The 56448-nt window shown below is 40.2% G+C and carries 67 protein-coding genes, 3 pseudogenes and 1 riboswitch (2 of these 71 cut by a window edge); of the genes and pseudogenes, 58 read left to right on the top strand and 12 right to left on the bottom strand.

The window, feature by feature from the left end:
- The 7 genes from NST18_RS09575 to phoU all read left to right on the top strand — a co-directional run.
- Positions 1-689: the 3' portion of an MFS transporter gene (locus tag NST18_RS09575; RefSeq protein WP_004889508.1), read on the top strand. The gene continues 526 nt to the left of window position 1, outside the view; only the last 689 of its 1215 coding nucleotides appear in the window; its start codon lies off the left edge, out of view; the stop codon is at positions 687-689.
- Positions 690-750: 61 nt separating this feature from the next.
- Entirely contained in the window at positions 751-2904 is a 2154-nt protein-coding gene (locus NST18_RS09570) for a peptidoglycan D,D-transpeptidase FtsI family protein (RefSeq protein WP_004889509.1), read from the top strand.
- A 114-nt stretch (positions 2905-3018) separates the two neighbouring features.
- Complete coding sequence (locus tag NST18_RS09565; protein WP_004889510.1) at positions 3019-3981, top strand: PstS family phosphate ABC transporter substrate-binding protein; 963 nt, start codon at positions 3019-3021, stop codon at positions 3979-3981.
- Between the two features lie 75 nt (positions 3982-4056).
- Positions 4057-5007, top strand: a complete 951-nt coding sequence (pstC, locus tag NST18_RS09560; protein WP_340721634.1) for a phosphate ABC transporter permease subunit PstC — start codon at positions 4057-4059, stop codon at positions 5005-5007.
- A gap of 2 nt (positions 5008-5009) precedes the next feature.
- Positions 5010-5891 carry a phosphate ABC transporter permease PstA gene (gene pstA, locus NST18_RS09555; protein ID WP_340721388.1) on the top strand — a complete coding sequence of 294 codons (882 nt, stop codon included), beginning with the start codon at positions 5010-5012 and terminating at the stop codon, positions 5889-5891.
- A 26-nt stretch (positions 5892-5917) separates the two neighbouring features.
- A complete protein-coding gene (pstB, locus tag NST18_RS09550; protein ID WP_004889513.1) occupies positions 5918-6730 on the top strand; it encodes a phosphate ABC transporter ATP-binding protein PstB in 813 nt (270 codons plus the stop codon).
- Positions 6731-6788: 58 nt separating this feature from the next.
- Positions 6789-7448, top strand: coding sequence for a phosphate signaling complex protein PhoU (gene phoU / locus NST18_RS09545; protein ID WP_004889514.1), 660 nt, complete (start codon positions 6789-6791; stop codon positions 7446-7448).
- Positions 7449-7477: 29 nt separating this feature from the next.
- Here the strand turns inward: phoU and NST18_RS09540 are convergent, their stop codons facing one another.
- The 3 genes from NST18_RS09540 to NST18_RS09530 are packed head-to-tail and all read right to left on the bottom strand — an operon-like array spanning position 7478 to position 8206.
- Positions 7478-7756, bottom strand: a complete 279-nt coding sequence (locus NST18_RS09540) for an endolytic transglycosylase MltG (protein WP_340721386.1) — start codon at positions 7754-7756, stop codon at positions 7478-7480.
- Positions 7713-7892 (bottom strand): hypothetical protein, encoded by a 180-nt coding sequence (locus NST18_RS09535; protein ID WP_340720692.1) that lies wholly within the window; start codon positions 7890-7892, stop codon positions 7713-7715. The genes NST18_RS09540 and NST18_RS09535 overlap by 44 nt, the downstream gene beginning before the upstream one ends.
- Positions 7889-8206, bottom strand: coding sequence for a hypothetical protein (locus NST18_RS09530; protein ID WP_035018537.1), 318 nt, complete (start codon positions 8204-8206; stop codon positions 7889-7891). The genes NST18_RS09535 and NST18_RS09530 overlap by 4 nt, the downstream gene beginning before the upstream one ends.
- 144 nt (positions 8207-8350) lie before the next feature.
- Between NST18_RS09530 and NST18_RS09525 the strand changes: the two genes are divergently transcribed.
- The 7 genes from NST18_RS09525 to NST18_RS09495 all read left to right on the top strand — a co-directional run bounded on the left by NST18_RS09525 (position 8351) and on the right by NST18_RS09495 (position 14549).
- Entirely contained in the window at positions 8351-9262 is a 912-nt protein-coding gene (locus NST18_RS09525; RefSeq protein ID WP_230456169.1) for a sugar phosphate nucleotidyltransferase, read from the top strand.
- Between the two features lie 57 nt (positions 9263-9319).
- Positions 9320-10732 carry a hypothetical protein gene (locus NST18_RS09520; protein WP_230456170.1) on the top strand — a complete coding sequence of 471 codons (1413 nt, stop codon included), beginning with the start codon at positions 9320-9322 and terminating at the stop codon, positions 10730-10732.
- Between the two features lie 80 nt (positions 10733-10812).
- Positions 10813-10962, top strand: coding sequence for a 50S ribosomal protein L33 (gene rpmG, locus NST18_RS09515; RefSeq protein WP_004889517.1), 150 nt, complete (start codon positions 10813-10815; stop codon positions 10960-10962).
- 54 nt (positions 10963-11016) lie between these two features.
- Positions 11017-11586, top strand: a complete 570-nt coding sequence (locus NST18_RS09510; RefSeq protein ID WP_004889518.1) for a 5-formyltetrahydrofolate cyclo-ligase — start codon at positions 11017-11019, stop codon at positions 11584-11586.
- A gap of 160 nt (positions 11587-11746) precedes the next feature.
- On the top strand, positions 11747-12697 hold the full coding sequence (locus NST18_RS09505) for an L-lactate dehydrogenase (protein WP_004889519.1): 951 nt from the start codon (positions 11747-11749) through the stop codon (positions 12695-12697).
- Between the two features lie 71 nt (positions 12698-12768).
- A complete protein-coding gene (locus NST18_RS09500; RefSeq protein WP_004889520.1) occupies positions 12769-12960 on the top strand; it encodes a hypothetical protein in 192 nt (63 codons plus the stop codon).
- A 35-nt stretch (positions 12961-12995) separates the two neighbouring features.
- Positions 12996-14549: a rhomboid family protein gene (locus NST18_RS09495; protein ID WP_004889522.1), complete on the top strand. Its 1554-nt coding sequence runs from the start codon at positions 12996-12998 to the stop codon at positions 14547-14549.
- Here NST18_RS09495 and NST18_RS09490 read toward each other — a convergent pair.
- Positions 14520-15380, bottom strand: a complete 861-nt coding sequence (locus tag NST18_RS09490; RefSeq protein ID WP_004889523.1) for a hypothetical protein — start codon at positions 15378-15380, stop codon at positions 14520-14522. The genes NST18_RS09495 and NST18_RS09490 overlap by 30 nt on opposite strands.
- A 163-nt stretch (positions 15381-15543) precedes the next feature.
- Between NST18_RS09490 and NST18_RS09485 the strand changes: the two genes are divergently transcribed.
- From NST18_RS09485 to NST18_RS09465, 5 genes are all read left to right on the top strand, one after another.
- On the top strand, positions 15544-16947 hold the full coding sequence (locus NST18_RS09485; protein ID WP_051035147.1) for a spore germination protein: 1404 nt from the start codon (positions 15544-15546) through the stop codon (positions 16945-16947).
- A 109-nt stretch (positions 16948-17056) separates the two neighbouring features.
- A complete protein-coding gene (locus tag NST18_RS09480) occupies positions 17057-17290 on the top strand; it encodes a YqgQ family protein (protein ID WP_004889526.1) in 234 nt (77 codons plus the stop codon).
- Positions 17275-18240, top strand: a complete 966-nt coding sequence (locus tag NST18_RS09475; protein WP_004889530.1) for an ROK family glucokinase — start codon at positions 17275-17277, stop codon at positions 18238-18240. The genes NST18_RS09480 and NST18_RS09475 overlap by 16 nt, the downstream gene beginning before the upstream one ends.
- Positions 18241-18505: 265 nt before the next feature.
- On the top strand, positions 18506-20368 hold the full coding sequence (locus NST18_RS09470) for an LTA synthase family protein (RefSeq protein ID WP_340721384.1): 1863 nt from the start codon (positions 18506-18508) through the stop codon (positions 20366-20368).
- 84 nt (positions 20369-20452) lie between these two features.
- Entirely contained in the window at positions 20453-21322 is an 870-nt protein-coding gene (locus NST18_RS09465) for a M14 family metallopeptidase (protein ID WP_445290564.1), read from the top strand.
- 26 nt (positions 21323-21348) lie between these two features.
- On the opposite strand, the gene NST18_RS09460 is transcribed toward NST18_RS09465, so the two are convergent.
- Complete coding sequence (locus tag NST18_RS09460; RefSeq protein ID WP_004889534.1) at positions 21349-21534, bottom strand: DUF2759 domain-containing protein; 186 nt, start codon at positions 21532-21534, stop codon at positions 21349-21351.
- Between the two features lie 132 nt (positions 21535-21666).
- Between NST18_RS09460 and NST18_RS09455 the strand changes: the two genes are divergently transcribed.
- The gene (locus tag NST18_RS09455) at positions 21667-22299 is read left to right on the top strand and encodes an MBL fold metallo-hydrolase (protein ID WP_004889535.1); all 633 of its coding nucleotides are present in this window, start codon (positions 21667-21669) and stop codon (positions 22297-22299) included.
- A gap of 114 nt (positions 22300-22413) precedes the next feature.
- Positions 22414-23517, top strand: a complete 1104-nt coding sequence (locus tag NST18_RS09450; RefSeq protein WP_004889536.1) for a class I SAM-dependent methyltransferase — start codon at positions 22414-22416, stop codon at positions 23515-23517.
- A 29-nt stretch (positions 23518-23546) separates the two neighbouring features.
- Here NST18_RS09450 and NST18_RS09445 read toward each other — a convergent pair whose 3' ends face one another.
- Together NST18_RS09445 and NST18_RS09440 are read right to left on the bottom strand one after the other, a co-directional pair.
- Positions 23547-23789 (bottom strand): DUF2626 domain-containing protein, encoded by a 243-nt coding sequence (locus NST18_RS09445; RefSeq protein WP_192948263.1) that lies wholly within the window; start codon positions 23787-23789, stop codon positions 23547-23549.
- A 69-nt stretch (positions 23790-23858) separates the two neighbouring features.
- On the bottom strand, positions 23859-24557 hold the full coding sequence (locus tag NST18_RS09440) for a helix-turn-helix transcriptional regulator (protein WP_004889538.1): 699 nt from the start codon (positions 24555-24557) through the stop codon (positions 23859-23861).
- A 352-nt stretch (positions 24558-24909) separates the two neighbouring features.
- On the opposite strand from NST18_RS09440, the gene comGA reads away from it, so the two are divergent.
- From comGA to NST18_RS09395, 9 genes are read left to right on the top strand one after another with little or no spacing between them, the layout of a single operon-like run.
- Entirely contained in the window at positions 24910-25980 is a 1071-nt protein-coding gene (comGA, locus tag NST18_RS09435; RefSeq protein WP_004889540.1) for a competence type IV pilus ATPase ComGA, read from the top strand.
- On the top strand, positions 25964-26995 hold the full coding sequence (gene comGB / locus NST18_RS09430; RefSeq protein WP_004889541.1) for a competence type IV pilus assembly protein ComGB: 1032 nt from the start codon (positions 25964-25966) through the stop codon (positions 26993-26995). The genes comGA and comGB overlap by 17 nt, the downstream gene beginning before the upstream one ends.
- Before the next feature lie 12 nt (positions 26996-27007).
- Positions 27008-27304 (top strand): competence type IV pilus major pilin ComGC, encoded by a 297-nt coding sequence (gene comGC, locus NST18_RS09425; RefSeq protein WP_006317959.1) that lies wholly within the window; start codon positions 27008-27010, stop codon positions 27302-27304.
- Positions 27297-27734, top strand: a complete 438-nt coding sequence (gene comGD, locus NST18_RS09420) for a competence type IV pilus minor pilin ComGD (protein ID WP_004889545.1) — start codon at positions 27297-27299, stop codon at positions 27732-27734. Before comGC ends, comGD begins: the two co-directional genes overlap by 8 nt.
- A complete protein-coding gene (gene comGE, locus NST18_RS09415) occupies positions 27718-28026 on the top strand; it encodes a competence type IV pilus minor pilin ComGE (RefSeq protein WP_004889546.1) in 309 nt (102 codons plus the stop codon). The genes comGD and comGE overlap by 17 nt, the downstream gene beginning before the upstream one ends.
- Positions 28023-28457 carry a competence type IV pilus minor pilin ComGF gene (gene comGF, locus NST18_RS09410; protein ID WP_004889548.1) on the top strand — a complete coding sequence of 145 codons (435 nt, stop codon included), beginning with the start codon at positions 28023-28025 and terminating at the stop codon, positions 28455-28457. Before comGE ends, comGF begins: the two co-directional genes overlap by 4 nt.
- Positions 28417-28833, top strand: a complete 417-nt coding sequence (gene comGG, locus NST18_RS09405) for a competence type IV pilus minor pilin ComGG (protein WP_340721382.1) — start codon at positions 28417-28419, stop codon at positions 28831-28833. The genes comGF and comGG overlap by 41 nt, the downstream gene beginning before the upstream one ends.
- 14 nt (positions 28834-28847) lie before the next feature.
- Complete coding sequence (locus NST18_RS09400) at positions 28848-29354, top strand: shikimate kinase (protein WP_004889550.1); 507 nt, start codon at positions 28848-28850, stop codon at positions 29352-29354.
- A gap of 26 nt (positions 29355-29380) precedes the next feature.
- Positions 29381-29569, top strand: coding sequence for a YqzE family protein (locus NST18_RS09395; RefSeq protein WP_340721380.1), 189 nt, complete (start codon positions 29381-29383; stop codon positions 29567-29569).
- Positions 29570-29583: 14 nt separating this feature from the next.
- On the opposite strand, the gene NST18_RS09390 is transcribed toward NST18_RS09395, so the two are convergent.
- Positions 29584-30354, bottom strand: coding sequence for a YqhG family protein (locus NST18_RS09390; protein WP_004889552.1), 771 nt, complete (start codon positions 30352-30354; stop codon positions 29584-29586).
- Entirely contained in the window at positions 30341-31984 is a 1644-nt protein-coding gene (locus NST18_RS09385; RefSeq protein WP_004889553.1) for a DEAD/DEAH box helicase, read from the bottom strand. The genes NST18_RS09390 and NST18_RS09385 overlap by 14 nt, the downstream gene beginning before the upstream one ends.
- A 187-nt stretch (positions 31985-32171) precedes the next feature.
- Positions 32172-32260, top strand: a riboswitch (glycine riboswitch).
- A 144-nt stretch (positions 32261-32404) separates the two neighbouring features.
- On the opposite strand from NST18_RS09385, the gene gcvT reads away from it, so the two are divergent.
- From gcvT to NST18_RS09335, 10 genes are all read left to right on the top strand, one after another.
- Positions 32405-33499 (top strand): glycine cleavage system aminomethyltransferase GcvT, encoded by a 1095-nt coding sequence (gcvT, locus tag NST18_RS09380; protein WP_004889554.1) that lies wholly within the window; start codon positions 32405-32407, stop codon positions 33497-33499.
- Positions 33500-33516: 17 nt separating this feature from the next.
- Positions 33517-34863, top strand: a complete 1347-nt coding sequence (gene gcvPA / locus NST18_RS09375) for an aminomethyl-transferring glycine dehydrogenase subunit GcvPA (RefSeq protein ID WP_004889555.1) — start codon at positions 33517-33519, stop codon at positions 34861-34863.
- Positions 34856-36310 carry an aminomethyl-transferring glycine dehydrogenase subunit GcvPB gene (gene gcvPB / locus NST18_RS09370; protein WP_004889556.1) on the top strand — a complete coding sequence of 485 codons (1455 nt, stop codon included), beginning with the start codon at positions 34856-34858 and terminating at the stop codon, positions 36308-36310. The genes gcvPA and gcvPB overlap by 8 nt, the downstream gene beginning before the upstream one ends.
- A gap of 216 nt (positions 36311-36526) precedes the next feature.
- Complete coding sequence (locus tag NST18_RS09365; protein WP_004889558.1) at positions 36527-37213, top strand: copper amine oxidase N-terminal domain-containing protein; 687 nt, start codon at positions 36527-36529, stop codon at positions 37211-37213.
- 12 nt (positions 37214-37225) lie between these two features.
- On the top strand, positions 37226-37534 hold the full coding sequence (locus tag NST18_RS09360) for a hypothetical protein (RefSeq protein ID WP_004889559.1): 309 nt from the start codon (positions 37226-37228) through the stop codon (positions 37532-37534).
- 2 nt (positions 37535-37536) lie between these two features.
- Positions 37537-38472 carry an FAD:protein FMN transferase gene (locus NST18_RS09355; protein WP_004889560.1) on the top strand — a complete coding sequence of 312 codons (936 nt, stop codon included), beginning with the start codon at positions 37537-37539 and terminating at the stop codon, positions 38470-38472.
- A 2-nt stretch (positions 38473-38474) separates the two neighbouring features.
- Positions 38475-39017, top strand: a complete 543-nt coding sequence (locus NST18_RS09350) for a ferric reductase-like transmembrane domain-containing protein (RefSeq protein ID WP_004889562.1) — start codon at positions 38475-38477, stop codon at positions 39015-39017.
- Between the two features lie 17 nt (positions 39018-39034).
- Positions 39035-39715: a response regulator transcription factor gene (locus NST18_RS09345; RefSeq protein WP_004889563.1), complete on the top strand. Its 681-nt coding sequence runs from the start codon at positions 39035-39037 to the stop codon at positions 39713-39715.
- Positions 39696-41018 carry a sensor histidine kinase gene (locus tag NST18_RS09340; RefSeq protein ID WP_035018543.1) on the top strand — a complete coding sequence of 441 codons (1323 nt, stop codon included), beginning with the start codon at positions 39696-39698 and terminating at the stop codon, positions 41016-41018. The genes NST18_RS09345 and NST18_RS09340 overlap by 20 nt, the downstream gene beginning before the upstream one ends.
- Positions 41019-41039: 21 nt before the next feature.
- Positions 41040-41573 carry a hypothetical protein gene (locus tag NST18_RS09335; RefSeq protein ID WP_340721379.1) on the top strand — a complete coding sequence of 178 codons (534 nt, stop codon included), beginning with the start codon at positions 41040-41042 and terminating at the stop codon, positions 41571-41573.
- Between the two features lie 114 nt (positions 41574-41687).
- Here the strand turns inward: NST18_RS09335 and NST18_RS09330 are convergent, their stop codons facing one another.
- The gene (locus NST18_RS09330) at positions 41688-42062 is read right to left on the bottom strand and encodes a rhodanese-like domain-containing protein (protein WP_004889566.1); all 375 of its coding nucleotides are present in this window, start codon (positions 42060-42062) and stop codon (positions 41688-41690) included.
- Positions 42063-42189: 127 nt separating this feature from the next.
- Here NST18_RS09330 and NST18_RS09325 point away from each other — a divergent pair, with 127 nt between their 5' ends.
- The 7 genes and pseudogenes from NST18_RS09325 to NST18_RS09295 all read left to right on the top strand — a co-directional run bounded on the left by NST18_RS09325 (position 42190) and on the right by NST18_RS09295 (position 48654).
- Complete coding sequence (locus NST18_RS09325; protein WP_064214085.1) at positions 42190-43026, top strand: lipoate--protein ligase family protein; 837 nt, start codon at positions 42190-42192, stop codon at positions 43024-43026.
- A gap of 159 nt (positions 43027-43185) precedes the next feature.
- Positions 43186-44625, top strand: a pseudogene (locus NST18_RS09320) (vitamin B12-dependent ribonucleotide reductase); the annotation flags it as partial.
- A gap of 201 nt (positions 44626-44826) precedes the next feature.
- The gene (locus NST18_RS09315) at positions 44827-45762 is read left to right on the top strand and encodes a hypothetical protein (RefSeq protein WP_004889570.1); all 936 of its coding nucleotides are present in this window, start codon (positions 44827-44829) and stop codon (positions 45760-45762) included.
- 60 nt (positions 45763-45822) lie between these two features.
- Positions 45823-46947, top strand: a pseudogene (locus NST18_RS09310) (vitamin B12-dependent ribonucleotide reductase); the annotation flags it as partial.
- Between the two features lie 159 nt (positions 46948-47106).
- Positions 47107-47202 (top strand): annotated as a pseudogene (locus tag NST18_RS09305) (spore photoproduct lyase family protein); the annotation flags it as partial.
- 71 nt (positions 47203-47273) lie between these two features.
- Positions 47274-47702 carry a transcriptional regulator MntR gene (gene mntR / locus NST18_RS09300; RefSeq protein ID WP_004889573.1) on the top strand — a complete coding sequence of 143 codons (429 nt, stop codon included), beginning with the start codon at positions 47274-47276 and terminating at the stop codon, positions 47700-47702.
- Positions 47703-47775: 73 nt separating this feature from the next.
- Positions 47776-48654: a patatin-like phospholipase family protein gene (locus tag NST18_RS09295; RefSeq protein WP_192948268.1), complete on the top strand. Its 879-nt coding sequence runs from the start codon at positions 47776-47778 to the stop codon at positions 48652-48654.
- Positions 48655-48669: 15 nt separating this feature from the next.
- Here the strand turns inward: NST18_RS09295 and NST18_RS09290 are convergent, their stop codons facing one another.
- Together NST18_RS09290 and NST18_RS09285 are read right to left on the bottom strand one after the other, a co-directional pair.
- Positions 48670-49011, bottom strand: a complete 342-nt coding sequence (locus NST18_RS09290) for an SA1362 family protein (RefSeq protein ID WP_035018545.1) — start codon at positions 49009-49011, stop codon at positions 48670-48672.
- A gap of 20 nt (positions 49012-49031) precedes the next feature.
- Complete coding sequence (locus NST18_RS09285; RefSeq protein ID WP_004889577.1) at positions 49032-49961, bottom strand: DUF1385 domain-containing protein; 930 nt, start codon at positions 49959-49961, stop codon at positions 49032-49034.
- Between the two features lie 115 nt (positions 49962-50076).
- Here NST18_RS09285 and NST18_RS09280 point away from each other — a divergent pair, with 115 nt between their 5' ends.
- From NST18_RS09280 to spoIIIAF, 11 genes are all read left to right on the top strand, one after another.
- Positions 50077-50640, top strand: a complete 564-nt coding sequence (locus NST18_RS09280; RefSeq protein ID WP_004889579.1) for a YqhR family membrane protein — start codon at positions 50077-50079, stop codon at positions 50638-50640.
- Between the two features lie 38 nt (positions 50641-50678).
- Positions 50679-51125, top strand: coding sequence for a type II 3-dehydroquinate dehydratase (aroQ, locus tag NST18_RS09275; protein ID WP_004889580.1), 447 nt, complete (start codon positions 50679-50681; stop codon positions 51123-51125).
- Between the two features lie 2 nt (positions 51126-51127).
- Positions 51128-52189, top strand: coding sequence for a M24 family metallopeptidase (locus NST18_RS09270; RefSeq protein ID WP_004889581.1), 1062 nt, complete (start codon positions 51128-51130; stop codon positions 52187-52189).
- A gap of 18 nt (positions 52190-52207) precedes the next feature.
- On the top strand, positions 52208-52765 hold the full coding sequence (efp, locus tag NST18_RS09265) for an elongation factor P (protein ID WP_004889583.1): 558 nt from the start codon (positions 52208-52210) through the stop codon (positions 52763-52765).
- Between the two features lie 134 nt (positions 52766-52899).
- Complete coding sequence (locus NST18_RS09260) at positions 52900-53172, top strand: YqhV family protein (protein WP_004889585.1); 273 nt, start codon at positions 52900-52902, stop codon at positions 53170-53172.
- A 12-nt stretch (positions 53173-53184) separates the two neighbouring features.
- A complete protein-coding gene (gene spoIIIAA, locus NST18_RS09255) occupies positions 53185-54108 on the top strand; it encodes a stage III sporulation protein AA (RefSeq protein ID WP_004889587.1) in 924 nt (307 codons plus the stop codon).
- Positions 54109-54621: a stage III sporulation protein SpoIIIAB gene (gene spoIIIAB / locus NST18_RS09250; RefSeq protein WP_004889588.1), complete on the top strand. Its 513-nt coding sequence runs from the start codon at positions 54109-54111 to the stop codon at positions 54619-54621.
- Positions 54622-54636: 15 nt separating this feature from the next.
- Positions 54637-54843, top strand: coding sequence for a stage III sporulation protein AC (gene spoIIIAC / locus NST18_RS09245; RefSeq protein WP_004889589.1), 207 nt, complete (start codon positions 54637-54639; stop codon positions 54841-54843).
- A gap of 6 nt (positions 54844-54849) precedes the next feature.
- Positions 54850-55251, top strand: coding sequence for a stage III sporulation protein AD (spoIIIAD, locus tag NST18_RS09240; protein WP_268915724.1), 402 nt, complete (start codon positions 54850-54852; stop codon positions 55249-55251).
- A gap of 4 nt (positions 55252-55255) precedes the next feature.
- The gene (spoIIIAE, locus tag NST18_RS09235) at positions 55256-56416 is read left to right on the top strand and encodes a stage III sporulation protein AE (protein WP_004889592.1); all 1161 of its coding nucleotides are present in this window, start codon (positions 55256-55258) and stop codon (positions 56414-56416) included.
- 7 nt (positions 56417-56423) lie between these two features.
- On the top strand, positions 56424-56448 hold the start of the coding sequence (gene spoIIIAF, locus NST18_RS09230; protein ID WP_004889593.1) for a stage III sporulation protein AF. The gene runs 554 nt beyond the window's last position; only the first 25 of its 579 coding nucleotides appear in the window; its start codon is at positions 56424-56426; the stop codon falls past the right edge of the window.

Raw genomic sequence — 56448 nt, 5'->3', positions numbered from 1 at the left:
CGATTTTTTTATCCTCTTTATGTTTATTTATTGCAGCTGTTGTATGTAGCTTTTTTGTACATCGGAGGCAATCTGCAGGCCGTTTCATGTTACAACGTGCGTATGCCGAACGAAAGAAAAATAAAAATTGGAGAATGATTACAAACGCTCACTTTTTTCAAGGATTTCGGGAAGGAACGTTTGTGTTTATCGTTTCTATTTTCTTATTTATGGCAACAGGAACAGAAAAAGCACTTGGCGTATTTGGTTTCGTCAATGCGGTCGTTTCGTTTATTACGTATTCGCTTGCCTCTAAATATATAAAGCAACGCTGGCGACTGCATGCCATTTTATTTGGTGGCGTGCTATTGTATGCTTCTGTATTTTTGCTCGTGTTCGATTTATCCTACTTCAAACTGATCGTATACGGTGCGCTTATTGCTGTTGGTTATCCGATTTTGCTTGTCCCATATTTGTCGCTTACATTTGACGTCATTGGACAAAGCAATCATGCAAAGGAGTGGCGCATTGAATATATTGTGTTGAGGGAATTATTTTTGAACGGTGGCCGTGCAACGTCTATTTTATTGTTTTTGTTAGCCATTACGTTATTTGATGCAAAAGAGGCGATTCCATTATTAATGTTAATTGTTGGATCTGGTCATTTCATCATTTATTTTTTTGTGCGGCGTATTCGACTTTCAATGTAGAAATTTGCGAGCGTTTCTTTTACAATGGGGAAGGAGCAAGTAAAGGAGGTGCTCGCCTGTTTTGAAGCAAATACAACAAGCTAAAAATGTAAAGAAAAAGAAAAAAAGAATGCAGTTGCCATTTCGACTAAACGTATTGTTTTTTGTTGTGTTTTTACTGTTTTCTGCGCTTATTTTACGATTGGGTGTCATTCAAATTGTTTACGGTGAACAATATCGAAAAGAAGTTGAGCGGACAGAAAACGTAACAGTCAACACGCCAGCACCGCGCGGGAAAATTTATGACCGAAACTATCAAGTTGTCGTCGATAACGAACCGCTTCATGCGATCACGTATACACGTACGCAAACAACCAAGCCGTCAGAAATGATTGCGATAGCGAAAAAGTTAGCAACATACATTGAAAAGCCGGCAGATCGGGTGACAGAACGAGATATAAAAGACTATTGGATTTTGACTAATGAAGAAAAAGCGAAAGAAAAAATTACAGAAGAAGAATGGAAACAGTTTCGCGCTAAAAAGTTGGGAGATAAAGATATTTATCGACTGCAACTTGAGCGCATTACAGAAGAAGATGTAAAAGCAGTTAAAGAAAAGGAGCTTGAAGTTGTCGCTATTTTTCGGGAAATGAATAGTGGATACGCGTTGACGCCACAAATGATTAAAAATGAAGGGGTAACGAATAAAGAATATGCAGTTGTTAGCGAGCATTTAGAAGAATTGCCAGGGGTAGATGTAACGACAGATTGGGATCGTCATTATGCATTTGGTGATACGTTTCGTACCGTGCTGGGAAATATTACATCATCGGAAGAAGGGTTACCGCGCGAAAAGCTTGACTACTATTTAGCGCGCGATTACAGCCGAAATGACCGCGTCGGAAAAAGCTACATTGAAGCGCAATATGAAGATGTGTTGCGCGGACAAAAAGCAAAAATAAAAAATGTGACCGATAAAGCAGGCAACATTATTGAAACGATTGAAATATCGCAAGGACAGCGCGGCAAAGATATTGTGCTAACGATCGATATGGAATTACAAAAACGTGTCGAGCAAATTATTGAAGAAGAATTGACGGCAATGAAACGGCGCGGTGGAACCGAGTTGCTCGATCGTGCTTTCGTTGTCATGATGGACCCGAATACGGGAGAAATTTTATCGTTAGCAGGGAGACTGTATACACGTGATGAGAATGGGAAAGCAGTGTTCAAAGATTATGCCCTTGGAACAATCACATCTGCTTATGCGATGGGATCAGCAGTGAAAGGTGCTACTGTTTTAACCGGTTTTCAAACCGGCGTCATTCGACCTGGTACAGTGCTTATTGATGAACCGCTATATATTAAGGATACTAAACCGAAAAAATCGCATAGCGGTATTCGTCCGGGACCGATGAACGATTTAAAAGCGCTTGAAATGTCGTCAAACGTTTATATGTTTAAGACAGCTATTGCGATCGCAGGTTCTACATATCGTCCGCATCAACCGTTGCCGATTAAAAAAGAAGCGTTTTCGATTATGCGGCGATATTTTAATCAGTTCGGTTTAGGTGTGAAAACAGGGATTGATTTGCCAGGGGAAATTATCGGGTGGCCTGGACAAAGTACGCTTCCTGGTCACTTGCTTGATTTAGCGATTGGACAGTTTGACGTATATACGCCAATCCAAATGGCGCAATACGTTTCAACGATTGCCAACGGGGGATATCGCATTCAGCCACATGTCGTAAAAGAAATTCGTGAACCAATTAGCGAAAAAAATCAAATCGGAAACGTTATTTATTCGTTTGAGCCGAAAGTGTTAAATCGGATTGATATGAAAACAGAGTATATTGAGCGTGTACGAGAAGGATTTTATCGCGTCATGCACGGTTCGCACGGAACAGCGCGGGCATTTTTTGCGAATGCTCCGTATGATCCAGCAGGAAAAACAGGAACAGCACAGGCATTTTATGATGGACCAATCAAATCGAAACGAATGACACAAACGACCAATTTGACGCTAGTTGGTTTCGCACCTTACAACAACCCAGAAGTTGCATTTGCTGTCGTCGTGCCGTGGGTATATCAAAATCCGCGAAACCATTATCCGATTAATAACTACATCGGAAGAAAAATTTTAGATGCATATTTCGACTTAAAAGCGCAGCGTCAATCAAATGAGCAGTCCCCTACTGAACCGTTGAATAATGATGAACAAACAATGGAAAGATAGAAGAAAGCGAATTTACAAAAGCTTAACATTCGTTTAAAACGAATTTAATACGTTTCCATTATTCTATAACTCGTGGGACAAAAATTAATGAAAAAAGTAGGGGGAAATCAAAAGATGAAGAAAAACAAATGGTTTGCACTCGCAGGAATGACAAGCGCTGTATTAGCATTTACAACTGCTTGTGGCGGTGGCGCTCAACAAGGCGGCGAAAATGGTGGAGAAGCATCAAGCGGTAACGTTGTTGTTGATGGATCATCGACAGTTTACCCAATTTTAGAAGCAGCCGCTGAAGCGTATGCGGGTGAAAAACCAGATGTACAAGTATCTGTTGGTTTGTCCGGAACAGGTGGCGGATTTGAAAAGTTTACAAAAGGGGAAACAGACTTTTCAAGCGCTTCTCGTCCAATTAAAGATGAAGAAAAGAAAGCTGCTGAACAAAACGGCATTCAATTTGAAGAGTTCAAAATTGCATTCGATGGACTTTCTATTTTAGTGCATAAAGATAACGACTGGGTCGATTATTTAACAGTCGATGAGCTAAAGAAAATTTTCACATCAGGTGCAGTAAGCGGTGATGACAAAGTAAAATGGTCAGACATTCGCCCAGAGTGGCCAAATGAAGAAATTAAATTGTTCTCGCCAGGACATGACTCTGGTACATTTGATTATTTCGATGAAGTCATTTTAGATGGACAACCGTTAAACAAAACAGCGCAATTATCTGAAGATGATAACGTCCTTGTTCAAGGAATTGCGGGCGACAAAAACGCTCTCGGTTACTTCGGATTTGCATACTACACTGAAAATAAAGATAAGTTGAGAGCTGTACCAATTGATAACGGAAACGGTCCAGTAGAACCGACGCATGAAACAATTCAAAGTGGCGAATATGCACCACTTTCTCGCCCGTTATTTGTCTATGCGAATACAAAATCATTAAAAGAAAAATCTCACGTATATGATTTTGCGAAATTTTTATTAGAGAACGGTGCGGAGTTTGCTGAAGAAGTTGGATATGTAGCGCTTCCACAAGAAAAATATGATGAGCAATTGAAAAAGCTTGAAGGATTGAAATAACGAAACGTAAAGATGAGAAGCGACACCACAGTCGCTTCTCATCTTGCCATGAATTTGGAAAGGGGTTTTCACATTATGGCGATGACAGATGGGAATCGTTCATATTCCGTCCGTGAAATGATTAAAGAAAATAAGAAAAAACAAAGCGGACAACAGTTTGTTGAATGGTTAATGCCAAAATTGTTACTATTGACAGCAACAATTTCTATTTTAACGACAATCGGTATTTTATTTACATTGTTATTTGAAACATTTATTTTCTTTGAACGAGTATCAATCGTTGAATTTTTAACGAGTAAAGAATGGCTTCCATGGGATGAAAAAACAGGTTCGTTCGGCATTGCTCCTCTTGTAACGGGAACGCTTTTAACGACAGCGATTGCGATGGTTGTAGCCATCCCAATCGGTTTAGCTTCAGCAATTTACTTGAGTGAGTATGCGTCTGAAAAGGCACGAAAAGTATTAAAACCGATATTAGAAGTGTTGGCGGGAATTCCGACAATTGTATACGGATTTTTCGCATTAACGTTCGTCACACCTCTTTTACAAAAGATCATTCCAGATCTCGGGATTTTTAACGCGTTAAGCCCGGGCATCGTCATGGGTATTATGATTATTCCGATGGTTGCTTCTTTATCTGAAGATGCAATGAGTTCTGTGCCAAACTCCATTCGTGAAGGAGCGCTCGCTCTCGGATCAACAAAGTTAGAAGTGGCGTTAAAAGTCGTCCTTCCTGCAGCGACGTCAGGTATTGCGGCATCGTTTATGCTTGCAATTTCTCGTGCTGTTGGTGAGACGATGATTGTAGCTGTAGCGGGTGGTTCATCTCCTGTTTTCACATTTGATGTGACAAAATCGATTCAAACGTTAACAGCATACATTGTTCAAGTGACAACGGGAGATGCTGGATATGGAACAACAGTTTATTACAGCATTTATGCGGTCGGGATGACGTTATTCGTGTTCACATTAGCCATGAACTTACTCGCGCAATACATTTCTCGTCGCTTTAGGGAGGAGTATTAATCATGGAAAAATTAATTGATAAACAACGTGTCGTTCAACATATGAACGGTCGTCTGTTGCGCAACAACGTGTTAAAATTTTTATTTTTCTTAGCGACATTATTCGGATTGATTGTTCTCGTCGTCCTTCTATATCGGATACTCACTCAAGCACTTGGCTGGCTAAACATGGACTTTTTAAATAACTTCCCGTCTCGTCGTCCGGAAAACGCAGGAATTAAAGCGGGATTGGTCGGCTCATTATGGCTTATGGTCATCGTTGCGCCTGTTTCGCTCATTCTTGGAGTCGGAACAGCAATTTATTTAGAGGAATATGCGAAAAAAAATCGCTTTACAGATTTTATTCAAACGAACATCTCGAACTTAGCTGGTGTTCCATCTATCGTATTCGGTTTGCTCGGTTTGACGATTTTCGTTCGTGAACTTAATTTGGGTCGTAGCATTATGGCTGCAGGATTAACGATGAGCTTGCTCGTTTTACCTGTCATCGTCGTTGCGGCACAAGAGGCGATTCGCGCCGTGCCAAATCAATTGCGGGAAGCATCGTATGGTATGGGAGCAACAAAATGGCAAACGATTTATCGCATCGTTCTCCCAGCTGCGATTCCTGGTATTTTGACAGGCAGCATTTTAGCTTTATCCCGTGCAATCGGTGAAACAGCACCGCTTGTCGTTTTAGGTATTCCGACGTTTTTAGCTCATTTGCCACGTGGTATTCTTGATACATTTACTGTTATGCCGATGCAAATTTACAACTGGACGTCACGCCCACAAGCTGACTTTCAACATGTAGCAGCAGCTGGAATCGTTGTATTGCTCGTTGTGTTAATCTTTATGAACTCGATTGCTATTTTCATTCGCAACAAGTTTCAAAAACGTTATTAATTGCGCGTTGAAAGGGGAACTTATTAATGGAACTAACAGTTGTGAAAGAACGTAAAAATAAACAGTCTGAAGAACAAAGAGAAAGAAATGTTGTGTATCGGACAAAAAACTTAAACTTATGGTACGGCGAACATCATGCGTTAAAAAATATTGACTTAGATATTTATGAAAATGAAGTAACAGCAATTATCGGTCCGTCAGGTTGTGGAAAATCGACATATATTAAAACGTTAAACCGAATGATTGAACTTGTACCGAATGTATGTACATCTGGAGAAATTACGTATCGCGGTCGCAATATTTTTGATAAATCGTATCGTGTGGAAGAATTGCGTACACAAGTCGGCATGGTATTCCAAAAGCCGAATCCGTTCCCGAAATCGATTTATGACAACGTTGCATACGGCCCGCGCATTCACGGCATTCGCGACAAGAAAATTTTAGATGAAATCGTTGAAAAAAGTTTGCGCGGTGCAGCGATTTGGGACGAAGTAAAGGATCGTTTGCATACGAACGCATACGGATTATCGGGCGGACAACAACAACGTTTATGTATTGCGCGCTGTTTAGCGATTGAACCAGATGTCATTTTAATGGATGAACCAACATCTGCGCTTGACCCAATTTCTACATTAAAAGTAGAAGAACTTGTACAGGAGTTAAAGAAAAATTACAGCATTATTATCGTTACACATAACATGCAACAAGCTGCTCGTATTTCTGATAAAACAGCCTTTTTCTTAAACGGTGAAGTGATCGAGTATAGCGATACAGATAAGTTATTCTCCAATCCAGACGATAAACGAACAGAAGATTACATTACAGGTCGATTCGGATAAAAAATCGTGCGGGTACGCTCGCACGATTTTTTCAAAATGATAAAAAGGGGGAGTGAATATGGCTGTACGTGAAAAATTTGATTACGATTTACAAACGTTGCGCGACCAATTATTGCAGCTCGGAAGTCTTGCAGAAATCGCGTTAACTCAATCATTTGAAGCGTTAAAAACAAAAAATAACGATTTAGCATTACAAGTGCTTGAAAATGATGCAAAAATAGATTTGCTTGACGAAGAGATTAACGACTTTGCCATTTTATTAATTGCGAAGCAACAACCGGTCGCAATTGATTTACGCCGAATTATTGTCGCAATTAAAATCGCAACAGATGTCGAGCGCATGGCGGACTTTGCAGTCAATATTGCAAAATCAGCCATTCGAATCGGTGAACAGCCGTTTGTCATCTCGTTAAATAAGTTAGAAAAAATGCATGAAATTGCTGTAAATATGCTTTCATTAACATTAAAGGCATATTATGAAGAAGATGTCGTTGCGGCTAAAAAAGTGGCCGATATGGACGATGAAGTCGATCGTCTATATGGCGAAACAATTCGAGAATTGCTTGAGCGAACAAAAGCTTATCCAGATGCGATGTCGCAAATTACGCAACTATCATTTACGGCTCGCTACATTGAACGCATTGCAGATCACGCGACAAACATCGCTGAGAACGTATTTTATTTAGTAAAGGGAAAACATTACGATTTAAACGACTAAATGAAAAGGATGTCCAACAGCGGACATCCTTATTTTGTGATTTTTTTTGTGATTTGTTCATATGACATGTCACTTGTAACAACATACGTTCCAGGGCGTAGCGCACGCGTTAATTGGTGGGTATCGAGGTATGTTAAAAATGATTGAGCATCATCAATAATGTGCGCTTGTTCAAGTCGGTTAGCAACGTCGCGACTTGCCTCTCCTTTGGCAATTGTTAACGTATAAATGTACACTTTTTCTTTTTGAGATGGTGTTGTTTTTTCAATTTCTTTTTTTTTGTTTTTCGAGTTTTTCAGCGAGTTCATTTCGTTCAGCAACGATTTGTTCATACTGCTGTTCGCTGATGGTAGTATACTGCTTGTCATTCGTGTAATGAACGATAGCAAGTATCGTTGTGGCAAACAACATTCCAGCCGCAAATGCACGTGTTGTTCTTTTCATCGTTCATTCCTCGCGATCACAATATTTACTTCATCTATCGGCATGTTGAGTTTGCGGGCAATTTGTTCTTTTGTCCAACCTTGCTTATGTAGATGCCATATTTGTTCTTCAGTTGAAAACAACTCCATTCCGACAAGCAGCTCTTCTTCAAGCGCTTTAACTCGCTTTTTTATTTCGTACAATTGTTGCATCGTCGATAATGTGAGTTGCTCTACTTGTTCTTCTACCTCTTTTACACGATCTTTTTGAAAGAAAGAAATAAGCAATAGTATGATTGCAAAAGAAATGAGTCCAATCAATGTATATTCGATCATGTTTGTCACCCCACTTTATTATACATAGGAATGTAGCGATCATGCATCATTTTCATGTCAAATCGACAATTTTCGTATATTGTCCGCATAGTATTGTCATGATATGATGGAACAAAGTGTGCTTTCACTTGGGGGGGATATGTTGTGAAAGCGGTCATTATGGCAGGGGGAAGAGGAACACGGTTACGTCCGTTAACTTGTCATGTTCCGAAACCGATCGTACCGATTATGAATAAACCTGTGATGGAGTATAGTATTGAATGGTTAAAACATCACGGAATTACGGATATTGCTGTAACCGTTCAATATTTAAGTGATGAAATTATTGAATATTTTGGTGATGGACGTCGATTCGGTGTACATCTTCATTACTTTGAAGAGACGACGCCCCTTGGAACGGCAGGGAGCGTAAAACATGCTCAGTCTTTTTTAGACGATACGTTTGTTGTTATTAGTGCAGATACGTTGACGACAATTCATTTGCAGCAGGCAATCAATTTCCATTTTTCCAAACAAGCATTAGTTACCGTTCTTATGCACCACGAAGCGACTCCTCTTTCATACGGTGGAATTGTGACAGATCGAAACGGAAAAGTGATTCATTTTGTAGAAAAACCAAAATGGAATGAAGTGTGTAGCGATTTAGTCAATACAGGCATTTACATTTGCGATCCAGCGATTTTTAATTATATGCCTGAACATCCACCTTACGATTTTAGTCAACATATTTTTTCACATCTCATTCAACAAGAGTACCCAATATACGGATATGAGGCGGATGGATATTGGTCTGATATTGGTATCATTGAACAATATCATCAAACACATGTTGATTTACTAAATCAACGTCTCGTTTCTTCTCATTACAAAGAAATAGCTCCTGATGTATGGATCGGTGAGCGAGTGAACATTGCACAAGAGGTAAAGTTAGAAGGACCGATTCTTATTGGGGACGATGTGCGCATTGATGCCTATGCAACACTCGGACCATATACGGTGGTTGGCTCACGTTCAGTTATTAGTAAATACGCATCGTTAAAGCGATCGATTGTTTGATCCAATGTTTATATTGATGAACATAGTGAATTACGGGGAGCAGTTGTAGCAAATGATGTGTATATCGGTAAAAAAAATGAAATATTTGATTATGCGGTCATTGGGGCAAAATGCAAATTAAAAAATAAAGTGAAAGTGCAACATGCGGCTAAAATTTGGCCGAATAAAACAATTGCAGAAAAAACGAAAGTGAAAGGTTCAATTGTATGGGGTGAACAACGCCCAAACGTATTGTTTCGCCAAAATGGGATCAGCATGCGCGCTCATGTTGATGCTCATCCGATATTTATTACACAGTTGGCTTCAGCATATAGCAGTCTACATGAAAAAGGAAGTCACATATTAATTGGCTTTGACAATCACCCGTTGTCCCAGGCGCTTGGATCGTTGTTTACTCAATGTTTGCATATGTACGGTATGCACACAAATGTATATGAGGGGGGATATTTGCCTGCTTTTCGTTATATTCTTTCTCATAAACAATATCGTGGTGGCGTATTTGTGACGTTGAACGAACATGATGAAGTAGTTATTGACATACACGATGAACAAGGATTTCCCATTGATTGCACGATGGAACGCGCGATTGAACAACGAATGGAACATGAACATCATATGTCAGCGATGCAAATGGGTGAAGCAATGAAACAAAAAGAGAACGATGAAATGTATATTCGAGCATTGCGTCAAGCGATTTCTTTTTCTTCATCGGAGCGATGGAAAGTTGTCGTCGCTAGTTCTCCTTTATTGAAGCATATCATTGAACGCACACTTCTGTTGTTCGCTGTAGATGTTGTTTGGACAAAAGAGCGTGATGATGAACACATTCGGAAACTAATCGAGCAAGAACAAGCCCAATTTGCTATCGTGTTTGACTATTCAGGGGAACGTTTTCGAATGTTTGATGGGCAAGGAGTTGTGTTGACGAAAGAAGAAATGATCTCGTTGCATGTGCTCACATCTCTTTTATTTAGCGAAACGAAAAAAGTAGCCGTTCCTTCTTGGGCGCCGTCCGTTTTGCATACGCTAGCAGAACGTTTGCATGGCGAAATGATTTATGTCAAAGATACGAGACGAGACTTGCTTCTTGCTCATCATGAACCGTTTCATTTTTATTTGGATGGATTATACGCGTGCATACAACTATTACACTTGTTAGCGATTGAACGTTGTTCCCTTCGTACCATTGTGTCGTCTATTCCGACTATTCATTTATCATGCCGTGATGTTCATTGCCCATGGGATGAACGGGCGGCTGTTATGCGTAAATTGTTAGAAGAATCGTATGACAAGCATGTAGATTTTACAGATGGCATGAAAGTATATCATGAAGATGGAGCATGGACACTCATTTTACCGAAAGTAGATGAACCAACGTTAACGATTTATTCACAAGCAGCAAATGCTCAAAAAGCAAAAGAATATACGAAATACTATATAAAGAAAATTCGGCAATATCAAAACGTATAAAATTCATATGGAAATTGTTTAAGAAAAATGATATGATGGAAAGGTATGATTACAATACTTTTGTTTGGAGGGAAAGAACGATGCGTGTAAATATTACGTTAGCATGCACAGAATGCGGCGAACGCAACTATATTTCAACAAAAAATAAGCGCAATAACCCAGAGCGCCTCGAATTGAAAAAATATTGCCCACGAGACAAAAAAGCAACAGTTCATCGTGAAACGAAGTAAGCAGTAGGATTTTTTTCCTGCTGCTTATTTTTTTATGAAAGAGGGGGAAGGTTAATGAATAAGAAACAATTGCGGCAACAAATAAAACAACGTCTCTTACATATGACAAAAGAAGAACGCAAGAAAAAAGAAACAATCATTCACGACATATTATTTCAGCAACATCTTTGGCAAACGGCACAAGTGATCGGTATTACGATCTCACGACAAATCGAAATCGATACAAAATGTATCATTGAACGAGCATGGCAAGAAGGGAAAAAAGTTGCCATTCCAAAATGCGATGTAACAACAAAACAAATGACGTTTCGCGAAATTCGTTCGTTTCAAGAAACGGGACGCTCTTTTTTCGATTTATATGAACCGATTGTGGAAGAAACGAGAGAAGTGCAAAAAGATGAAATCGAGCTCCTATTTGTTCCAGGTCTTGCTTTTGTTCGTAAAGGATATCGCCTTGGCTATGGTGGGGGATATTATGATCGATATTTAGTTGATTTTCCAAACGACACAATTTCCCTTGCATATGATTGTCAAATCGTCTCTACGTTGCCGGTTGAACAGCATGACATCCCTGTCCAAATGATTATTACAAACGAAGGAATTGTTGTTTGTGAAAACGAATAATAAAACAGCATGAGCGCTTTCATGTTGTACAGGAGAAAAAAATAACAAAATGTTAATAATTCATGCTTTATAAACTTTGTGAAACAGTGTACAATGTAAGTGTGAAACAGATAAACAACGCACAGATTGTAAAATGATATATACGAAAGGTGGAAGAAATATGTCAGATAAAGTAAAACGTGTTGTTTTAGTTGGAACAGGTTTTGTTGGTTCAAGTTATGCGTTTGCGCTTTTAAATCAAGGGGTGACAGAAGAGCTCGTTTTGATTGATATTAATAAAGAAAAATCGGAAGGAGACGCGATGGACTTAAATCACGGCATGCCGTTTGCGCCATCCCCAATGAAAATTTGGTTTGGCAATTACGAAGATTGCAAAGATGCTGATCTCGTTGTGTTAACTGCGGGAGCGAATCAAAAACCAGGAGAAACACGATTAGATTTGGTTGAGAAAAACACGAAAATTTTCAAAAATATTATCGATCAAGTGATGGCAAGCGGATTTAACGGTATTTTTCTCGTCGCCACAAATCCGGTTGACATTTTAACATACGCTACATGGAAGTTTTCAGGATTGCCAAAAGAGCGCGTGATCGGTTCAGGAACGATTTTAGACACAGCTCGCTTCCGCTATTTGTTAGGTGAATATTTCGATGTGGATACGCGCAACGTACATGCTTATATTATTGGGGAACATGGTGATACGGAGTTGCCTGTTTGGAGCCATGCATTCATCGGTTGCCGTCCAATTGCCGATATGATGAAAGAAAAGCCACAATATAAACAAGAAGATTTAGATAACATTTTTGTGAATGTACGCGATGCAGCGTATCAAATTATTGAGCGAAAAGGTGCAACATATTACGGCATTGCCATGGGACTTGTTCGTTTAACAAAAGCGATTTTACAAAATGAAAACAGCGTTCTTACTGTTTCAGCTTACTTAGAAGGCCAATATGGCCAAAATGATATGTACATTGGCGTACCAGCAATCGTAAATCGCAACGGTATTCGTGAAGTTGTTGAACTACAATTGAACGAGGAGGAAAAAGAAAAATTTACTCATTCTGCAACTGTATTAAAAGATGTAATGAAACGCGTTGGATTGCAATAGGTTGTCTCATGATGAGGCAACCTTTTTATAATTTCAACACGAAAAGGGAACGGTAAATATGAGGGAGGGTGATGATGTTGAATGGAAAAACGTTGATCGTTGCCGTTATGGCAGGGCTCGTTCTTTATCGGTTTCGTTATCGGTTATTGAACGAAATATTGAAACGAGAAGCGGTTCAAAAACGAGTGGTACAATGGGGAATGTCCGTTCCGTTTATTCGCCAGCGCATTGTTCCTACATTATTTTTACAAAAGTACAAATAGTTGCGCTTTGTAAGAGAGTGTGATAAAAGAAGGGTATGATAGCGAAGGGAGAGGGAAGGTTGGGCATTCGCTTTGATTTTGTATATTGGCAAATGATGTTTCAATTGTTACAGATGAACTATGAAATCGTTTATTTGTCACCTGATGAGCGGGAGGTTTGGTTGCAATCTACGAGGGAACGAAAAGCGCCGCTTGTACGCCTTGTTCGCACTGATATGGATTGGGGTGTGTCATTAAAAAATGATATGAATCGCGCGCTAGTCGCTGTTGATGAATGGCGCAAGCGACAATTTCGCCGCCAACTGCAAGTCATCAACGTTTATGTCATGATGTATCCCCCTGTTGACGATTGGGAACTGTATGTTGAACGACCATTCACGACTGAGCGAGTGCATATGCAAACATATGTGATGCATCTTTACAATATGTATGACGTCTTGCATAAGCTAAGCACGCAGTTCCATCAATCATTAAAAGTGTACGTACCTGATGATTCTCCAATGTTGCAACAAGAATTACAAACGTTTAAACAACACGTGCTATCATTTGCAGAGCGCATGTATGAAAATGAACGGCGCATATTTGAACGTGGAAAAGCGAGATTTACATATGTGTTTATTGCTTTACAAATAGTGATGTTTTTTATTTTAGAATGGAACGGTGGAAGTACAAATACGTTGACGCTCATTCAATATGGCGCAAAGTTTAATCCGCTTATTTTGCAAGGAGAATGGTGGCGCTTTTTCACCCCTATTGTTTTGCATATCGGTTTTTTACACTTGTTCATGAATACGTTTGCGCTATATTATTTAGGCTCACTTGTTGAAAAATTGTACGGCTCGTTTCGTTTTTTATTTATTTATCTTTTCGCTGGTTTTGCAGGTTCGCTTGCTAGTTTTTTATTTTCATCATCCGTATCTGCCGGGGCGTCTGGTGCCATTTTCGGATGTTTTGGGGCTTTGTTATACTTCGGAAAAGCAAAACCGCACATATTTTTTCGAACAATTGGAATGAACGTCATCACTGTCATCGGCATCAATTTAGCGTTCGGTCTCGTCGTTCCTAATATTGATAATGCGGGTCATATTGGCGGTTTAATTGGTGGGTTTTTAGCGGCAAATATCGTTCATTTCCCAAAGGAACGTGTTCGCTTTGGACAATGGTTTGCTGCTTTGTTCACAGCGGTCGTTACGCTCATTTGCTTATATATTGGCTTTCAACGACCGCCAGCAGATCAAGCACAACTTATTCTTGCGTTGTCCAAGCAATATATTGATGAACGGGAATACGGCCAAGCAGAGCAAATGTTAACACTCATTCATGAACAAGATGCTGAAGCATATAAGGCAGATTTTTTGCGTGCCTATATTCACATACAACAAAAAGATTACGATGATGCAAAACAATATTTATATGATGCCATCAAAAAAAACGACCGTTTTCATGAAGCGTATTATTATTTAGCGTTATTATATGCGGAAGAAAAAAACTATGAAAAAGCAAAACAAGCTGCAGAGCGTGCGTTGCAGCTTGAACCAAATAATGAGCAATATCAACGATTATTGCGTGAACTCGAGCAGTTGCTTTAATATGACGAGTTCTCTGTCTGCTGTTTCTGTTACGACAAACAGTTTACTGTAATCCTTTTTGATTAAAATAAGCGGAACGGTGCTACCGATTGGAGATTCAATCGAACCGTTCTGTTTTTTTATGCCTAAAAAATAATTTTTGTACAACCCTTCCCATAAGTTTCCGATCATCATTTCCGTTTCATTTGTTGTCAAATCCATAAACGGTTGCTCATTATATTGAACGAGCTCCGGTAAATACAAATGGTAATAATCGTCTGCTGGCAATATGTTCCCCATTTGATTAGCGGTTTTATTTACGATCGTTTGCGTTTGTTTATTTAATGTGTTTGCCCATGTTTTTTGTTCGGCTGTCGTTGGTTTACGAAACGATTGAAGTGGTGCGAAGGATGAGTCGATGACGTATAATACGTCCCCACTCATTTTTTGACTGCTTCGAATGTCATTGCCATTATGCAATTCTCCTTGGTGATATGAGATGGCTTGAAATAATCGACTTCCTTTTTGTTTGAGCTGTTTTTGCTGAATGAGACTTTTCCTGTTTTTTTTCCATTTCGTTTGTGTAGCAACAAGCCTTCCGTTAGCAAATAACAACGAAACATCTTGCCGAAGATAAGCAGTTCGATCAAGCGATGAAGTGACGATCCAATCGACGACATAGCGTGTTTCCTTCTTTTTGGGCTGTAGTGATAATTTTGTTTCGGCAGTTGTAAAGCGAACGGTCGGATCGATCGGGAAAAACATAATCGCTTCATGCGCTGGCCGTTTCAACGCTTGTATGATGATGACAAATGACAAAAGAAATATGCATATCGATAATAAACGTTTCATCTTATTCCTCCGGTCAAGCTTACATTTATAAAAAATGTATGTGCATATGACAGGAAATATGTATGAATACATTTACATGTGTCAAAGATGGATGGTAATGAATGTAAGGTAGGTGATTGGAGTGGAACGAGTATCTTCACGTCTTTCAGAAAACGTTTCATATATGAAGGAAAAGCTTGGAGTAGGGAAAAGTTTTGACGTCATTTACTTAGACGTGCATTATGCCGGAAAAGATATGGCGTTATTTATGATTGACGGATTTGTGAAAGATGACATTCTTCATTATTTAATGAAATTGTTATCTGAGCTACCAAATGGAACATTAGATGAACAACCGTTAGATAAATTATTAAAAACACATCTTCCGTATGTAGAGTTGGATCAAACAGATGATTTCGAACGGGTAATTGATGGTGTGTTGGCAGGACCGACAGCTTTGTTCGTTGATGGAATGGCAAAAGCGATTTTAATTGATGCACGCACATATCCTGTGCGAGGACCTCAAGAGCCAGATATGGAGCGTGTTGTTCGAGGTGCACGCGATGGATACGTGGAAACGATTGTATTTAACACAGCGCTAACAAGACGGCGCGTGCGAGATCGTTCATTACGAATGGAATATATGCAAATTGGTCGCCGCTCAAAAACGGATGTCTGTGTTTGTTATATTGAAGATATTGCGAATTCACACATTGTGGAAGAAGTGAAACAGTCATTAGCCAAAATTGATACAGACGGCTTGCCAATGGGGGAAAAAACGGTAGAAGAATTTATTTCAGGCAGGCACTTCAACCCATATCCTGTCGTTCGTTATACAGAAAGGCCAGATACGGCCGCAGCTCATTTATATGAAGGACATGTTCTCATTTTTGTCGATGGGTCTCCGAGCGTGTTAATTACACCTGCAACATTTTGGCATCATCTGCAGCATGCAGAAGAATATAGAAATAAACCAATTGTTGGTGCATATTTGCGCTTTGTTCGGTTTCTTGCGGTATGGCTATCGATTTTTTTATTACCGCTTTGGTATATGTGGATGAAAACACCAGAGCTCGTGCCACATGCATTATCGTTTGTCGTAAAATCAACGGAAGGGAATATTCCGTTGTTTGGACAAATTTTACTGATCGAATTTGGATTAGATATGTTGCGAATGGCAGCTATTCACACCCCCTCTGCCTTAGCGACAGCACTTGGGCTTGTTGCAGCATTGATGATTGGTGGAATTGCGGTTGAGGTTGGCTTATTTTCTAACGAAGTCATTTTATATTTTGCGATGGCGACGATCGGGACGTTTGCGACACCGAGTTATGAGCTAGGACTAGCCAATCGGCTCGTTCGCCTCGCTTTGCTCGTTGTTACAGCATTATTTGGTGTCATTGGCTACGTTGTTGGTATTACTGCATGGTTAGTTATGCTTGCTCGCATGCAATCGTTTGGCGTCCCATATTTATGGCCGTTTATTCCGTTTTCATATCGCGGGATGCGCGATGTGCTCATCCGTTCCCCAATTCCGTTAAAAAATCGACGACCGACTGTCTTGCATCCGAAAGATCCGGATCGATAAAATGTGAAAAATGTCGCAAAGTCATTGTTCAGTTCTTGACGCCCTTTTGTTTTCTTTATACATTTAGAATATGAAGATTGAAAACGCTTATACACGATAGGTGAAGAAAATGAAATCTGTATATGATGTACAACAGTTATTAAAAAAATATGGAACGATTATTTACGTCGGTGACCGTCTCGCTGATTTAGAATTGATGGAAGACGAACTGAAAGAATTATTTCAAGCGCAGCTCATTGACGTAAAAGATTATCAAATGGCGCTTCTTATTTTGCGTCATGAAGCGCAAATCGAACGAGAAAAAAGAGAAAAGGGGATAAAGGAACAATGGAACAATGGTTAGTCGGTGTAGATTTAGGCGGAACGACAGTCAAATTAGCATTTGTGAACATGTATGGGGAAATCATTTGTAAATGGGAGATTCCAACGGATAAATCCGAACAAGGGAAACATATTACAACACACATTGCAAAAGCGATTGATGAAAAGTTACGTGAATTAGATGAATCAAAAGAACGGTTGATCGGCATTGGCATCGGTGCACCAGGACCTGTTAATATGGCGACAGGAGATATTTATGAAGCAGTAAATTTAGGATGGAAAAACTTCCCTTTGAAAGATCGGTTGGAAATGGAAACAGGTCTTCCTGTCGTTGTTGATAACGATGCGAACATTGCAGCGATCGGAGAAATGTGGAAAGGGGCGGGCAATGGCGCGAAAAATTTAATTCTCGTCACGCTTGGCACAGGTGTTGGTGGCGGTGTGATCGTAAACGGTCAAATCGTGCATGGGGCAAACGGTGCTGGTGGAGAAATTGGCCATATCACGTCCATTCCAGAAGGAGGGGCATCTTGTAATTGTGGCAAAACAGGATGTTTAGAGACGATTGCTTCAGCAACAGGTATTGCACGTATCGCGACAGAGCGCTTGCAACAAACCGATGAGCCAAGCCGGTTGCGCGACGTATGGAAACAAACAGGAGTCGTTACTGCGAAAGATGTGTTTGATGCCGCGAAAGAAAACGATGCATTAGCGCTACAAATTGTTGATGAAGTGACGTTTCATCTCGGTTTAGCACTCGCTCATTTAGCGAACGGTTTAAATCCAGAGAAAATTGTCATCGGTGGGGGCGTATCAAAAGCAGGGGACATGTTGGCACAAGCAGTTGCTCGTCATTTTAAACGATTTGCATTTCCGCGTGTTGCTGAAGCGGCTGAAATTGTCATTGCAACGCTTGGAAACGATGCCGGTGTGATCGGTGGCGCATGGCTAGTCAAAACAAATATGTTGTAAAAACAGACGAAGCGCTCGTCTGTTTTTTTTGTCGAAAATTTGTCGGAAAAAAACGTCTTGCATTTTCAGAAGAAAAGGTGTAAAACAGTCATATGTGGACGTGCGACTTGTCTATTATACCGTTTATAGTTTAAGATAACAGTTGCTTTTTTATTAAGAAAGTATTAATATTGTCTATGGTTAAGATAAAAAAATGTAAAAAAACGTATGTACCTCATACAGCATAGAATAGACAGATGTGGATGGATTAAAGGAGGGGGAGTATATGAAAAACTACCGTTTCGTTTTGTTAACGGTATTGCTTTTATGGTTAAAGACGTATTTAGTCTATAAAAATAGTTTTGATATAAAAATTGAGTCATGGAAGCAGGAGTTTATTTTGTTCATTAGCCCGTTAAGCTTCCTGTTATTTATTTTTGGGCTTGCATTATTTATGAGCGAAAAACGACGGAATCGCTATATTGTCATCACGAGTTTTATCGTTTCATTTGTTTTGTATGCGAACGTCATGTTTTATCGCTTTTTTAGCGATTTCATTACAATTCCTGTGCTGTTCCAAACGAATAACATGGGTGATTTAGGAAATAGTGTGTTTGAATTGATGAATGTTTCGGATATTTTCTTTTTCCTTGATGTCGCATTGCTGGCTTGGATGGCGTATAAAAAAGTGTCTATTGCGCAATACGTACCAGCGACAAAACGCTTTCGCCGCACCTATTTCCTTGCAACAGTAGCCATTGCTTTATTTAACTTAGGATTAGCGGAAACGGAACGTCCAGAGCTGTTAACGCGCACGTTTGACCGTGAAATGTTAATTAAAAACTTAGGTATATACAATTACCATGTATATGATATTATTTTACAGTCGCGCTCTAAAGCGCAACGTGCATTAGCGGATAGTAGCGAATTGGCGGATATTCAAAACTACGTTAATGCGAATGAAAAAGCGCCGAATAAAGAGTTATTTGGTATTGCCAAAGGCCGTAATGTGATCATTGTGTCGATGGAGTCATTACAAAGCTTCGTTATTAACAATACGGTGAACGGACAAGAAATTACGCCGTTTTTGAATGACTTTATTAAACAAAGTTATTACTTTGATAACTTTTATCATCAAACAGGACAAGGAAAAACATCAGATGCGGAGTTTATTATTGAAAACTCGTTATATCCTCTTGGACGCGGTGCGGTCTTTTTCACACATGCGACAAACGAGTATAACGCAACGCCAGAAATATTGAAAAACTACGGTTACTATTCAGCTGTATTCCATGCAAATAATAAAAGTTTCTGGAACCGTGATGTAATGTACCAATCGATGAAGTACGATCGTTTCTTCTCGATGACGGACTATAACATTACGGAGGAAAATTCAGTTGGTTGGGGTTTAAAAGACATTCCGTTTTTTGAGCAATCTGTGCAACATTTAAAAACGTTGCCGCAGCCATTTTATACAAAGTTTATTACATTAACGAACCACTTCCCGTTTGAATTAGGGGAAGAGGATAAAATGGTTCCAGAGTACACGTCAAATAGTCGGACGTTAAACCGTTATTTCCCGACGGTTCGATATATGGATGAAGCGCTGAAAGTGTTTATTGAGCAGCTGAAAAAAGAAGGATTGTATGAAAATTCTATTATCATCCTTTACGGAGACCATTACGGTATTTCTGAAAATCACAACAAAGCGATGGCTCAATATTTAGGTAGGGATGAAATTACGCCATTTGATCACGTTCAATTGCAACGCGTTCCGGTGATCATCCATATTCCAGGCGTAACAGATAAGCATCCAAAAGTCATTTCAAAAGTATCAGGGCAAATTGATGTGAAACCGACATTGCTTCATTTGCTTGGCATTAATACACGCAACCAAATTCATTTTGGTGAAGATTTATTCTCAAAAGATAAGCTGGACTTCGTTGTTCTTCGTGATGGTAGCTTCGTGACAAAAGATTATGTATATACGAAAAACGCATGCTACGATAAGAAAACAGGGGTAGAAGTCGACGCGTCTCATTGTGAACCGTATATGGAAAAAGCACGTCAGGAGCTTGATTACTCCGACAAAATTGTATATGGTGACTTATTGCGTTTCTACAATAAACAACAAGAAAACAAACGATAAAGCTAGCTCTTGTGACAGAGCTAGCTTTTTTACATACATATGTACAAATGTACTGTTCATACGATGAAACAAGGGGGGAGAGCGATGTACGATTTTTCAACTTTAATGCATGATCTCGATCAATTGCGGTGTCATTCGTTCGTCCGCACGCAAGAAATTGGGCAAAGTGTGTTAAAAAAACCGATTGTTGAGTTACAAATTGGAGAAGGTGAAACATATGTGCATATGAATGCCTCGTTTCATGCGAACGAGTGGATTACTTCGGCAGTTGTGATGGCGTTTGTTCGTGAATATGTGGAAGCGCTACAGAACAAACAGCATCTTTGTGGCTATGATGTACAACAATTGTATAAAAGAACGACTTTATCCGTTGTTCCGATGGTAAATCCCGATGGAGTGGATCTTGTATTACACGGAAAAAAAGCGGCACAACATTATGAAGATGAAGTGGTACGCATAAATGGGGGAAGTGAAGATTTCTCACAATGGAAAGCAAATATTCGCGGGGTTGATTTAAACAATCAATTTCCTGCGAAATGGGAAGTAGAGAAAGAAAGAAAAATTCCAAAAGCACCCGCACCGCGTGATTTTCCTGGATTTTCTCCGTTAACCGAACCAGAAGCACAAGCGATAGCAACGTTGACAAAAGAACGTGATTTTTTTAAGGTGCTCGCATTTCATACACAAGGAAAAGAAATTTATTGGGGATATGAACGATGTGAGCCACCCGAAGCAGAAGAAGAAGTGAATGAATTTGCGAAATGGAGCGGTTATGTATCTGTTCGGTATATCGATAGCCATGCTGGATATCGCGATTGGTTTATTTTTAATTGGAAGCGATGTGGGTATACGATTGAACTTGGTGAAGGGGTAAATCCGCTTCCATTCTCTCAATTCCATAATATTTATAAAGACAGCATCGGTATTTTTGTGACAGCTCTTGCCCGCACGTAAAAAGACGCCACTATATTGGCGTCTTTTTAATGGGCAACTGGATATCCGTGATGAATGACAGTCATAATTGTAAACCAACCAAATACAGCAACCGTTCCGATTCCGAACAGCACACCAAGGAAATTTTTCTCACGTAATGAACGGATCGTGCCGTAAGCAGCAAGCAATGTCACTAATGTGAAAATCACGACTAAAATAACTCCTGTCGGCATAACTTCCCCTCCTTATGTACACCGATTATTCCTTTTTCATTGTAATCGTTTTTGTTACGTTTGTCGAGGTGCAAAACGTATATTGTTCGTGTACAATGAGAATAGAATATAGGAGAAAGGTGAGGAAATAAAATGAAATGGAACCGAATCCCATTAGGGCCGTTACAAACGAATGCGTATGTGCTTGTTCATGAAAATGGGACATGTTTAATTTTTGATCCCGGCAGCGAAGGAGAAAAACTCATTCATTATATTGAAACGAACGGCTGGACGCCGCTTGCGGTGTTGCTTACACATGCTCATTTTGATCATATTGGAGCGGTTGACGACGTAAAAAACAAGTGGTTCATTCCTGTGTATGTACATAAAAAAGAAAAAAATTGGCTAACTGATCCAATGAAAAATGGTTCTTTATTATTTATGGGAGAAGCAATTACTACAAATGATGCCGATGTGTTACTTGAAGGAGAGAAAACGTTGACGATTGGCGATTTCTCACTTCAAGTGTTCGAAACACCAGGGCATTCACCGGGTAGTGTATCATACTATATCGAAGACGCTCAAGTGATCGTATCAGGAGATGTACTGTTTTCAGGAAGTATTGGTCGCACCGATTTACCAGGAGGAAATTACGAACAATTGCTACAAAGTATACATCGTAAGTTGCTTGTTCTCCCTGAAGAAACGATTGTACTATGTGGACATGGACCAGAAACAACGATTGGAGCGGAAATGGATACAAACCCTTTTTTAAATGGATTTTAGACAAAAAAATTCCCTTCTCTATACAGAGAAGGGGGTTTGGGGGATGTTTTATTTCCTATAATGGGAGGGGATATAGTTAAGCTACTACATTAACGATATAACAAATTTAACACTATGTCAATAGTGAAAAAGGGTGCGAATGAAAAAATGTTAGAAAAAATGAGAAATAAACGTTTATCGTATGCACAATACATGGAATTAGCATTGTACGATGAACAGTATGGATATTATATGAGAAAAAAAGAAAAAATTGGACGCGAAGGGGATTTTATTACGACGAGTAACGTTGGGCATATCATTGGGCATGTATTTGCAGATGTGTTTGTTCGCTTGATAGAAACGTATCATGTTCCACCGCTCATCTGTGAAATCGGTGGGGGGACAGGACGATTTGCTTATGCTGTTTTAGAACAATGGAAACGTCAATCATCTAAAACGTTTTCACAAGGACAATATATAATGATCGAAGCAAGTCCGTACCATCGGGAAAAACAAGCGGAAACGCTCGCTCCGTTTATTGATTACGTTCGTATCATCTCCAGTTTTGCTGAGCTTTCTGATTCTTTTTCTGGTATTGTATTTAGCAATGAGCTATTTGATGCGTTTCCTGTTCATGTCATTGAGAAACGAGAAGGTCACATATACGAGTGCTTTATTGAAGTAGAAAACGATCAGCTTGTTGAGAAATGTGTTCCGCTTGAAAATGAGCAAATTGCTCAATATATCGTTGAACGGAATATTCAGCTCGTTGACGGGCAGCGATTTGAAATTCCGTTAGCGATGAAAAAGTTTATTTTTCAGCTCAATCAAGTAATCGATAAAGCAATTATTTTTACAGTAGATTATGGATATACGGATGAGGAATGGAAACACCCAGCGCGAAAACGTGGGAGCTTGCGCGGTTATTATCGTCATCAGCTCATCGACAATGCGCTTCGTTATCCAGGTGAGATGGATCTCACCACACACATTCAATGGGATGCGTTACGATTTTATGGAGAACAAGCAGGGTGGACATATACTCATTTATGGCGCCAAGATGAATTTTTATTGCAGGCAGGCATTTTAAATCATTTGATGGCCCACCATGATCCAAATCCGTTTTCTGAGCAACAGCGTCATAATCGTGCTATTCGCTCGCTAGTCATGAGCGATATCGCCAGGGCGTTTCATGTGATGGTGCAACAAAAAAACATGAATATTCCTATTTTTACATAAAAAAGCGATGAGGTACACTCATCGCTTTTTTATTCGCCCATACCAGGAACCATCATAAAGGTTGTCCAGTACGTAAATCCGGCAAAAAAGACCGTTAAGTACGCACCGAAAATGTACATGTACATTCTTTCTGTTAATTTTAAGTAGCTTAACAAAAGAAAGAATCCTGTTTGGCCGAGGAACAATAATGATGTTGTATGCATATGGCCAAGATAGAACATGACAGCAAAAATTCCTGTCCAAAATGACAAGACGCGGAACATACGATCCATATGTATCCCTCCTTTTCTGACCGTTTCCCTTACTTATTATAATGTACTCGAAATGGTTGTGTAAACGTTCTATTTTTTAAGAATGGCTTGATACGTACACGAATTACAGCCTGATGGCATAATTTCTTCAGTCACAAGTTCAGCGTTTGTAAATAATACTTCTAACATTCCTTTTAAAAAGGCGTTATGCATATAACAGACAGAATCTGGATGTGCAAATGCGAGTTCTTTAAACGGGCAGTTGAAAATTTCAAAGTAAATTTTCCCTTGATTTTCACTGTAATGGAATGTCGGATAAAATCCAGCGGCTTCCGCTGCTTTTTGTAAAATGTTCATTTTTTCTTCCACACTTAACTGTTCAAGCGCTTGCATCGATTGGACGTGTTGTTGTACAAGTTCTTGACCAAATAACTTTCCTGTTTCATACAACGCTTGTTTCCCTACTTCTCCAAGTTTCATCATCGCATGGATTGCAATTTTTGATAACAGCTGGTAGTCGCGAAACGGAAAATGGAGCTGAATCACATCGTCAGATAGACGGTATAATCGACTCGGTCTTCCACCTTTTCCTGTTTTTTTTGTTTCCGATACAAGCATATTTACATCTTCTAGCTTTGTTAAATGAAGACGCGCGACGTTTGGGTGAATATGAAAAGCATCAGCAATTTCTTGAACGGTTACTTCTTGATGTTTTCTAGTGATATACTGATAGATTTCATAACGAGTCGGATCAGCAAGGACGCTTGTAATTTTCAGTACTTGGTCCATTATGTCTCACTCCTATATGTTCATTCATTTACATTATAATACATGTATTTCCACAATGGAAATGCATATATAGGTCTTTTTTTCTATCTCTTTTGCAATGTTCACAAAGTTTTAAAACAAATTAATGCACAAAAATTAAACAAAAGTTATACAACATGTATAAAAAGTGAAGAGAGGGGTGTGTCTCCATGCTTACCATTAAAAAACATCGCGAAAAAATATCGTCGTGTTTTTGTCTCGTAACATTCACCCTATGGGTAAATATTTTTTTGAATTTTTTTGTGAATGAAGCAGGAATTTGACGAAAGATGTTGAATAATGATGGCGAGAAAATGGAGGAAGGAGGATCGTTTTGCAAACAATCGAGCAATTGGCGGACCGACTCGTTGAGGATGCGTATATTCTTCAAGCTTCTGACATTCATATCGTTCCGCGTAAGCAAGATGCGCTTGTTCAATTTCGGTTAGGAGGGATGCTTGTTACAAAGCATGTGCTATCTAAACAAATGTGTGAACGTTTGCTTGCTCATTTCAAGTTTCTCGCTGATATGGATATTGGTGAACGTCGCCGCCCGCAAAGCGGAGCAATGGAAATGAACGTTGCCCACACAACTGTCCATCTTCGTTTATCGACATTGCCTACGATTTACGACGAAAGCTTAGTTATCCGCTTGCTCCCGTTACATTCATCTCTTCCGCTCAAGCAACTCGCATTATTTCCTTCAACGATAAAAAAGTTGCTCGCGCTATTAAACTATTCCCATGGGCTTATGATTTTCACAGGACCAACAGGATCGGGAAAGACAACAACGTTATACAGTTTGTTAAACGTATGTCGCCATCATTTTCAACGAAATGTCATTACGTTAGAAGATCCGGTTGAAAAGCGGGCGGAAGATGTGTTGCAAGTACAAGTAAACGAAAAAGCTGGCATTACGTATGCTGCAGGATTAAAAGCGATTTTGCGACACGATCCCGATGTGATTATGGTAGGAGAAATTCGTGATGCCGAAACGGCACGAATAGCTGTACGCGCAGCGCTTACAGGACATCTTGTGCTAACAACGATGCATACGAAGGATGCGGTTGGAGCGATTTATCGTCTTCTTGAGTTTGGTGTACCATTTCAAGAAATGGCGCAAACGTTAGTCGCTGTGACAGCCCAACGTCTTGTGCAATTGAAATGTCCGTTTTGTGAAGCGGAGTGCTCACCTTTTTGCCGACAGTATCGACCTGTTCGTCGAGTCGGTGTTTATGAATTATTATACGGAAGTGAACTGGCACAAGCGATGCGTGCAGCGAAAGGGGAGCAAGCGACATACGTGTATACTCGGTTAAAAGATGTGATTAAAAAAGGCATTGCGCTCGGTTTTTTACACGAGCATGTCATTGAAAGTTGGTTGTTAGATGAAGCGACGTCGTAATTGGTCGTTACAAGAGCAAAGTTCGTTTTTCATCCAACTTGGAAAATTGCTCAGTAAAGGGTATTCGCTTGCTCAGGCGATTGAGTTTTTACAAATTCAGCAACCTGTAGTAAAACAAAAAGATTTAGATGATTGCATGCAAGCATTGCGAGCCGGTGTACCGATTCATGAAACTTTTTCACGCATGCAATTTCATTCTCATCTTTTAGGATATATATTTTTCGCTGAACAACACGGCCAACTTGCTCACGGGTTTATTGAAGCGGGGGAAATCGGACAAATGCGGGCACATTACGTTGAGCAAGTGAAGCGTATGTTACGCTACCCATTGTTTCTTTTTAGTTTTTGTATCGCCATGTTTTTCATATTTCAACAAGTATTAGCTCCACAGTTTTCTCATCTTCTTTCTTCATTTCATGCTCGTTCTGCTTTTTCTACGTTCATTTTTTCTGTTGCGGTATGGCTTCCTCGCATTTTTTCTATTGCGCTCATCGTGTTCATTTTCTTCGTATTGTTTTACTTTTTTGTCGTTCGTTCATGGCCTATTTATAGACAAATGAATCTATTTATGAACATCCCAATTGTTCGCTCGTGGATCGTTTCTTTTCATACGCAAGTATTTTCATTGCAATTAAGCCATTTGTTGAAAGGGGGACTATCGATTTATGAGGCGATCCAAATTTTTGAGCATCAATCTCACCTTCCGTTGCTGAGAGAGGAAGCGAAATTGATGAAACAACAGCTATGCGCAGGTGAAAAATTAGATGAAATCATCGAACAGCGGAAATATTACGAGAAGGAACTACCTTTCGTCATTCGTCACGGTCAGTCGAATGGAGAATTAGTTCAAGAATTATTGCATTATAGTCAGTTTTCATTGCAAAAACTAGAAAAACGTCTGAAGAAAATGATATATATCATTCAACCACTGTTGCTTAGTTTCATTGGTATTTTCGTTATTCTCATGTATATGGCGATGCTATGGCCCGTTTTTCAATTGTTAAATCACATATAATGGGGGATGTATATGCGAAATGAGAAAGGGTTTACATTAATTGAAATGTTAATTGTGCTAATGGTTATCACAATTTTAATTTTAATTACGATTCCAAATGTGACAAAACATAACAGCATGATTAACAACAAAGGGTGTTCGGCTTTTATAAAAATGGTTCAATCCCAAGTGAAAGCATACGAAATGGAGCACGGTACAATCCCGACTGTGCAACAATTAGTAGATGGAAAATATATTGAGAGCAACCGTTGCCCAAATGGAAAAGAGATTGTTATTACAAATGAAGGAGACGTTTTAGAAGGTGAATGAACGAGGGTTTACGCTTGTAGAAATGTTGATCGTTCTTTTTATTGTCACAACGATCATGGTTTTTACCGTTCCACCGCTTCAACAAACGTTAGCTGAGCGGCAGTTACAATATTTTTTAGAACAGTTTAGTAACGATATGTTATATGCCCAACAATATGCGATTAGTCGAAAGAAAACGGTAGCGATTATGTTTTATTTCGATACATGTCGCTATCAAGTAAAAGAAGGTGGGACGTTTGGGAAGGAATTAATCGCTCGTTCCTTCCCTTCCCCTTTTCGATTTCAAATGGCTACACTATCTCCACCGTTGTTTTATTATCCAAATGGCAATATCAATAAGGCGGGAACATTGCTTGTTGCGTATGGAAGCAAAAAATATAAAATCGTTTTTCAATTAGGGAAAGGGCGATTGTATGTACAAAAATTGTAAAGGTTTTACATTTTTTGAACTGCTTATTTCGCTTAGTGTGTGGAGTGGGGTAATCGTTATGATCATCGCTCATTGGACAATCATTATGATAGAGCGAGAAAACAAAAAAGCGGAAACGATCGCCAATCAAATTTTATATGAGGTGATGATGAACGGGCAGATTGGAAACGAAACGGTCGTGGTGCGAGGTACACATACATTTTCACTGTTTATGCGTTCAAATGAGCAATGTGTGCGGTGGGAAGATAGGTTGAAACGAACAAAAGAAAGATGTGAGTCGTTAGGACAATGATTCAAAAAGAGAAAGGATTCACATTAATCGAAATACTCATGTCTCTTATCGTTTTGTTCATCATTTTATCTTTATTGACACCCGCATTTCATCTAGCAGCAAACTATACAGCCAAACGTGGAAACTTTCACTATTTTGAATGGCTTGTTTTTATTCAACAAGCAAAAATGGAACTAAGGGAATCGAAAGATGTTCGTATATACGGAACGACGATTCAATTCGATAAATGGACAGGGGAGCGCGTAACGTATGAAAAGTACGGAACGATCATTCGTCGACGTGTGAATGATACCGGTCATGAAATTATGCTTCAGTTTATTCAACAAATATCATATGAAAAAGAGGGAGCAGGCATCCGTATTCGTGTATTGACAGACAAGGGGGATGCATATGAAGCGTTCATTCCATCTTTTCGTTCGCTCGAAACATGAACGGGGAGTTGTTTTTCCCTTTACCGTCATGTGTGCGTTATTCATGAGCGCTCTTTTTTTGCATGCTGTTGCATTGTATCATACAGAAATACAATTTTTTGAAGAAGAAAAGAAATGGTACGAAGCAGATTACTTAATGAAACAAGCGCTTACTTATGTGAAACAAACGCTTGCCAGTACACCAGAAAACGTGTCATCATTAACCCAAACGGTTTCATTTGTTCATGGGCAAGCAACATATCGCGCAACACGTATTGAGCCTGATGTATGGTCTGTAACTGTATCGTGCATAACGAATGCACAATTTCGTTACGACGTCCAATTTCAATTCGATGCTTCAACAAACAACATATCAGTGTGGCGAGAAGTATACTAGAAGGGAGAGGGAACATGAAAGCGATTTATTTAACAGGATTTATGGGAGCAGGAAAGACGACAGTTGGTAGACGTTTAGGAGAAGTATTGCAATTGCCTGTGATTGACACAGATGCATATATTGAACAGCAAGTCGGAAAAACGATTACAAAGATTTTCGCAGAAGAGGGGGAAGAGACGTTTCGAGCGTATGAACGAGACGCATTAAAGAAGCTTCCAAAGGAACATGTGATTATTACAACAGGTGGCGGGATTGTCATTCAAGAAGAAAATCGTCAATTTATGCGCGAGCATGGAATCGTCATTTATTTGCATTGTGAGCTAAATGAATTGTTTCGGCGTTTAGCTGATGATGAGACCCGACCGTTACTGATGGGAAATAAACAAAAGCAAATGAAACAGCTATTTGAACAGCGTCTTCCGTTTTATCAAGAAGCGCATATGACCATTGATACAACAAATCGCACAATAGATGACATCGTAGAAAACATCGTCTCCTTGCTTAAAACGCCTCGTTTTTGACGATACTAGCATCGAGGTGATGAACGATGGCAGGAAACGATTATGTGAAATTTATGACCGAACAAGTCGTAAAATATTTAGACCAACCGAGAGACGAACGAAAAAAACAAAGACAACAAAAAAAAGAGTTTAAAAAACAACAAAAGCAACCGTTTTTATATCGCTGGTTCGGCGTCATTCCGTATGCTGTTATCCTTTTATTCAAGCAAAAATAAGGCTCACGTTAGCCTTATTTCGCTTGCAAATAAAATAAACCGCCATTGATAATGGATATGTGAATTCTCGGTTCATACCTTTGTCGCAATGCTTCTTTTTCTTTTTCATATTCTTCTCGTTTTTCCTCTACGCCTTCGTAAAAATGTTGCAATAATGCTAGTTCTTCTTTCCAGCGTGCTCGCGCTTCATCCGCCCAATGATGTGTTTCAGAGGAGATGAGACGCTCCACAAAAGCTTCAAGTCGGGCAAGTCCGCTCAGCGGTTTAATAAGTGGAGAAATGGTAAAACAGTAATCAGGGACTGTTGCCGTCCACTGTTTTTCTTTTAACACGTCGTAAAATGATTCAATAATCGTTCCACTAATGAGATGAATACCTAACGATAATAAACGATCTTGTTTTCGATCACACTCATAAGAGAGCAATATGTTTGTATGAAGCCACGGATGAAGCGCAACAGAACGTTCACATACTTGTTCATAAAGGCGAACGAATCGTCCGTTCATTTTGGCGATTGAAAAAATTTGGTGAAGCCGCGGTGAACCGAAATGAATATATTCCCCTTCTTTCGTAGCTGATTGTCTTGTCATAAGCGATAATTGCAGTGGTTCACCTATGGCTCCGATGCGTTCAACATAATGCCAATAAAAAGGACGATTCATTAATTGTTTATCCATATCGACGGTAAGTTGAACGCGTATATGACCATCACTATGTTCTAAAATTGTGCAATGGGTAGCGGTAAAAAAACGTTCGAGAAAAGATTGAATGTCATGTTGCTGCATGTACATTATCCTCCATATTTGTAAAAATTTCTACAAAATTTTGTATTTTAATTTTTAGCTCTCCTTCGCTTTTCGACTGAGCAATTATGCGTTCTAAATGATTTGAAAATGTAGGAGATTGTAATTTCATTAAAATATCATCTAACTCACCAACGACTCGTTCAAATAGTTGAATTTTTTCGTACAATAACGTAAACATATGTTCTTCAATCGTATTGCGCACGACAAAATTATAAATGTGGACATCTTTCGTTTGTCCGAGACGGTGGACGCGCCCGATTCGTTGTTCAAGACGCATCGGGTTCCATGGTAAGTCGTAGTTAATGACATGATGGCAAAATTGCAAGTTAATCCCTTCCCCTCCTGCCTCAGTTGCGATCAACACTTGTGCGCGATGTTGAAACAACTCTTTCATCCAATCTTTTTTACTTCGTTTAAACCCACCGCGAAACGGCACAGAAGAAATGCCGTGCTGTTTAAAAAACCATTGCAAATAAAACTGTGTGGCGCGGTATTCTGTAAATACAATAACTTTATCGTTTATTGTTTGAATAAGCTCTAACGCTTTTTTCGCTTTTGTATGGTCGGTGATGTCGTTCATTTTTTGCAACAATGCCCCGATTGTCGTTTCGAGATGAGGTTTTTGTTCAAACATGTTTTTCAACGTGCAAAAAAGTGCTTCTTTGCTGCTACATATTTCACGCAACAATGTCATATGTGACAGCGATGTATCTGAAAAATGAGTCTTCAACTGTTGAATCGTTTCATATACATTTCGCTCCGCTTCCGAGAAATCAATAAAAAACGTTTCAACGTGCCGTTTTGTCCACCCAATACCTGTATCATGGCGACGATGACGAATCATTACCTTGCGAATGAGCTCTTTTAAATGGGCGTCATCGTGTAATGTCCGCAATTTTCCGTACTTTTTTTGAAATTGTTCGGCATTTCCTAAATGTCCTGGTTTCAGTAGAGAGACAAGATGAAAAATTTCCTCTACACGATTTTGAATCGGTGTTGCTGTCAATAGTAAACAAAACTTTTTTTTCAGTCCTTGAACAAATTCATAGTTTTTTGTTTTATTGTTTTTTAACTTATGTGCTTCGTCAATAATGACCATATCGTACGTTTGTCCATAAATGATGTCCCGATGTGGTTGTTTTTTTGCCGTATCAATGGATGAAACAACAATGTCACATTGTTCCCATACGTAACTTTTCCTTTGGGCAACAGCAGGAATAAAAAATTTCTCGTTCAATTCTTGCACCCATTGTGACACGAGAGAGGCTGGAACGAGAATAAGCGCCTTCTGCACAAGTCCACGAATCATATACTCTTTTAAAATCAATCCTGCTTCAATCGTTTTCCCGAGTCCAACTTCATCAGCTAAGATGGCTTTTCCGTTCATTTGTTCAACGACTTGACGGGCAACGTCGTATTGATGAGGTAAAATGGTGACATGTGGTAAATGATTTGGCGCTTGTAGCCCATCAAATTGAGGGATAGCTAACGATTTCGTTGCTTCAAGCGCTAACTCATATAATTCCCAATTTGACCACGGGCCGTCACGTTCAATACGTTTGGCAAATTCATCTTTCCAGCTTCTCTCCCAATGCATGGTGATGTTCATCAAGCATCCCTCATTTTCCGAACATTTTTGTTTGAAACTAAATAAACTTACGTATTTTATTTATAAAAAGGTATTGCGCCAAATGAGAAGTTATAAGATAATAAAAAACGTAAGAAAGTTTGTAAAATTCCTTCATTGATGTGTTCACATATAGTGTGGCACAAGAATGACAATTGTATACGGGCGGATGAGAACAAGGGGAGAGACTACAGCGTGTAGCGCCGAAGGAGCAAGTGGCAACACGAATCTCTCAGGCAAAAGAACTCTTGTTTGACGCAGCTCTGGAGAGCGTTCACAAACGTGAACCACCCACGAGGACACCTAATTACTCTTAGGGAAACTTTCAGGTGAAAGGACAGAGACTACCATATGACAATATGGGGGTCGTCTGTCTTTTTTTTATGAACAAGGAGGGAGCATATGTTACAAAGAACACCGCTATTTCCTCTGTATGCAGAGTATGGCGCAAAAACGATTGATTTTGGTGGCTGGGAGTTGCCTGTGCAATTTTCTAGCATTAAAGAAGAACATGAAGCTGCACGAACGCGTGCAGGGTTATTTGATGTGTCCCATATGGGCGAGTTTGAAGTGAAAGGAAAAGATAGTCTTGCTTTTTTACAAAAAATGATGACAAACGACGTTGCGAAGTTAACGGACGGTCGCGCCCAATACACGTTGATGTGTTATGAAGATGGGGGAACCGTTGATGATTTACTTGTTTATAAAAAAGCGGACGATCATTATCTTCTCGTCGTAAACGCTGCCAATATCGGGAAAGATTTTGCTTGGCTTTCTGAGCATGTTGTTGGGGATGTCGAACTTGTCAATATTTCAAACGATATTGCGCAACTTGCGCTACAAGGCCCACTTGCGGAAAAAGTATTACAGCAATTAACGACGGTCGATTTATCTACGATGAAGTTTTTCGCTTTTGCAGATCATGTTGATGTTGCAGGAGTTCAAACGCTCGTGTCCCGAACAGGATATACAGGAGAAGACGGATTTGAGCTATATTGTCGAGCAGAAGATGCCCCAACGCTTTGGCGCGCCATTTTAGAAGCAGGAAAAGAAGAAGGGGTACTTCCGTGCGGGCTCGGTGCACGCGATACACTTCGTTTTGAAGCATGCTTGCCACTATATGGACAAGAACTGGCCAAAGACATTACCCCAATTGAAGCAGGGCTTGGATTTGCAGTAAAAACGAATAAAGATGTCGACTTTTTCGGAAAAGAAGTATTGAAGAAGCAAAAAGAAGAAGGAGCGCCACGGAGACTTGTCGGAATCGAAATGATTGACAAAGGCATTGCGCGTCACGGATATGCGGTGTATGTCAACAATGAGCAAATTGGCTTCGTCACGACCGGAACACAATCGCCAACGCTTAAAAAAAATATCGGACTAGCGCTTATTTCTACTGCGTTTTCGGCACTTGATACGGAAGTAGAAGTAGACGTTCGTGGGAAGCGGTTAAAAGCAAGAGTGGTGGCAACACCGTTTTACAAGCGTACAAAATAATGTGAGGAGAGAGAGTTATGCTTCATCGTTATTTGCCGATGACAGAAGAAGATAAGCAGCAAATGTTACAAACGATCGGGGTACAGTCCATTGACGAATTGTTTTCTGACATCCCGGAAAGCGTCCGTTTTCAAGGAGAGTACAACATTAAGCCGGCAAAATCAGAACCGGAGTTAATGAAAGAATTAATGGCACTAGCGGAAAAAAATGCGGATATGAAGACACACACGTCGTTTTTAGGAGCAGGGGTGTACGATCATTACATTCCGACGATTGTGGATCACGTCATTTCACGTTCCGAGTTTTATACGGCATATACACCGTATCAACCAGAAATTTCGCAAGGGGAATTGCAAGCCATTTTCGAGTTTCAAACGATGATTTGCGAGCTAACAGGCATGGATGTGGCAAATTCATCGATGTACGACGGTGGAACAGCGCTAGCAGAAGCAGCGTTATTAAGCGCGGCGCATACGAAAAAGAAAAAAGTGTTGTTATCAAGCGCGGTGCATCCAGAATACCGCGACGTCGTGAAAACATACGCGAAAGGCCCGGGGCTTGAAGTAGTAGAAATTCCGTACAAAAACGGCGTGACGGATGTGGACGCCTTGCAAAAAGAAATGAATGAAGACGTCGCGTGCGTCATCGTGCAATATCCAAACTTTTTCGGGCAAATCGAGCCGCTAAAAGACATCGAGCCAATCGCTCATGCGCATAAAGGAATGTTCGTTGTCGCCAGCAATCCGCTTGCATTAGGGGTATTAACGCCGCCAGGCCAATTCGGGGCGGACATCGTCGTTGGCGATGCGCAGCCGTTTGGTATTCCAACGCAATTTGGTGGTCCGCATTGCGGCTATTTTGCGGTGAAATCAGCGCTCATGCGCAAAATTCCGGGACGTCTTGTCGGACAAACGACAGACGAAGAAGGTCGCCGCGGTTTTGTGTTGACATTACAAGCGCGCGAGCAACACATTCGCCGCGACAAAGCAACATCGAATATTTGCTCGAACCAAGCGTTAAACGCGCTTGCAGCGTCGGTGGCAATGACTGCGCTTGGTAAAAACGGCGTAAAAGAAATGGCAACGATGAATATTCAAAAAGCACACTATGCAAAAGAGACGTTTGTCAATCATGGATTTGATGTCGTATTCACAGGACCGTTTTTCAATGAGTTTGTCATCCGCTTGAACAAACCGATAGCAGAAGTAAATAAAAAGCTATTGGAAAAAGGAATCATTGGTGGCTATGATCTCGGGCGTGATTATCCAGAACTACAAAATTGTATGTTAATTGCAGTGACGGAACTACGCACGAAAGAAGAAATCGACACGCTTGTAAAAGAATTGGGGGATTGTCATGCATAAAGACCAACCGCTTATTTTTGAATTAAGTAAGCCAGGGCGAATTGGGTATAGCTTACCGAAGCTAGACGTGCCAGCCATCGATGTTGCACAAGTCATTCCAACCGATTACATTCGTCAAGAAGCACCTGAGCTTCCAGAAGTGTCGGAGCTTGATATTATGCGCCATTACACAGCGTTATCGAAGCGCAATCATGGGGTCGATTCCGGCTTTTATCCGCTTGGGTCTTGTACGATGAAATACAATCCGAAAATCAATGAAAACGTTGCCCGCCTATCTGGATTTGCGCATATTCATCCGCTTCAGCCAGAAGAAACCGTACAAGGCGCGCTTGAATTGATGTATGACCTTCAAGAGCACTTAAAAGAAATCACCGGTATGGATGCGGTGACGTTACAACCTGCGGCCGGAGCACATGGCGAATGGACAGGACTGATGATGATTCGCGCCTATCATGAAGCGAATGGCGATTATAATCGCACAAAAGTGATCGTTCCTGATACGGCTCACGGTACGAATCCTGCTTCGGCTACGGTCGCAGGGTTTGAGACGATTACGGTGAAATCGACGGAAGAAGGGCTTGTCGATTTAGACGATTTACGCCGCGTCGTCGGCCCGGATACAGCGGCATTGATGCTCACCAACCCGAATACGCTTGGCCTTTTTGAAGAAAATATTTTGGAAATGGCCAAAATTGTCCACGATGCAGGTGGAAAATTGTATTACGACGGCGCGAACTTAAATGCGGTGTTAAGCAAAGCACGCCCTGGCGATATGGGCTTTGACGTTGTGCATTTAAACCTTCATAAAACGTTTACTGGTCCACACGGTGGCGGTGGTCCTGGCTCAGGTCCTGTCGGCGTGAAGGCGGATCTCATTCCGTTTTTACCGAAGCCAACGGTGGAAAAGGGAGAAAACGGCTACTATTTCGACTACGATAGACCACAAGCGATCGGGCGTGTGAAGCCGTTTTATGGAAACTTTGGCATTAACGTTCGTGCGTATACGTATATTCGTTCGATGGGGCCGGATGGCTTAAAAGCAGTGACAGAATATGCGGTATTAAACGCCAACTATATGATGCGCCGATTGGCTGAGTATTACGACTTGCCATACAACCGTCATTGCAAACACGAATTTGTTTTGTCAGGAAAGCGACAAAAGAAATTAGGGGTACGTACGCTTGATATTGCGAAGCGTTTGCTTGATTTTGGTTACCATCCGCCGACAATTTATTTTCCGCTCATCGTCGAAGAGTGCATGATGATCGAGCCGACCGAAACTGAGTCAAAAGAGACGCTCGATGCATTTATTGATGCGATGATTCAAATCGCAAAAGAAGCGGAAGAAAATCCGGAGATCGTTCAAGAAGCTCCGCACACAACCGTTGTCAAGCGGTTAGATGAAACAACTGCGGCACGCAAGCCAATCTTGCGCTATCAAAAATAATTGAAAATGAAAAAAGAAAGTCAATCAAAAAGTTCGTCTCTCTTGAAAAGGCATAGCCGCAATATGTAGTTATAGTGTTAGGGATGGCCTGTTACGTTTGGGTCATCCTTTTTTAATATTACAAAAAATTTTTTGGTTAATTTTTATTTTTCATTTTTTTTTCAGAAAAACTCTCTAAAATGAACGCAGAAAGAGTAGAAAGGAGCAATGCCTTCCATGCGAAAGTTTATTTTAATTTTAAGCCTCTGTTTTTTGTTTGTTACGGCATACAGCATAAATAGCCTATTTGCTTTAGCTGACGATGATGAATATGAAGAAAGAATGGAAGAGTACGATCATGAAGACGAAAATGATCATTACGATGAAGAACGTTACGAACACGAAGAGGAAGAGCGACACAAATATGAAATGGAAGATGAGCATGATGAAGAGTTCGGTAGAGAGGACAAGCGGAACCAAAACGCTCAACAAAAACCCATTGTCATCAAGCAAGAATATTGGTACAAGTGGTCTCGCTCTACTGATATACCTGAAAAGTATGCTGAAACACCGATCTCTTCCGAAAAAACGGTGCCAATACAATTTCAAGAGAAGGAACCGCTTTATACAAATGTTATTCCAATGAAAGGACAGTTATTTGTTCCGCTCGAGGAAACCGCGCAATACTTGGGAGCTTCGGTCATTTTGTATCCAGCCTCGAAAATCGCTGAAATCCAACTGAACGACAAATTATTGATTGTTAAGAACGGTTCAAGGGCTGTTTACGAAAATATGAAAAAGACACCGATGCCTCACCCAATCTTTGAGAAAAATGAAAAGCTCTATATTCCAATTAGTGTCTTAACTAATGGATTAGGTTTTCAAGTAACATGGAAAAATCAGCAAATATTCGTTTATGAATGAGGAGGAATTTTTGTGAAAGGAAACAAGTGGATAAAATGGATGATTGGAATTGGCGGTATTACTGTATTTACAAGTTTTCTTCAACTCGTCAATGATTCAGAAGAAAACAATAAACAAAACGAAATGATGTTAAAAGAAGAAACGGCTTCATTTCAGAATGAAACGGAAGAGGCAAAACAGCAGCGGGAACAACAACTTTTGTCGTTGGATTGGAATGAAGGAAATTGGGATGTCGAATATTCCAATGAAGTCATTATTGCGACACCAAAAACGGAAACTTCCCGATTGCAACCGGCAGAAAACCGCACAAGGAGATCGTAGTGATGAACGTGGAACAATTTTTAATAATGAATGGCATGGGAACCGTTATTAAAGTGCAAGTAACGGGGGATGAGCAATCGCTCAATTGGAAGCAACTGATGCAAACTTGGTTTACTATGTTTGAAAAGGTTTGTTCTCGTTTCTTGAATGATAGTGAATTAACAAAATTGAATCAGTCTCCAGTGGACGTGGTGATACAAATTCATCCTATTTTGTATGACGTACTACAAGCCGCATTCGAATATGCGATAAAGACAAATTTTTATTTTCATCCATTTGTGGGAACGGTCATGAAAAATATCGGCTATGCGGACTCCTTTCATAAACAAGGTATTTTGCGCGAGCATAAAGAGCGTGCAAGTTTATTTCGTGTTCCATCTGAAAAAAGTTTATCGTTTTTTCCTGCATTAAAAGCAGTTATGAAACATACAACCGAGGAAATAGACCTCGGAGGAATCGGTAAAGGATGGAGCGTCGATCAAGCGTATCATCTGTTGAAAGATTTAGGAATCAACGCAGGAATCATTGATGCTGGGGGAGATATGTTGATTTGGGGAGATGTCGGTAGAAAAGTGGGGGTGACGAATCCTTTTAATGAAAATGAAGATATTGCGCAATTTTTTATTTCTTCCGGTGCAGTAGCGACATCGAATGTTCTTTATCGCAGATGGAAAATAAATGGAGAAACCAGGCATCATATTATTCATGGTCGGACAGGAAAAAATCCGAACAGCGACGTCGTGCAAGCAACCGCATTTGCTGAATGCGTTACCGAAGCGGAGGTGATTGCAAAAGTGCTTTGCATGCTTCCTTCTGATGAAGGCATTCAATGGCTAAAACGAAATTTCCCACAGTCAGCGTGTATGATCGTTACCCAAAACAGCCGATTGCTGATTACTCCTTCTATTTCGCGATATGTTGAAAGAATGGTGATGTAACCATGACCGAATTTTCTACTTGGGAATGGATTCGCGCCTCTGGATGGAGCGCCTATTTTCTCCTTTTCATATCGATTTGCTTCGGGATGATGCAGAAGATGGGCTTCATTTCTAAAAGCATTGGCCGATATTTGTTGATTGCACATCAAACAGCTGGATGGTTCGCTTTTTTGTTAGCGTTTTTTCACGGCTTTTTGCTCTATTTTGATGATTATCAGCCCTTTTCAATATTGGAAATTTTTATCCCTTTCCAATCGAAATATCAACCGATTTTTACAGGTTTGGGAATCATTTCTTTTTATTCGATGTTTTTAATATTTCTATCAACCGATTTATTGAAACAAGTCGGGAGAAATGTTTGGAAAATCATTCATCTTCTTATTTTGCCAAGTTTTATTCTTGCCAGCTTACATGGATTTTTTATCGGAAGCGATACAGATGAAACATGGAGTAAAATCGTTTATGCAAGCGCGATATTTGTTTTTTTACTATTGAATTTTTTTCGGTTTTTTGCAAAATCGAAAAAGATGTTTGAAAATTATTGAAATTGAAGGTGGGAGAGATGTATATTCTCTTGGCAGAAGATGACGTACGGCTTGGCAAAATGGTTGTCCATATGCTGAAAAAAGAGAATCATGTTGTTGATTGGGTGCAAAATGGGGAAGACGCATATTATTTCGCAAAACAAACAGACTATGATTTACTGATTCTCGATTGGATGATGCCGATTCAAGAAGGAACGGAAGTTTGCAGGACATTGCGCAATGAAGGCTTTAGCGGCGCAATTCTCATGTTGACAGCGAGAGATGCTCTCGAAGACCGCGTTACCGGCCTAGACTTAGGAGCAGATGATTATATTGTAAAACCCTTTGAGTTTTCCGAGCTTTTTGCCCGAATTCGCGCTTTATCAAGAAGAGCGACAAAACCGTTTCAAACAGAAGAGCTTTCTATCGGAAACTTGACTCTTAATTTAAACGGACATTCCATAAAAAGAGGAGAAAAAAGGATTCAATTAACGAATCGTGAATTTCAATTAATGGAGCTTTTCATGCGCAATCCAAATCAAATTTTGCCGCGTGAACTGATTATTGAACGCATTTGGGGGTTAGATGCCGATATTACAAGCAATAATATTGACTCTTTTATTCGTCTTTTACGAAAAAAACTTGGGGACGATGGCACTCTTATTCAAAATATTCGAGGGGTAGGTTATAAACTTAGCGATGAACGACAAAATGTTTAAAAAAATCCGCTTTCGGCTCACTCTTCTTTTTACAGGTTTAATTGTCATCTTTTTAATATCGTTCACTGTCTTAAGCTATAGTCTGCTGTTATCACTGATTACAAATAAACAAAAACAGCAAGTGATTGCATTAGCTGAAGCGGAATATGCCGAACATAAAGACGATCTTTTTTATTGGTATTATTACACAAAGAATGAGAGAAGCAAAAAAGCAAGAAATGATTATCTTGAGTACAATCCGGAAGCTCCTTTCTTTTATTATGTTATAACACCTAATGGAAAAATATTGGATGGAGATGAATCTTTTCCAGATTTGCGTAAAGATATTTTAAAAATCATTCGCAAGTGGATTCCGAAAAATGAAGAAGTACGTCGCGAAACAATCAAAGTGCAAGGCGGAAAGACGATATCATTGCTGCTTTCCGGTAAATCCGTTTTTAAAAATGGTATATATATCGGAACCATTTATACTGGAACCAATATTACGATGCAAATTTACATTGTAAAAACTCTACTAATCATATTAATTTTGATTTCTCTCGTATTTATAGGATTGTCTGCCTTGCTTGGCTATTATATGTCTGGAAAAGCGATGGTTCCGATTGTCAGGTCCTTTCAGAAGCAAAAAGAGTTTGTTGCCAACGCGTCTCATGAACTGCGTACACCTATCAGTATTTTTCAATCATCCCTCGAAGTGATCGAAGCAGAGGAAGTAGAGAAGATGAGTGAATTTTCCTTGCAAATACTGTATGACATGAAAGATGAAGTGAAAAGAATGACGAAATTAATTAATGACTTGTTGCTGCTTGCTCGCTCTGATGCCGATGTTGTTCAGTTAAACCAAGAATGGTTTGTGTTGGAACCAATGATTAGTGAGCTTATAAGAAAATGCCATCCTTTAGCGGAACAAAAAAATATAGAATTCCTTACGAATATCCAAGAAAACATAACGATATTTGGCGATAAAGAAAGGATTAAGCAATTACTTTTTATTTTGCTCGATAACGCCCTAAAATATAACGTGGAGAACGGACAGGTTCGGATGAATATATGGCGTGAAGCGGAAAGCATAAAGATGGAAGTAAGTGATACGGGGATTGGCATACCGTTAGAACATCAGCATCGCATCTTTGAACGTTTTTACCGCGTGGACAAAGCAAGATCGCGCCAGCATGAGGGAAATGGGATTGGACTTTCGATTGCGCAATGGATTGTTGATGCTCATGGCGGAACGATTAGCGTACAAAGCGAAGAAGGAAAAGGAAGCTGTTTTATCGTTACGCTGCCACAACCTATTCAATAATTTTCGATGGGAGGGAGTTTTATGAGAAAAGTAATGATGATGATTGGATTGATTCTAATGGTTACTATCGTTTTCAAACAGCCTGTTTTTGCTGACGATGATGAGTACAGAAAATATGAAGAGCATGAGTTGGAGGAAGAAAATGAAGCTGTAGAAGAAGGCGGAGAAGTGTTAGGATGGGGAACGGTTGCCGCCACAGCAGCCGCGGGAACCCTATTTCTTTTGCGGCGGAAAGTTAGTTTTTTCACAAAGATTATGCCTAATGGGAAAGCATTTTTTATTCAGCTATTACGGTTATTAACAAAATGGCATATATCAATTGGCGCAATTGCTGTTACATTAGCTGCTGCGCACGGAATTTTGATGTACATGGCAGAGGGAGAATTAACGGCTAACGAATATGTGGGGATGGTTGCTGTTGGATTGATGACCGCTGCTGCTGTTGTTGGTATGGTACTTGCCAAAAATAAAAGAAACTCTTCTATTCGCGCAACCCATATGGGCTTATTATTGATATCGGGCATTTTTATGGTTTTTCATATTGTTTTTTCTTAATTAATGCTCAACTTTCGCACACAAGAAATAGTTTTCATAATGGAAAAGAACAGACAACAGAGAAGGATAGATCAAGCCATTTTCCGCTTGGTCTATCCTTTTTCCATTTGATTGCTATCCTTTTTTCTTCACTTTCCCTGTCCACATTTTAAAGCCGCCTTTTAAGTGGTATAAATCCCGATAGCCGTTGCGATACAACATTTGTGCAGCGCGACTGCTACGTATTCCACTTTGGCAATATAAGTAAATTGGTTGATCTTTACGCAATTCTTTCATGCGTAAACGTAATTGAGAAAGCGGAATGTTACGAGCTCCTAAAATATGACCTGCCGCGTATTCATCGGGTTCGCGAACATCGATGAGTTGTGCTTTTCGATAGCCTGCGCGAAACTCTTCTTCCGTCAACGTTTGAACGATTCGCTTTTGGTAAAAGTATGTAATGACCGCGTACACAATAATTGCTCCGAGAATAATAAGAGCGATTGTCATGATGCCCCTCCTTTTTTTCATCGTTGCCATGTCTATTATATAAATGTTTTAGGCAAGAAGCAAAGCATTTTCCATTGACTTATTATGTTTGTTACACTATAAAATGATAGAGGAAAGGGTGGAGTAGATGGAAAAAGAAGTATGGCGTTTTATTGACTCAGGCAATTGTTCTCCAGCGTTTAATATGGCGCTTGATGAAGCGTTGTTAGAATGGCATAGCGAAGGAAAAATTCCGCCGACGATTCGGTTTTACGGTTGGAATCCACCGACGCTTTCGATTGGCTATTTTCAAAAAGCGGAAAAAGAAATTGATATGGAAGCGGTCAAAAAGTATGGTCTTGGTTTTGTAAGACGGCCGACAGGTGGTCGTGGCGTGCTTCATGATCAAGAGTTGACGTATAGCGTCATCGTGTCTGAAGCGCATCCAAACATGCCACAAACGGTGACGGAGGCGTATCGCGTCATTTCGCAAGGCATTTTAGAAGGATTTCGTTTTCTCGGACTTGATGCGTATTTTGCAGTGCCGAAAACAGAAGAAGAAAAAGCAGATTTAAAAAATCCGCGATCGGCTGTTTGTTTTGATGCACCGTCTTGGTATGAGCTCGTTGTTGAAGGGAGAAAAGTAGCAGGCAGTGCACAAACGCGGCAAAAAGGTGTCATTTTACAACACGGATCGATTTTATTAGATTTAGACGAAGACATGCTCTTTAGTCTATTTAAGTATCCGAATGAAAGAGTGAAAGAACGATTAAGGCAAAACTTTAAAAACAAAGCAGTCGCCATTAATGAATTAACGGATCGAAACATTACGATCAATGAGGCAAAAGAAGCGTTTTTCAAAGGATTTGAAAAAGGGTTAAATGTTCAGCTTGAACGATATGAATTAACAGATGATGAGCTTTTCTACGTTCAGCAACTTGCGAAAAACAAATACGAAACAGATGAATGGAATTTTAAACGGTAAATTTTTTTCTTGACAAGTAAAAAATGCTTGACTTAATTATCAATATGTAGTATGTGTTTTTAAAAAAATCATACTACATATTGATTTTTTTATTGATTATTGTTGTCGATATATGGTAGTTTAATGTAGTAAGATTATGTTGGTAGAGGAGAGGTAAAAATGACGGTTGCGTTTTCTGAAAAAATGACGGTGAATGTGGACAAGTTGAACGAAGATATTCGTCTCTTTCCACAAGTGCACCCGATTACCCCTGAGATGCACATTACATATAAGGGTGTGTCGCGTTTAGTGATGCTTGATCGCTATTCGTTTAAAGATACGGAAAAGTTGACGTTAAGCGTCGGAGATTTTGTCGTTTTAACCGTGAAGGAAGATCCGAAGTTTCCAGCGCGTGGCCTTGGATTTATCGTTGAGCTGGACTGGGAAAATAAAAAAGCACACGTGCTCGTTGAAGAAGAATATCGTCATGTGTTGGAAGGAGAGGAAGCGAAAACAGGTATTGTTGTTCGTTCCCTCGATGTCATTGAAAAGCCACTCGAAATTTTTTATGAACAAATTGCGAAGCGGAACGCAACCGGGCTAGCCGCTGTTGAAAAAACAGAAGAAAAAAGAAAAGAGTGGTTTGAAAAGTTTTATGAACAGCTCGTCAGCCTGAATTTTGTTCCAGCTGGACGCGTACTGTACGGAGCAGGTTCTGGGACAGAAGTGACGTACTTTAACTGTTACGTCATGCCGTTTGTGAAAGACTCTCGCGAAGGCATTTCTGAACATCGAAAACAAGTGATGGAAATTATGAGCCGCGGTGGCGGTGTCGGAACGAACGGTTCGACCCTTCGTCCACGCAATACACTCGCGCGCGGAGTGAACGGAAAATCGTCCGGATCGGTGTCATGGCTAGACGACATTGCAAAACTAACCCATCTTGTCGAACAAGGTGGCTCGCGCCGTGGCGCTCAGATGATTATGCTAGCCGATTGGCACCCGGACATTATTGAATTCATTATTTCGAAAATGCAAAATCCGCGCATTTTGCGCTACTTGCTTGAGAATACAGAAGATGAAGGCATTCAAAAAGCAGCGAGAGAAAAATTAAAGTTTACGCCGCTTACCGAACAAGAGCGCGCGATGTATCAAGGAATCGTCAACTATAAAAACATCCCAGGATACGGGGGTTTTAGCGAAAAAATTATTAAAGACGCGGAAGAAAAGTTGCGGACAGGCGGTACGTATAGCGTGCACAATCCGGACTTTTTAACAGGAGCGAACATTTCTGTTTGCTTAACGAAAGAGTTTATGCAGGCAGTAGAAAACGATGAAGAATACGAATTGCGCTTCCCAGATGTTGAAACGTATTCAGAAGAAGAAATGCGCATCTACAACGAAAAATGGCACGAAGTCGGCGATGTGCGCGAATGGGAGAAAATGGGCTATCGCGTTCGCGTCTATCGAAAAATTCGCGCGCGAGAGCTATGGAAGCTCATTAACATTTGCGCAACGTATTCAGCAGAACCAGGCATTTTCTTTATCGACAACGCCAACGACATGACGAATGCAAGAGCGTACGGACAAAAAGTAGTCGCAACAAATCCGTGTGGTGAATAATCGCCTCACGTAAAAAACTGCGGAATTAAGCGGGGAGGCTGAGATGCTAACCCGAACCGAAGGCTGAGCCTAAAAACTCAGTCAGGGGCAACGCATAGGTGGTGAACCTGCGAAAGCAGAATATAATCCACCCACGAGGCCGCAGCATTGCACACGCTTTAATTATTATTCGTATTTAAAGAGAATTAAGGTGGCGTTATGAACAGGGGATATGCAGGTTTTTATAAAGGACATTATTTACGAAGCTCATATGAATATGCGTATGCCAAATATCTTGATCATCACTCAATTCCTTGGAGCTACGAAGATTGTGTATTTGATATTGGATATAAATTGTATAAACCCGACTTCTTCTTATATGATCAAAAAGGAAAACTTGTTAAAATAGTGGAAATTAAATCGAGAAGTAAAGACGCAAAAAAGAATGCGAGAGAAGCATTGAATATTATTGAGGAACAGCATCATATAAAGTGTGAACTAATCTCTTATGAAGAGCTGCTTGACTTGTATAAAACATTGCCTTTTTCTTTAACATCAACTATTGAGGAATGGATAAAATCAGAAAATACCACTATTAGTAAAGTCGCTTATGGTGAACTCAATGGTCATTATAATTTAAAACATGACGAGGAAACTAAAAAGAAAATAGGAGAGCATACTAGAAGCTTATGGCTATCTAATGGTATAGCAAAACAAAGAATGTTGGAAGGATTAAAAAAGTCAGGTTTAGCTCAGAAAGGAAAAATAAAAAAGCCAAGAGAAACCAGAACTTGTGAAGAGTGTGGAAAGATATTTAAAGTTATCATTACTTCAAAACAAAAGTTTTGCAGTCGAACTTGTGCAGGTCATCGGGCAATTAGGCATGCCACAAACACATATGTTGAAATAAGAAGTGAGGTACACCATAATATACGGGAATATATTATTAAATGGTCAAGAGAAAACTCAGATATAGTTGTTAAAACACCTTTAAACAAAATCAAAACTACTATTCAATCCTTAATTAGGGATATTGAAAGGGAATTTCAAGTTAAAGATCTCAGAGTCATCTCAAAATCAGTATTTGGAGAAGATCGGGGAAGGAAAGAGTTAATTAAATTTATGAAAAGCGTGTGCAATGAAGATGTATGCTGAGCTAACGGGAAATGAACCGTTAGAACTAGGGGATAAAAAGCCCCTAGGGTAACATAACTGGAACAACCACTCGCACCTTATTCTGTGTGCAATTTAGCCGCGATTAATTTGGCAAATATGGTCGATAAAGAAAAGAAAGTCGTTGATTATGAAAAATTAAAGCGTACGGTTGAAGTTGGTGTCCGTATGCAAGATAACGTTATTGATGCAACCCCATACTTCCTTGAAGAAAATAAAAAGCAAGCGCTTGGGGAGCGCCGCGTCGGTCTTGGCGTCATGGGATTAGCTGATTTGCTCATTTATTGCGAAAAAGAGTACGGTTCGGAAGAAGGCAATCAGTTAGTTGACGAACTGTTTAAAACAATTGCGACAACGGCATACCGTGCGTCCATTGAGCTCGCAAAAGAAAAAGGAAGCTTTCCGTTTTTAGTTGGCGAAACGGAAGAAGAAACGATGAAATTGCGCGAAGCGTTCATTCACACCGGTTATATGAAAAACATGCCAGACGATATTCGCCAAGATATTTTAAAATACGGCATTCGCAACTCGCATTTATTAACGGTTGCTCCGACTGGATCCACAGGGACAATGATCGGCGTGTCCACAGGGCTTGAACCATATTTTTCCTTTTCTTATTATCGAAGCGGCCGTCTAGGCAAGTTTATTGAAGTGAAGGCGGATATCGTTCAAGAATATTTAGATAAACATCCAGAAGCGGATCCGAACAACTTGCCGCATTGGTTTGTAACCGCCATGGACTTATCGCCAGAAGCGCATGCCGATGTCCAGTGCATTATTCAACGTTGGGTGGATTCAAGTCTCTCGAAAACGGTAAATGCCCCGCGCGGCTATACGGTTGAGCAAGTACAAAAAGTGTACGAGCGGTTATGGCGAGGCGGCGCAAAAGGTGGAACAGTCTATGTCGACGGTAGCCGCGATGCGCAAGTATTAACATTAAAAGCGGAAGAACATGCGGTTGAAGAACAACTGGAGCTCCTTCCAGAAGAACCGAAAAAACGGGCTGTTGCGCTTGTTGAAACAATTCCAGATTTACGCGCAACGGACGTCACGATCGGTTCAGAAGTCGGCAACATTTGCCCGGTATGCCGTGAAGGAACGGTCGAAGAAATCGGTGGCTGCAACACGTGCACAAGTTGCGGAGCGCAATTAAAATGTGGTTTATAATGGAAAAAGGGACGGGAAAAACCCGTTCCTTATTTTATTATGAATAATAACAAAAATTGTATTTCATCACCTCATGACAATCAAACATACTAACATTGAGGTGATCGAATGAAATCATGTATTCCTCAGCTTGTTTATTTTGAGTCCGAAGCGCTTCATTATCCGCTCGGCTTTATCGTCGCGCCAATTTACATGCATGACGGCTGGGAAGAAGGGTATTTTGAGCTATTTGAACGATTACATGCAAATTTACGTAAATAGTTGTCATGCTTGGTAAACATGTTATAATCATAATGATTACGGATGTTTGTTTAGGAGGGAAACGTATGCCAACACCAAGCATGGAAGATTATATTGAGCAAATTTATATATTGATTGAAGAAAAAGGATATGCCCGTGTATCAGATATTGCCGAGGCATTGTCCGTTCATCCCTCCTCTGTGACGAAAATGGTGCAAAAACTCGATAAAGACGAATATTTAGTATACGAAAAGTACCGTGGACTTGTCCTTACACCAAAGGGCAAAAAAATCGGCAAGCGGCTCGTGTATCGCCATGAGCTACTGGAACAATTTATGCGTCTCATTGGTGTAGATGAAGAAAATATTTATCGTGATGTTGAGGGAATCGAACATCATTTAAGCTGGAATGCGATTGATCGCATTGGCGATTTAGTACAATATTTTGAAGAAGATCGGTCACGTCTTGAAGCGCTTCGCAACATTCAAAGACAGAACGAGCAAGAACAGGCATAAACGCTTGTTCTTTTTTGTTTTTTATGCTCAACTCTTCTCGTTTTTCATACATATATGGCGAGGAGGGAAGAGGATGGAGATTGACGGTGTGTTTTCCGGTGGTGGCGTCAAAGGTTTTGCGCTAATTGGAGCATATGAAGCGATTGAGGAAAAAGGTTTTCGCTTTAAACGGCTTGCTGGTACGAGCGCAGGAGCGCTCATTGCTTCGTTTATTGCAGCGGGATTTACAAGCAAGGAAATCGTGGACATGATGGAAGAGATGAATTTAATGGACTTTCTCGATGAGCGACATACAATCATTCCGTATGCATGGTTAAAATGGCTCGTCCTTTATTGGAAAATGGGGTTATATAAAGGAGAAAAGCTTGAACGATGGATCGCCGATCAGTTAAGTAAAAAAGGCGTGTACACGTTTGCTGATTTGCCACATGAACGATTACGCGTCGTCGCTTCCGATTTAACGAATGGGACGATGCTTATTTTGCCAGATGATTTGCCGAAATATGGCATTGATCCTCTCCGCTTTTCCGTCGCAAAAGCAGTAAGAATGAGTGTCGGTATTCCTTATTTTTTTGAGCCTGTGCGGTTAAAGACGGACGAAGGGAAGCATATTGTCGTTGATGGTGGCTTACTAAGCAATTTTCCGATTTTTTTGTTTGATGAAGAACGGAAAAAACGACCTGTTCTAGGCATCAAACTAAGCGCAAGACAATCGCAAAAAGCCAAAAAGAAAATTAATAATGCCATTGATTTGTATGAAGCGTTGTTTCAAACGATGCGCGAGGCGCACGATGAACGGTACATTTCACGTCGCCATGAAAAAAACATCGTTTTCCTTCCTGTCAAACATGTCATTGCCACCGATTTCTCAGTGACGGACGAAGAAAAAAAGAAGCTTATTTCGTTTGGAAAAGAGCGGACAGAACAATTTTTAAAAATGTGGACGTATTAAAAGAAAAAAATCGGGTTAAAAAGAGGCCCGATTTTTTTTCTTCCCTTTTTTCCCTTCAATGACTGTTAAATGAGTGGCGTGCTTTTTCTTTAAAGCGGTTGGGCGCGTTTGTTTTTTCGACGTCGGCTTTGTTTTTTGATGGTGAAGCTTTTTCGATTGTTTTACCGCTTTTTGATATGAATGATCGAAACGCTGTCTTTGTATCCATTTGTATATGGCGTAAAAAACAGCTACGATGAGCACGATGATCATCGCTTGTTTCAACAATTGAATCGGATCGTTCCATAAACGATAAGTCAAGCCAAATATAGCTAATACAATAAGCAAAGTAATAAGTGGGAATGGGCGCCGACGCAATCGATCCACCTCCTTCATCATTACACCACTTCTTCTTGCTGTTTCGTCGCTTCTCCCTCTAACTCAAGCAACCGTTGAAATGATGCGATCGCTACTTCTACTTGATCATTAGTCGGTTCTTTCGTTGTTAATCGTTGTAACCATAAACCAGGGTAGCCGAACCAGCGTAACATTGGAACATGTCGCACCGCGTTTGTAATTTGTAATACTTCAAACGATAGTCCTAATACAACAGGAATAAGCGCAAGTCGGTTTAACACGCGTACCCAAAGCGGTTCAGTTGGTACGAACATGTAAACGAATACGCCAATGATGACAGTAAATAAAATGAAGCTGCTACCGCAACGATAATGAAGACGAGATTGTCGTTGTACGTGCTCAACGGTCAATGGCAAACCATTTTCGTAGGCATTAATTACTTTATGTTCAGCTCCATGATATTGAAACAGTCGTTTGACAAGTGGAGTGAGTGAAATAAAATAAATATAGCCCAAAAGCAAAAGAAGTTTAAAAAAGCCTTCAACAAGTATTTGTGCCGTTTTCGACGGGAAAATCGGTCTCGTTAATTCAGCTAAAAATACAGGAATAAGTGTGAAAATAAATTTTCCAAATAGGAACGATAAAACACCGATTAGCGCCGCGCCTAAAATCATCGTCCATTTCGATGGCGATTCCGCTTGCAAAGTTTCATCTTCATGTGGATCAAGATCATATCGTTCACTTGAAAACTGCAAATGTTTTGACCCGTTTGCGCTTGCCTGGATAATCGCAAAAATGCCGCGAAGAAACGGGATTTTCTTTAATGAAGCGAGCGTTTTATTTGTTTCGCGTGGAACGTGGAAATACTCAATCGAACCGTCTTTGCGACGAATGGCTGTGACAGAATGATGACGTCCAGCAAACATCACACCTTCAATGACCGCCTGCCCACCATATACGTTTTTGCTCATAAGAAGACACCAACCTATTTTCTTTTTTCTTATATTCTACAAGAAAACGATAAAAACCTCTAGGTCGATGTATCGTTTGTATTCGTATTGTTTCCAAAAATGAGAAACGATACACATGAGATGCAACATTTTGGACAAGATAAAAACGGAGGTGATTGCTGTGCAAACAAAAATGAAACAAGATGCACAACTAGAACAAAACAAAAGAGAAAAGCCAATGCCTGTTTTAGCAAAAGTTGCATTGATTGGTTTTATTGGAGGTGTGTTTTGGAGTTTCCTCGCATACTGTGCTTATTTTTTCCGTTTTACAGAAGTAGCGCCAAATTTCATTTTGCAACCATGGGCAATCGGTGATTGGAAAAACGGAGCGCTCGGTCAGACGATTGCGATTTTGTTCATTGGGATTGCTTCTGTCGTTGCCGCGTTTGTATACTATGCTTTTTTAAAAAATCGCCAAGGTATTTGGCCAGGCGTCGCTTTCGGCATCGGGTTATGGGTGCTTGTTTTTTACGTATTAAATCCGATTTTCCCTCAATTAAAAGCTGTTCCACAACTTGAGCGAAATACGGTTGTTACGATGGTATGCTTTTACATTCTATATGGAATGTTTATCGGTTATTCCATTTCATTCGAAGTAGCAGAGATGAGGCGACAAAAACAGGCCGATGTGGTAAAATAACCATATGTATTTTCATCTGCAAAGGGGGGAGAGGGGGAATGGTTCGATTCCTCCTTTTAAACGGTCCGAACTTAAATCGTCTCGGCATGAGGGAGCCACACATTTATGGGCATACGACACTTGCACAACTAGAAAAACAGCTAACAGAATTTGCTAGTGAATATGAAGTAGAGTTAACGTGCTATCAAAGCAATTATGAAGGCGCGTTAATTGATCAAATTCATCGGGCGGAGTCGTTATATGACGGGATCATTTTCAATCCCGGAGCGTTTACGCATTACAGTTATGCCTTGCGTGATGCAATTGCAAGCATACAAACGCCAGTCATCGAAGTACATATTTCAAATATTCACGCAAGGGAGCCGTTTCGTCATCAATCTGTTCTTGCTCCTGTGACGGCCGGGCAAATTGTCGGTCTTGGCGTAAACGGATATCGATTGGCGATTTTAGCGTTGCTTGATATAGTTGAAGGGAAGGGGAAATAACGTTGGATAAATTACAAAAGCTTCGCGCGCAATTTAATGAACATGGCATTGACGGATTTCTCATTACAAATGAATATAACCGTCGCTATATGACGAATTTTACAGGAACGGCAGGTGTTGTTTTAATTAGCGAAACAGACGCCGTATTTATTACAGATTTTCGCTACGTTGAACAAGCGACAAGACAAATTGAAGGATATGAAATTGTGCAACATACGCAGACGCTCATTGAAGAAGTGGCGAAACAAGTCGAGCGATTAGGCATTCAAAAGCTCGGATTTGAACAAGACGATCTTTCATATGCAACGTTTTCAGCATATGAAAAAGCGATTAAAGCAACGCTTGTTCCTGTTTCCGGCGCGGTTGAAAAGTTACGCTTGATTAAGTCGGAAGCAGAGATTAAGATATTAAAGGAAGCAGCCGAGATTGCCGATGCCGCATTTCGCCATATTCTCGATTTTATTCGCCCAGGTGTGCGTGAAATAGATGTGGCAAATGAATTAGAGTTTTTTATGCGTAAACAAGGTGCGACAAGCTCGTCTTTTGACATGATTGTTGCTTCTGGTGTGCGTTCAGCATTGCCACATGGGGTGGCGACAGAGAAAGTCATCGAAAAAGGTGAGCTCGTCACGCTTGATTTTGGCGCATATTATAAAGGATATTGCTCTGATATTACGAGAACGGTTGCAGTTGGAGATGTAAGCGACGAGTTAAAGCGCATATATGATGTCGTGTTGCAAGCTCAGCTTCGTGGTGTTGAACATATTCGTCCAGGGATGACAGGACGAGAGGCAGATGCGCTCACACGTGATTACATTTCCGCTTGTGGATTTGGCGAATACTTTGGGCATTCTACTGGTCATGGTCTTGGCATGGAAGTGCATGAAATGCCGGCGCTTTCAATGCGTTCGGATACAGTACTACAGCCGGGAATGGTTGTGACGGTCGAACCAGGCATTTACATAGCGGGATTAGGCGGTGTTCGCATTGAAGATGACATTGTCATTACAGAAAACGGCAATGAGCGGCTCACTCTTTCACCAAAAGATCTCATTACTTTATAGACATAGGAGGAAATGAACATGATTTCAGTAAACGATTTTCGTACAGGCTTAACGATTGAAGTCGATGGTGACATTTGGCGCGTCATCGAATTCCAACATGTGAAACCAGGAAAAGGGGCGGCGTTCGTTCGCTCAAAACTTCGTAACTTGCGCACAGGCGCGATTCAAGAAAAAACGTTCCGCGCAGGTGAAAAAGTAAACAAAGCACAAATCGACAACCGCAAAATGCAATATTTATACGCAAACGGCGATCAACATGTGTTCATGGATATGGAATCATACGAGCAAATTGAACTACCTGCGAAACAAATTGAACATGAATTAAAGTTTTTAAAAGAAAACATGGAAGTATTTATTATGATGTACCAAGGTGAAACGATTGGTGTTGAATTGCCAAACACCGTTGAGTTAAAAGTTGTTGAAACAGAGCCAGGTATTAAAGGTGATACAGCATCAGGTGGTTCTAAACCAGCAACGTTAGAGACAGGTCTTGTCGTTCAAGTACCGTTCTTCGTCAACGAAGGCGATGTATTAATTATTAACACAACAGACGGCACATACGTATCACGTGCATAATAAAAAGTAATCGTCCTGTGAAAAAGCAGGGCGATTTTTTATTTGTACATCCCCCACAAATTTTTCTCTCTATACTTCTGAATTGTCTCATTTCTGCATACGTTGTACTAGCACTGTTGTACAAGGAGGATGCGATGAAAACTGATGCAACGGTTTGGACGATGGCAGGGTTACGTTTTTTATCTGCAGCGATTGAGTTAAGCGCAGCGATCGTTATGTTGTCGTTCAACGACGTAAAAAAGGCGCTTGCGGTCAACACATTGCTTGCGGTTGTCGGTCCGACGATTTTTTTCGTTGTCATGATGATTGGGCTTGTGGCAGTAGCGAATGAGCTATCATTATTTAAGCTCGCATGGATCGGCGCTGGAGTTGTATGTATATTGATCGGTATTTATGTTGTGAAATGAGGGGGGAAGAGAATGCAAGCAGTGTTGAATATATTGCCTAAAACGCTTGTTGATGCCATTCAATCGTTTTCTATTTTTCCCCAGTCTACGATTGAAGAAATTCGCATTCGTATTCATCGGCCGCTGGAAGTCATTGCTGGTGGGAGGTCGTACATATGTCCGCATGTTGTACAAACGGAAGAAGGTGTCGAACTATTAAATAAACTAAGTCAATATTCTCTTTACACAATCGAGGAAGAGTTAAAAAAAGGCTACATCACCATTCAAGGTGGGCATCGCGTTGGTTTAGCCGGAAAAGTGATTGTAGAAGACGGAAAAGTAAAAGCGATTCGACATATTACGTCATTTAACATCCGAATGGCCCGTCAACAAATCGGCATAGCTGAGCCACTTCTTCCTTACTTATACGACGGACGATGGATGAATACGATCATCATTGGCGCACCGCAAACAGGAAAAACAACACTCCTTCGCGATATTGCACGCATCGTCAGTGGCGGAGTGACAGAACAGCATATTGCTCCTCGAAAAGTTGGCATTGTCGATGAACGATCAGAAATTGCTGGGTGTGTCAAAGGCATTCCGCAATTTACATTCGGATGCCGTGTCGATGTGCTCGATGCATGCCCAAAAGCAGAAGGGATGATGATGATGATTCGTTCGATGAGCCCGGACGTTCTTGTTGTCGATGAAATTGGAAGCGAAGCGGATTGTACGGCTATTTTAGAAGCGGTTCATGCAGGAGTTGGTTTATTTATGACAGCGCACGGTCGCCATTTGGACGATTTAATGAAGCGTCCATCGCTGCGTCCGATTATAGAACAAGCTGTATTTGAGCGCTTTGTTGAATTGACGAATATCGGACGTCCTGGAACGATTCAAGCCATTCGCGATTCAAACGGTCGTGATGTATATCGAAAGATGAGTGTGATGTAAATGAAATGGATCGGAGCATTATGCATCATATTAGCAACGACATGGTCCGGTTTTGAAGCATCGCGACTTTTACGAGAGCGTACAAAACAGTTACGTCAGTTAAAAATGGCGTTACAGGCGCTTGAAGCAGAAATTATGTACGGGCATACACCGTTAATAGACGCCTCCCTTCGCTTATCCCAGCAACTATCGAAACCGTTGTCATGGTTGTTTGAATCGTTTGCGCAAAAGTTGCAAAAAGGAACGATGAACGCACGTCAAGCTTGGGAAGAAAGTTTACATGAAATATGGAAAATGACCGCTTTAAAAGAAGGGGAATTGGAAATTATGAAGCAGTTTGGCGAGACGCTTGGACAGTACGATCATGAAATTCAACAAAATTACATTCGCTTAACGATGGTGCATTTAGAGAGAGAAGAAGGGGATGCCATTGAAAAACAACAGCGCTATGAAAAAATGATGAAAAGTTTAGGCGTGTTAACGGGCATTCTCATCGTGCTTTTACTCATGTAGAGGAGGACATTCAAAATGGGCGTTGACGTTGATTTAATTTTTCGCATTGCTGGTGTAGGCATTGTCGTTGCTTTTTTGCATACGGTGTTAGAAGGATTCGGAAAAAAGGAATATGCTCAATGGGTTACATTACTAGGGTTTATTTATATTTTATTTTTAGTTATTTCGATCGTCCAAGACTTATTTCAAAAAATTAAATCCGTTTTTTTGTTTCAAAGTTAGGAGGGAATACCCATTGATATTTTACAAATTGTTGGACTTGGATTGATTGCCACGTTTTTAGTGACGATTTTAAACGAACATAAGTCGAATATTTCGCTTTTGCTGACTGTGTTTGTCGGAACAGTTATTTTTTTATTCTTAATTGATCGCATCCAAGACATTTTTCGCATGGTTCAAACGTTAGCGAATGAAGCACACGTTCAAACGGTGTACGTTGAAACGATTTTGAAAATTATTGGCATTGCCTATATTGCGGAGTTTGGTGCACAAATTTCAAAAGATGCAGGACAGGGAGCGATTGCGGGAAAAATTGAACTTGGTGGGAAAATTTTAATTTTAGCGATGGCCATCCCAATTTTAACTGCTCTAATCGAAACCATTTTGAGTTTTCTTCCGATGAAGGGGTGATGACATGAAGCGCGCTCCGATTTTATTTTTCTTTCTTCTTTTTTTCTTGCCTTCTATTGTACAAGCTTCACCGCCAACAAATGAGCTAGTCAAACAACAAGCAGAACAAGTTGGGGTAGAGTCGATCAAGCAATATTGGGATCATATCGTTCAACAATACGGAGGGCTACTGCCGGAAAGTCAAAAAGGATCGTTTTGGCAGTTTATTAACGGGGAAAAAGAACTGTCGCTCAGCGAATGGTTGCAGGCGTTTATAAAGTTTTTATTGTATGAGCTTATGGCGAATGGAAAATTGCTAAGTATGCTTATTTTACTAACGATATTTAGCTTATTTTTACAATCGTTACAAAACGCATTTTCATATCACGCTGTGAGCAAAGTGGCGCATGCGGTTGTGTATATGGTGCTTATGATTATCGCATTAAATAGTTTTCATGTTGCGGTGACGTATGCGAAAGAAGCTATTCAGACGATGACAAGCTTTATGATTGCGCTTTTACCCATTTTACTGGCGCTTATGGCGTCATCGGGGGGAGTTGTATCTGTTGCCTTTTTCCATCCGATTGTGCTGTTTTTTATGAATATAACAGGAACGGTCGTTGAGCGTTTTTCATTGCCGCTTTTGTTTTTAGCGACAATTTTAAGCATTGTTAGCTTGTTGAGCGAACATTATAAAGTAACAAAACTAGCAAATTTGTTGCGCAACATTAGCGTCGGTTCACTCGGGATCATGTTGACGATTTTCTTCGGCGTGTTGTCTGTCAAAGGAGCGACAACCGCCATTGCCGATGGAATTGCGATACGGGCGGCTAAATTTGTCGCAGGAAACTTCATTCCCATTATTGGACGAATGTTCACTGATGCTGCTGACACCGTCGTCACTGCCTCCGTCTTATTAAAAAATACAGTTGGGTTGTTCGGAGTCGCTTTATTGCTCTTAATTGCAGCGTTTCCAGCGCTCAAAATTTTAGTCATCGCGCTTATTTATCAACTAGCAGCTGCTATATTACAACCGATGGGAGGCGGCATCGTCATTTCCTGTTTAAGCATCATGGGCAAAAGCATTATGTATGTACTTGTTGCTTTGATGATCGTATCGCTTATGTTTTTTTTAAGTATGACCGTCATCATTGCAGCAGGAAATTTAACGATGATGGTTCGCTGAAAGGGGAATGGACGCTGTGGGACTCTTGACAG

The sequence above is a fragment of the Anoxybacillus sp. FSL W8-0104 genome (assembly GCF_038004465.1).
Classification (GTDB): domain Bacteria; phylum Bacillota; class Bacilli; order Bacillales; family Anoxybacillaceae; genus Anoxybacillus; species Anoxybacillus flavithermus_G.
The sequence above is the reverse complement of the archived record's forward strand: the minus strand, read 5'-3'. Positions and strand labels throughout refer to the sequence as shown.

Excerpts from the sequence above, each read along its gene's own strand:
- NST18_RS09565 (WP_004889510.1), top strand. The coding sequence starts at position 3,019 with ATGAAGAAAAACAAATGGTTTGCACTCGCAGGAATGACAAGCGCTGTA.
- pstC (WP_340721634.1), top strand. The coding sequence starts at position 4,057 with ATGGCGATGACAGATGGGAATCGTTCATATTCCGTCCGTGAAATGATT.
- pstA (WP_340721388.1), top strand. The coding sequence starts at position 5,010 with ATGGAAAAATTAATTGATAAACAACGTGTCGTTCAACATATGAACGGT.
- pstB (WP_004889513.1), top strand. The coding sequence starts at position 5,918 with ATGGAACTAACAGTTGTGAAAGAACGTAAAAATAAACAGTCTGAAGAA.
- phoU (WP_004889514.1), top strand. The coding sequence starts at position 6,789 with ATGGCTGTACGTGAAAAATTTGATTACGATTTACAAACGTTGCGCGAC.
- NST18_RS09540 (WP_340721386.1), bottom strand. The coding sequence starts at position 7,756 with ATGAACTCGCTGAAAAACTCGAAAAACAAAAAAAAAGAAATTGAAAAA.
- NST18_RS09535 (WP_340720692.1), bottom strand. The coding sequence starts at position 7,892 with ATGAAAAGAACAACACGTGCATTTGCGGCTGGAATGTTGTTTGCCACA.
- NST18_RS09530 (WP_035018537.1), bottom strand. The coding sequence starts at position 8,206 with ATGATCGAATATACATTGATTGGACTCATTTCTTTTGCAATCATACTA.
- rpmG (WP_004889517.1), top strand. The coding sequence starts at position 10,813 with ATGCGTGTAAATATTACGTTAGCATGCACAGAATGCGGCGAACGCAAC.
- NST18_RS09510 (WP_004889518.1), top strand. The coding sequence starts at position 11,017 with ATGAATAAGAAACAATTGCGGCAACAAATAAAACAACGTCTCTTACAT.
- NST18_RS09505 (WP_004889519.1), top strand. The coding sequence starts at position 11,747 with ATGTCAGATAAAGTAAAACGTGTTGTTTTAGTTGGAACAGGTTTTGTT.
- NST18_RS09500 (WP_004889520.1), top strand. The coding sequence starts at position 12,769 with ATGATGTTGAATGGAAAAACGTTGATCGTTGCCGTTATGGCAGGGCTC.
- NST18_RS09495 (WP_004889522.1), top strand. The coding sequence starts at position 12,996 with ATGATAGCGAAGGGAGAGGGAAGGTTGGGCATTCGCTTTGATTTTGTA.
- NST18_RS09490 (WP_004889523.1), bottom strand. The coding sequence starts at position 15,380 with ATGAAACGTTTATTATCGATATGCATATTTCTTTTGTCATTTGTCATC.
- NST18_RS09485 (WP_051035147.1), top strand. The coding sequence starts at position 15,544 with ATGAAGGAAAAGCTTGGAGTAGGGAAAAGTTTTGACGTCATTTACTTA.
- NST18_RS09480 (WP_004889526.1), top strand. The coding sequence starts at position 17,057 with ATGAAATCTGTATATGATGTACAACAGTTATTAAAAAAATATGGAACG.
- NST18_RS09475 (WP_004889530.1), top strand. The coding sequence starts at position 17,275 with ATGGAACAATGGTTAGTCGGTGTAGATTTAGGCGGAACGACAGTCAAA.
- NST18_RS09470 (WP_340721384.1), top strand. The coding sequence starts at position 18,506 with ATGAAAAACTACCGTTTCGTTTTGTTAACGGTATTGCTTTTATGGTTA.
- NST18_RS09465 (WP_445290564.1), top strand. The coding sequence starts at position 20,453 with ATGTACGATTTTTCAACTTTAATGCATGATCTCGATCAATTGCGGTGT.
- NST18_RS09460 (WP_004889534.1), bottom strand. The coding sequence starts at position 21,534 with ATGCCGACAGGAGTTATTTTAGTCGTGATTTTCACATTAGTGACATTG.
- NST18_RS09455 (WP_004889535.1), top strand. The coding sequence starts at position 21,667 with ATGAAATGGAACCGAATCCCATTAGGGCCGTTACAAACGAATGCGTAT.
- NST18_RS09450 (WP_004889536.1), top strand. The coding sequence starts at position 22,414 with ATGTCAATAGTGAAAAAGGGTGCGAATGAAAAAATGTTAGAAAAAATG.
- NST18_RS09445 (WP_192948263.1), bottom strand. The coding sequence starts at position 23,789 with ATGGATCGTATGTTCCGCGTCTTGTCATTTTGGACAGGAATTTTTGCT.
- NST18_RS09440 (WP_004889538.1), bottom strand. The coding sequence starts at position 24,557 with ATGGACCAAGTACTGAAAATTACAAGCGTCCTTGCTGATCCGACTCGT.
- comGB (WP_004889541.1), top strand. The coding sequence starts at position 25,964 with ATGAAGCGACGTCGTAATTGGTCGTTACAAGAGCAAAGTTCGTTTTTC.
- comGC (WP_006317959.1), top strand. The coding sequence starts at position 27,008 with ATGCGAAATGAGAAAGGGTTTACATTAATTGAAATGTTAATTGTGCTA.
- comGE (WP_004889546.1), top strand. The coding sequence starts at position 27,718 with ATGTACAAAAATTGTAAAGGTTTTACATTTTTTGAACTGCTTATTTCG.
- comGF (WP_004889548.1), top strand. The coding sequence starts at position 28,023 with ATGATTCAAAAAGAGAAAGGATTCACATTAATCGAAATACTCATGTCT.
- comGG (WP_340721382.1), top strand. The coding sequence starts at position 28,417 with ATGAAGCGTTCATTCCATCTTTTCGTTCGCTCGAAACATGAACGGGGA.
- NST18_RS09400 (WP_004889550.1), top strand. The coding sequence starts at position 28,848 with ATGAAAGCGATTTATTTAACAGGATTTATGGGAGCAGGAAAGACGACA.
- NST18_RS09395 (WP_340721380.1), top strand. The coding sequence starts at position 29,381 with ATGGCAGGAAACGATTATGTGAAATTTATGACCGAACAAGTCGTAAAA.
- NST18_RS09390 (WP_004889552.1), bottom strand. The coding sequence starts at position 30,354 with ATGCAGCAACATGACATTCAATCTTTTCTCGAACGTTTTTTTACCGCT.
- NST18_RS09385 (WP_004889553.1), bottom strand. The coding sequence starts at position 31,984 with ATGAACATCACCATGCATTGGGAGAGAAGCTGGAAAGATGAATTTGCC.
- gcvT (WP_004889554.1), top strand. The coding sequence starts at position 32,405 with ATGTTACAAAGAACACCGCTATTTCCTCTGTATGCAGAGTATGGCGCA.
- gcvPA (WP_004889555.1), top strand. The coding sequence starts at position 33,517 with ATGCTTCATCGTTATTTGCCGATGACAGAAGAAGATAAGCAGCAAATG.
- gcvPB (WP_004889556.1), top strand. The coding sequence starts at position 34,856 with ATGCATAAAGACCAACCGCTTATTTTTGAATTAAGTAAGCCAGGGCGA.
- NST18_RS09365 (WP_004889558.1), top strand. The coding sequence starts at position 36,527 with ATGCGAAAGTTTATTTTAATTTTAAGCCTCTGTTTTTTGTTTGTTACG.
- NST18_RS09355 (WP_004889560.1), top strand. The coding sequence starts at position 37,537 with ATGAACGTGGAACAATTTTTAATAATGAATGGCATGGGAACCGTTATT.
- NST18_RS09350 (WP_004889562.1), top strand. The coding sequence starts at position 38,475 with ATGACCGAATTTTCTACTTGGGAATGGATTCGCGCCTCTGGATGGAGC.
- NST18_RS09345 (WP_004889563.1), top strand. The coding sequence starts at position 39,035 with ATGTATATTCTCTTGGCAGAAGATGACGTACGGCTTGGCAAAATGGTT.
- NST18_RS09340 (WP_035018543.1), top strand. The coding sequence starts at position 39,696 with ATGAACGACAAAATGTTTAAAAAAATCCGCTTTCGGCTCACTCTTCTT.
- NST18_RS09335 (WP_340721379.1), top strand. The coding sequence starts at position 41,040 with ATGAGAAAAGTAATGATGATGATTGGATTGATTCTAATGGTTACTATC.
- NST18_RS09330 (WP_004889566.1), bottom strand. The coding sequence starts at position 42,062 with ATGACAATCGCTCTTATTATTCTCGGAGCAATTATTGTGTACGCGGTC.
- NST18_RS09325 (WP_064214085.1), top strand. The coding sequence starts at position 42,190 with ATGGAAAAAGAAGTATGGCGTTTTATTGACTCAGGCAATTGTTCTCCA.
- NST18_RS09315 (WP_004889570.1), top strand. The coding sequence starts at position 44,827 with ATGAACAGGGGATATGCAGGTTTTTATAAAGGACATTATTTACGAAGC.
- mntR (WP_004889573.1), top strand. The coding sequence starts at position 47,274 with ATGCCAACACCAAGCATGGAAGATTATATTGAGCAAATTTATATATTG.
- NST18_RS09295 (WP_192948268.1), top strand. The coding sequence starts at position 47,776 with ATGGAGATTGACGGTGTGTTTTCCGGTGGTGGCGTCAAAGGTTTTGCG.
- NST18_RS09285 (WP_004889577.1), bottom strand. The coding sequence starts at position 49,961 with ATGAGCAAAAACGTATATGGTGGGCAGGCGGTCATTGAAGGTGTGATG.
- NST18_RS09280 (WP_004889579.1), top strand. The coding sequence starts at position 50,077 with ATGAGATGCAACATTTTGGACAAGATAAAAACGGAGGTGATTGCTGTG.
- aroQ (WP_004889580.1), top strand. The coding sequence starts at position 50,679 with ATGGTTCGATTCCTCCTTTTAAACGGTCCGAACTTAAATCGTCTCGGC.
- efp (WP_004889583.1), top strand. The coding sequence starts at position 52,208 with ATGATTTCAGTAAACGATTTTCGTACAGGCTTAACGATTGAAGTCGAT.
- NST18_RS09260 (WP_004889585.1), top strand. The coding sequence starts at position 52,900 with ATGAAAACTGATGCAACGGTTTGGACGATGGCAGGGTTACGTTTTTTA.
- spoIIIAA (WP_004889587.1), top strand. The coding sequence starts at position 53,185 with ATGCAAGCAGTGTTGAATATATTGCCTAAAACGCTTGTTGATGCCATT.
- spoIIIAB (WP_004889588.1), top strand. The coding sequence starts at position 54,109 with ATGAAATGGATCGGAGCATTATGCATCATATTAGCAACGACATGGTCC.
- spoIIIAC (WP_004889589.1), top strand. The coding sequence starts at position 54,637 with ATGGGCGTTGACGTTGATTTAATTTTTCGCATTGCTGGTGTAGGCATT.
- spoIIIAE (WP_004889592.1), top strand. The coding sequence starts at position 55,256 with ATGAAGCGCGCTCCGATTTTATTTTTCTTTCTTCTTTTTTTCTTGCCT.